Origin of the sequence: Burkholderia sp. Bp9140 (assembly GCF_003853425.1) — a bacterium.
Lineage (GTDB): Bacteria > Pseudomonadota > Gammaproteobacteria > Burkholderiales > Burkholderiaceae > Burkholderia.
Genome location: NZ_QTPQ01000050.1, coordinates 1 through 55,516 on the forward strand (window position 1 = coordinate 1; position 55,516 = coordinate 55,516).

50 protein-coding genes and 2 pseudogenes (1 of these 52 cut by a window edge) are annotated in these 55,516 nt (G+C 69.9%); 16 read left to right on the forward strand and 36 right to left on the reverse strand.

The window, feature by feature from the left end; genetic code table 11:
- Window positions 1–264: 264 nt before the first annotated feature.
- Genes DIE21_RS31915 through DIE21_RS31925 form a run of 3 tightly spaced genes read right to left on the reverse strand, consistent with a single transcriptional unit; the run spans window position 265 to window position 5,856 of the window.
- On the reverse strand, window positions 265–2,703 hold the full coding sequence (locus DIE21_RS31915) for an alpha/beta hydrolase fold domain-containing protein (RefSeq protein WP_124501414.1): 2,439 nt from the start codon (window positions 2,701–2,703) through the stop codon (window positions 265–267).
- Window positions 2,690–4,408 carry a GMC family oxidoreductase gene (locus DIE21_RS31920; RefSeq protein WP_124501415.1) on the reverse strand — a complete coding sequence of 573 codons (1,719 nt, stop codon included), beginning with the start codon at window positions 4,406–4,408 and terminating at the stop codon, window positions 2,690–2,692. The genes DIE21_RS31915 and DIE21_RS31920 overlap by 14 nt, the downstream gene beginning before the upstream one ends.
- A 26-nt stretch (window positions 4,409–4,434) precedes the next feature.
- On the reverse strand, window positions 4,435–5,856 hold the full coding sequence (locus tag DIE21_RS31925; protein ID WP_124501416.1) for a coniferyl aldehyde dehydrogenase: 1,422 nt from the start codon (window positions 5,854–5,856) through the stop codon (window positions 4,435–4,437).
- A 144-nt stretch (window positions 5,857–6,000) separates the two neighbouring features.
- Here DIE21_RS31925 and DIE21_RS31930 point away from each other — a divergent pair, with 144 nt between their 5' ends.
- A complete protein-coding gene (locus DIE21_RS31930; RefSeq protein WP_124501417.1) occupies window positions 6,001–7,050 on the forward strand; it encodes an AraC family transcriptional regulator in 1,050 nt (349 codons plus the stop codon).
- Window positions 7,051–7,110: 60 nt separating this feature from the next.
- Window positions 7,111–7,620, forward strand: coding sequence for a GNAT family N-acetyltransferase (locus DIE21_RS31935; RefSeq protein ID WP_124501418.1), 510 nt, complete (start codon window positions 7,111–7,113; stop codon window positions 7,618–7,620).
- Between the two features lie 8 nt (window positions 7,621–7,628).
- Here DIE21_RS31935 and DIE21_RS31940 read toward each other — a convergent pair whose 3' ends face one another.
- The 3 genes from DIE21_RS31940 to DIE21_RS31945 form a co-directional block, all read right to left on the reverse strand.
- On the reverse strand, window positions 7,629–8,582 hold the full coding sequence (locus DIE21_RS31940; RefSeq protein WP_124501419.1) for a leucyl aminopeptidase: 954 nt from the start codon (window positions 8,580–8,582) through the stop codon (window positions 7,629–7,631).
- A 58-nt stretch (window positions 8,583–8,640) separates the two neighbouring features.
- Complete coding sequence (locus tag DIE21_RS38040) at window positions 8,641–8,763, reverse strand: hypothetical protein (protein WP_006752127.1); 123 nt, start codon at window positions 8,761–8,763, stop codon at window positions 8,641–8,643.
- A gap of 364 nt (window positions 8,764–9,127) precedes the next feature.
- Complete coding sequence (locus tag DIE21_RS31945) at window positions 9,128–9,583, reverse strand: Lrp/AsnC family transcriptional regulator (RefSeq protein WP_124501420.1); 456 nt, start codon at window positions 9,581–9,583, stop codon at window positions 9,128–9,130.
- Between the two features lie 117 nt (window positions 9,584–9,700).
- Between DIE21_RS31945 and DIE21_RS31950 the strand changes: the two genes are divergently transcribed.
- Both DIE21_RS31950 and DIE21_RS31955 read left to right on the forward strand, forming a co-directional pair.
- Complete coding sequence (locus DIE21_RS31950; protein WP_124501421.1) at window positions 9,701–10,246, forward strand: alpha/beta hydrolase; 546 nt, start codon at window positions 9,701–9,703, stop codon at window positions 10,244–10,246.
- A gap of 248 nt (window positions 10,247–10,494) precedes the next feature.
- Window positions 10,495–11,754: a YbfB/YjiJ family MFS transporter gene (locus DIE21_RS31955; protein WP_124501422.1), complete on the forward strand. Its 1,260-nt coding sequence runs from the start codon at window positions 10,495–10,497 to the stop codon at window positions 11,752–11,754.
- Window positions 11,755–11,808: 54 nt separating this feature from the next.
- Here the strand turns inward: DIE21_RS31955 and hpaC are convergent, their stop codons facing one another.
- Complete coding sequence (gene hpaC / locus DIE21_RS31960; RefSeq protein ID WP_124501423.1) at window positions 11,809–12,354, reverse strand: 4-hydroxyphenylacetate 3-monooxygenase, reductase component; 546 nt, start codon at window positions 12,352–12,354, stop codon at window positions 11,809–11,811.
- Window positions 12,355–12,687: 333 nt separating this feature from the next.
- Here hpaC and DIE21_RS31965 point away from each other — a divergent pair, with 333 nt between their 5' ends.
- Entirely contained in the window at window positions 12,688–13,320 is a 633-nt protein-coding gene (locus tag DIE21_RS31965; RefSeq protein ID WP_124501424.1) for a response regulator transcription factor, read from the forward strand.
- A 104-nt stretch (window positions 13,321–13,424) separates the two neighbouring features.
- On the opposite strand, the gene DIE21_RS31970 is transcribed toward DIE21_RS31965, so the two are convergent.
- The 5 genes from DIE21_RS31970 to DIE21_RS31990 are packed head-to-tail and all read right to left on the reverse strand — an operon-like array spanning window position 13,425 to window position 17,548.
- Window positions 13,425–14,168, reverse strand: coding sequence for an SDR family NAD(P)-dependent oxidoreductase (locus tag DIE21_RS31970; RefSeq protein WP_124501425.1), 744 nt, complete (start codon window positions 14,166–14,168; stop codon window positions 13,425–13,427).
- A 56-nt stretch (window positions 14,169–14,224) separates the two neighbouring features.
- Window positions 14,225–15,349 (reverse strand): amidase, encoded by a 1,125-nt coding sequence (locus DIE21_RS31975; RefSeq protein ID WP_124501426.1) that lies wholly within the window; start codon window positions 15,347–15,349, stop codon window positions 14,225–14,227.
- A gap of 32 nt (window positions 15,350–15,381) precedes the next feature.
- Window positions 15,382–15,915 (reverse strand): nuclear transport factor 2 family protein, encoded by a 534-nt coding sequence (locus DIE21_RS31980; RefSeq protein WP_124501427.1) that lies wholly within the window; start codon window positions 15,913–15,915, stop codon window positions 15,382–15,384.
- A gap of 8 nt (window positions 15,916–15,923) precedes the next feature.
- A complete protein-coding gene (locus DIE21_RS31985) occupies window positions 15,924–16,301 on the reverse strand; it encodes a hypothetical protein (protein ID WP_124501428.1) in 378 nt (125 codons plus the stop codon).
- Window positions 16,302–16,354: 53 nt separating this feature from the next.
- Window positions 16,355–17,548 carry an acyl-CoA dehydrogenase family protein gene (locus DIE21_RS31990; RefSeq protein ID WP_124501429.1) on the reverse strand — a complete coding sequence of 398 codons (1,194 nt, stop codon included), beginning with the start codon at window positions 17,546–17,548 and terminating at the stop codon, window positions 16,355–16,357.
- 138 nt (window positions 17,549–17,686) lie between these two features.
- On the opposite strand from DIE21_RS31990, the gene DIE21_RS31995 reads away from it, so the two are divergent.
- A complete protein-coding gene (locus DIE21_RS31995; protein ID WP_124501430.1) occupies window positions 17,687–19,240 on the forward strand; it encodes a PAS domain-containing sensor histidine kinase in 1,554 nt (517 codons plus the stop codon).
- Between the two features lie 62 nt (window positions 19,241–19,302).
- Here the strand turns inward: DIE21_RS31995 and DIE21_RS32000 are convergent, their stop codons facing one another.
- The 3 genes from DIE21_RS32000 to DIE21_RS32010 all read right to left on the reverse strand — a co-directional run bounded on the left by DIE21_RS32000 (window position 19,303) and on the right by DIE21_RS32010 (window position 21,538).
- A complete protein-coding gene (locus DIE21_RS32000) occupies window positions 19,303–19,689 on the reverse strand; it encodes a tautomerase family protein (RefSeq protein ID WP_124501431.1) in 387 nt (128 codons plus the stop codon).
- A 65-nt stretch (window positions 19,690–19,754) separates the two neighbouring features.
- Window positions 19,755–20,258 carry an aromatic-ring-hydroxylating dioxygenase subunit beta gene (locus DIE21_RS32005; RefSeq protein WP_124501432.1) on the reverse strand — a complete coding sequence of 168 codons (504 nt, stop codon included), beginning with the start codon at window positions 20,256–20,258 and terminating at the stop codon, window positions 19,755–19,757.
- Entirely contained in the window at window positions 20,255–21,538 is a 1,284-nt protein-coding gene (locus DIE21_RS32010) for a Rieske 2Fe-2S domain-containing protein (RefSeq protein WP_124501433.1), read from the reverse strand. Before DIE21_RS32010 ends, DIE21_RS32005 begins: the two co-directional genes overlap by 4 nt.
- Before the next feature lie 139 nt (window positions 21,539–21,677).
- Here DIE21_RS32010 and DIE21_RS32015 point away from each other — a divergent pair, with 139 nt between their 5' ends.
- A complete protein-coding gene (locus DIE21_RS32015) occupies window positions 21,678–22,595 on the forward strand; it encodes a LysR family transcriptional regulator (RefSeq protein ID WP_124501434.1) in 918 nt (305 codons plus the stop codon).
- 144 nt (window positions 22,596–22,739) lie between these two features.
- On the opposite strand, the gene DIE21_RS32020 is transcribed toward DIE21_RS32015, so the two are convergent.
- Together DIE21_RS32020 and DIE21_RS32025 are read right to left on the reverse strand one after the other, a co-directional pair.
- Window positions 22,740–23,720, reverse strand: a complete 981-nt coding sequence (locus tag DIE21_RS32020; protein ID WP_124501435.1) for a PDR/VanB family oxidoreductase — start codon at window positions 23,718–23,720, stop codon at window positions 22,740–22,742.
- 154 nt (window positions 23,721–23,874) lie between these two features.
- The gene (locus DIE21_RS32025; protein WP_124501436.1) at window positions 23,875–25,272 is read right to left on the reverse strand and encodes an MFS transporter; all 1,398 of its coding nucleotides are present in this window, start codon (window positions 25,270–25,272) and stop codon (window positions 23,875–23,877) included.
- Window positions 25,273–25,682: 410 nt separating this feature from the next.
- Between DIE21_RS32025 and DIE21_RS32030 the strand changes: the two genes are divergently transcribed.
- Complete coding sequence (locus tag DIE21_RS32030) at window positions 25,683–26,813, forward strand: porin (protein ID WP_124501437.1); 1,131 nt, start codon at window positions 25,683–25,685, stop codon at window positions 26,811–26,813.
- A gap of 32 nt (window positions 26,814–26,845) precedes the next feature.
- On the opposite strand, the gene DIE21_RS32035 is transcribed toward DIE21_RS32030, so the two are convergent.
- Both DIE21_RS32035 and DIE21_RS32040 read right to left on the reverse strand, forming a co-directional pair.
- A complete protein-coding gene (locus tag DIE21_RS32035) occupies window positions 26,846–27,877 on the reverse strand; it encodes a LysR family transcriptional regulator (protein ID WP_124501438.1) in 1,032 nt (343 codons plus the stop codon).
- Entirely contained in the window at window positions 27,874–28,848 is a 975-nt protein-coding gene (locus DIE21_RS32040) for an AraC family transcriptional regulator (RefSeq protein ID WP_124501439.1), read from the reverse strand. Before DIE21_RS32040 ends, DIE21_RS32035 begins: the two co-directional genes overlap by 4 nt.
- 149 nt (window positions 28,849–28,997) lie before the next feature.
- Between DIE21_RS32040 and DIE21_RS32045 the strand changes: the two genes are divergently transcribed.
- A complete protein-coding gene (locus DIE21_RS32045; protein WP_124501440.1) occupies window positions 28,998–30,104 on the forward strand; it encodes an NAD/NADP-dependent octopine/nopaline dehydrogenase family protein in 1,107 nt (368 codons plus the stop codon).
- The gene (locus DIE21_RS32050; protein ID WP_124501441.1) at window positions 30,101–31,111 is read left to right on the forward strand and encodes a 3-hydroxybutyryl-CoA dehydrogenase; all 1,011 of its coding nucleotides are present in this window, start codon (window positions 30,101–30,103) and stop codon (window positions 31,109–31,111) included. Before DIE21_RS32045 ends, DIE21_RS32050 begins: the two co-directional genes overlap by 4 nt.
- A 115-nt stretch (window positions 31,112–31,226) precedes the next feature.
- Here DIE21_RS32050 and DIE21_RS32055 read toward each other — a convergent pair whose 3' ends face one another.
- The 8 genes from DIE21_RS32055 to DIE21_RS32090 all read right to left on the reverse strand — a co-directional run bounded on the left by DIE21_RS32055 (window position 31,227) and on the right by DIE21_RS32090 (window position 39,571).
- Window positions 31,227–32,564 carry an MFS transporter gene (locus DIE21_RS32055; protein WP_124501442.1) on the reverse strand — a complete coding sequence of 446 codons (1,338 nt, stop codon included), beginning with the start codon at window positions 32,562–32,564 and terminating at the stop codon, window positions 31,227–31,229.
- A gap of 173 nt (window positions 32,565–32,737) precedes the next feature.
- Window positions 32,738–33,784: an ABC transporter substrate-binding protein gene (locus DIE21_RS32060; RefSeq protein WP_124501443.1), complete on the reverse strand. Its 1,047-nt coding sequence runs from the start codon at window positions 33,782–33,784 to the stop codon at window positions 32,738–32,740.
- On the reverse strand, window positions 33,781–34,932 hold the full coding sequence (locus DIE21_RS32065) for an FAD-binding oxidoreductase (protein ID WP_124501444.1): 1,152 nt from the start codon (window positions 34,930–34,932) through the stop codon (window positions 33,781–33,783). Before DIE21_RS32065 ends, DIE21_RS32060 begins: the two co-directional genes overlap by 4 nt.
- A complete protein-coding gene (locus DIE21_RS32070) occupies window positions 34,925–36,364 on the reverse strand; it encodes an NAD(P)/FAD-dependent oxidoreductase (protein WP_124501445.1) in 1,440 nt (479 codons plus the stop codon). The genes DIE21_RS32065 and DIE21_RS32070 overlap by 8 nt, the downstream gene beginning before the upstream one ends.
- Window positions 36,361–36,708, reverse strand: a complete 348-nt coding sequence (locus DIE21_RS32075) for a (2Fe-2S)-binding protein (protein WP_124501446.1) — start codon at window positions 36,706–36,708, stop codon at window positions 36,361–36,363. The genes DIE21_RS32070 and DIE21_RS32075 overlap by 4 nt, the downstream gene beginning before the upstream one ends.
- On the reverse strand, window positions 36,708–37,502 hold the full coding sequence (locus tag DIE21_RS32080; RefSeq protein WP_124501447.1) for an ABC transporter permease: 795 nt from the start codon (window positions 37,500–37,502) through the stop codon (window positions 36,708–36,710). Before DIE21_RS32080 ends, DIE21_RS32075 begins: the two co-directional genes overlap by 1 nt.
- Window positions 37,499–38,488 (reverse strand): ABC transporter permease, encoded by a 990-nt coding sequence (locus DIE21_RS32085; protein WP_124501448.1) that lies wholly within the window; start codon window positions 38,486–38,488, stop codon window positions 37,499–37,501. The genes DIE21_RS32080 and DIE21_RS32085 overlap by 4 nt, the downstream gene beginning before the upstream one ends.
- The gene (locus tag DIE21_RS32090) at window positions 38,489–39,571 is read right to left on the reverse strand and encodes an ABC transporter ATP-binding protein (RefSeq protein ID WP_124501449.1); all 1,083 of its coding nucleotides are present in this window, start codon (window positions 39,569–39,571) and stop codon (window positions 38,489–38,491) included.
- 294 nt (window positions 39,572–39,865) lie between these two features.
- On the opposite strand from DIE21_RS32090, the gene DIE21_RS32100 reads away from it, so the two are divergent.
- Both DIE21_RS32100 and DIE21_RS32105 read left to right on the forward strand, forming a co-directional pair.
- Entirely contained in the window at window positions 39,866–40,753 is an 888-nt protein-coding gene (locus DIE21_RS32100; RefSeq protein WP_124501450.1) for an IclR family transcriptional regulator, read from the forward strand.
- A gap of 103 nt (window positions 40,754–40,856) precedes the next feature.
- Window positions 40,857–41,240 carry a hypothetical protein gene (locus DIE21_RS32105; RefSeq protein WP_124501451.1) on the forward strand — a complete coding sequence of 128 codons (384 nt, stop codon included), beginning with the start codon at window positions 40,857–40,859 and terminating at the stop codon, window positions 41,238–41,240.
- Window positions 41,241–41,342: 102 nt separating this feature from the next.
- Here DIE21_RS32105 and DIE21_RS32110 read toward each other — a convergent pair whose 3' ends face one another.
- The 8 genes and pseudogenes from DIE21_RS32110 to DIE21_RS32140 form a co-directional block, all read right to left on the reverse strand.
- Window positions 41,343–42,905: a methyl-accepting chemotaxis protein gene (locus DIE21_RS32110; protein WP_124501452.1), complete on the reverse strand. Its 1,563-nt coding sequence runs from the start codon at window positions 42,903–42,905 to the stop codon at window positions 41,343–41,345.
- A 284-nt stretch (window positions 42,906–43,189) separates the two neighbouring features.
- Window positions 43,190–43,399, reverse strand: a pseudogene (locus DIE21_RS38045) (phosphoesterase); the annotation flags it as partial.
- A 4-nt stretch (window positions 43,400–43,403) separates the two neighbouring features.
- Entirely contained in the window at window positions 43,404–44,174 is a 771-nt protein-coding gene (locus tag DIE21_RS32115) for an ABC transporter substrate-binding protein (RefSeq protein ID WP_124501453.1), read from the reverse strand.
- A gap of 151 nt (window positions 44,175–44,325) precedes the next feature.
- Window positions 44,326–45,555, reverse strand: coding sequence for a cyanate transporter (locus tag DIE21_RS32120; RefSeq protein ID WP_124501454.1), 1,230 nt, complete (start codon window positions 45,553–45,555; stop codon window positions 44,326–44,328).
- Between the two features lie 167 nt (window positions 45,556–45,722).
- A pseudogene (locus DIE21_RS32125) lies at window positions 45,723–45,896 on the reverse strand (zinc-binding dehydrogenase); the annotation flags it as partial.
- 65 nt (window positions 45,897–45,961) lie between these two features.
- On the reverse strand, window positions 45,962–47,338 hold the full coding sequence (locus DIE21_RS32130) for an FAD-containing oxidoreductase (RefSeq protein WP_124501455.1): 1,377 nt from the start codon (window positions 47,336–47,338) through the stop codon (window positions 45,962–45,964).
- 191 nt (window positions 47,339–47,529) lie between these two features.
- Entirely contained in the window at window positions 47,530–48,120 is a 591-nt protein-coding gene (locus DIE21_RS32135; protein WP_124501456.1) for a hypothetical protein, read from the reverse strand.
- Window positions 48,120–48,584, reverse strand: coding sequence for a GNAT family N-acetyltransferase (locus tag DIE21_RS32140; protein ID WP_124501457.1), 465 nt, complete (start codon window positions 48,582–48,584; stop codon window positions 48,120–48,122). Before DIE21_RS32140 ends, DIE21_RS32135 begins: the two co-directional genes overlap by 1 nt.
- A 152-nt stretch (window positions 48,585–48,736) precedes the next feature.
- On the opposite strand from DIE21_RS32140, the gene DIE21_RS32145 reads away from it, so the two are divergent.
- Complete coding sequence (locus DIE21_RS32145; RefSeq protein WP_044845331.1) at window positions 48,737–49,375, forward strand: LysE family translocator; 639 nt, start codon at window positions 48,737–48,739, stop codon at window positions 49,373–49,375.
- 130 nt (window positions 49,376–49,505) lie between these two features.
- Here DIE21_RS32145 and DIE21_RS32150 read toward each other — a convergent pair whose 3' ends face one another.
- The gene (locus DIE21_RS32150) at window positions 49,506–50,717 is read right to left on the reverse strand and encodes a hypothetical protein (protein WP_124501458.1); all 1,212 of its coding nucleotides are present in this window, start codon (window positions 50,715–50,717) and stop codon (window positions 49,506–49,508) included.
- Window positions 50,718–51,172: 455 nt separating this feature from the next.
- Here DIE21_RS32150 and DIE21_RS32155 point away from each other — a divergent pair, with 455 nt between their 5' ends.
- The 3 genes in view from DIE21_RS32155 to DIE21_RS32165 are tightly spaced (at most 10 nt apart) and all read left to right on the forward strand, a layout consistent with a single transcriptional unit that may run on beyond the window.
- Window positions 51,173–51,916 carry a DUF3348 domain-containing protein gene (locus DIE21_RS32155; protein ID WP_124501459.1) on the forward strand — a complete coding sequence of 248 codons (744 nt, stop codon included), beginning with the start codon at window positions 51,173–51,175 and terminating at the stop codon, window positions 51,914–51,916.
- A gap of 10 nt (window positions 51,917–51,926) precedes the next feature.
- Window positions 51,927–54,974, forward strand: coding sequence for a DUF802 domain-containing protein (locus DIE21_RS32160; RefSeq protein ID WP_124501460.1), 3,048 nt, complete (start codon window positions 51,927–51,929; stop codon window positions 54,972–54,974).
- 3 nt (window positions 54,975–54,977) lie between these two features.
- Window positions 54,978–55,516 carry the 5' portion of an OmpA family protein gene (locus DIE21_RS32165; RefSeq protein ID WP_124501461.1) on the forward strand. 106 nt of this gene lie beyond the right edge of the window, so the window shows 539 of its 645 coding nt (coding positions 1–539); its start codon is at window positions 54,978–54,980; its stop codon lies beyond the right edge, outside the window.

Below are 55,516 nucleotides of genomic sequence, written 5' to 3' on the forward strand. Positions count from 1 at the left end.
TGAAATACAAAACGCCCGATGCGGTGCATCGGGCGTTTTAGGTCAAAACTACTGTCAACCTATTCCAGGACTTGACAGTTTCTCCGCCAGGATGGGGGGCAGTCGCCGCGGCATCGCACCGAGGCTGGCGGAGATCATGCCGCCCGCGTGCACCGGAAAAAAATAATCGGCCGGTTTTGGCAAGAGGGTGTCGCATTGTTGCAAGAGCGCCGATCGAGGCAGCCGTGCTCCGCTGCCTCGATCACCGGCATCACCGGATCGTCGCTACGCCGTCGCCGTCACCCGCTGCGCGGCAAACCCCGCCAGCGTCAGCAACGCGTCCCGCGCCGAGCGCAGATAGAACGCCTGCAGATGAAACACATGCCAGCGCGCGGCATGAATCTCCAGCCGGCACGGCACGCCGCAGGCAAGCGCATGCTCCGCGAGCCGCCGCGCATCCGACAGCAGCACTTCCTGGTCGCCCGCCTGCACCAGCATCGGCGGCAGGCCGCGCAAGTCGGTGTCGAGCGGGCCGCGCGGCGCCAGCGATCCGGCGCCGTGATACCAGCGCAACCCCTGCTGGAGCCAGCCGCGACGGATCATCGGATCGTCGTGGCGGCGCGACGCGAGCGTGTCGCCGCCGAGCGCCGGGTCGGTCACGGGCGAGATCAGCAGCAGCGCGGCGGCAGCGGGTTCGCCACGCTCGCGCAGTGCGAGAGCGAGCGCCAGCGCGAGCGCGCCGCCGGCCGAATCGCCGGCAAGCACGATCCGGTGCGGCGCATGGCCCTGCGCGCGCAACGCATCGTAGGCGGCCAGCGCGTCGTCGAGCGCCGCCGGACTCGGATGCTCGGGCGCGAGCCGGTAGTCGGGCACCCACACGGGCAGGCCGGCTTCGGTCGCGAGGCGCGTCGTCACGCCGCGATGCGTATGCGGGCCGCCGAGACAGAACGCGCCGCCGTGCAGGTAGAGGATCGCGCCACCCGCGTCGCCGCGCTTCGGCGCGATCACTTCGACCGGCACGCCGGCGGCGGACGTCCGGTAGCGCAGCGTGCCGCCCGCGCCCGGCATCAGCGGCGACAGCAGCGCGACGACGCGGCGCTGCATGCGCGCGCCGAACGGCGGCCCGATCAGCGGCCGGAACGCGACGCGCAGGAAACCGCGCAGTGACGCGGCGGCAAGCGCTTCCACGCGGCCCGCGGGGGGCGCGACGACGACGCCGTGTGCCGGCGTGGCGGGTTGCGTGAAGCGATACGCGGACAGCCCCGTGAAGCGCGTGATCCATCGATAGGTCAGCGTGAAGCCCGGCCAGTTCGTGCTGTTGTGCCCCGACGCATCGACGTACCAGCTCTTGCAGCCGCTCCACACCGAGCCTTCGAGCCGCTGCTGCACGTGCGCGTTGTAGCGCCGGTAGCGACGCGGATCGACGTCGATCGCGCGCGCGCCGTCGCGCCGCATCGCGCGCACGCAGCGCATCACGTGCGCGATCTGGCTCTCGAGCATGTAGACGATCGAGTTGTGGCCGAGATTGGTATTCGGGCCGTACAGCATGAAGAAGTTCGGGAAGCCCGGCACGGTGAGCCCGAGATAGGCCTGCGCGCCGCGGCGCCATGCGTCGTTCAGGTCGAGTCCGTCGCGGCCCGTGATGCGCATCGGCGACAGGAACTCGGTCGCCGCGAAACCGGTGCCGTAGACGATCGCGTCGACCGGATGGTGCACGCCGTCGTCGGTCTCGATGCCGGTTTCGGTCACGCGCCGGATGCGCTGCGTGACGAGTGCGACGTTGTCGCGGCCGATCGTGGCGAGATAGTCGCTCGACAGCAGGAGCCGCTTGCAGCCGATCGGATAGTCGGGCGTGAGCCGATCGCGCAGCGCGGGGTCGCGCACGTCGCGCGCGAGCAGCTTGCGGAACGGCCGGCCGACCGCGACATCCATCAGCCCGTGCAGCCGCGTGAACGCGATCGCACGGGACTCGTAGCGCACGTAGATCGCCGCGCGATGCAGCTTCATCGCCCACGGCAGCCGGCGGAACAGTGCCTGCTCCCACGGACGATACGCGCGGTCCGGGCGCGGGATCACGTAGGCGGGCGAACGCTGGAACACGACGAGGCGCTCGACGTCGCCGGCGATCGCGGGGACGAACTGGATCGCCGATGCGCCGGTACCGACCACGGCGACGCGCTTGCCCGCGAGCGGATAGTCGTGGTCCCAGTGCGCGGAGTGGAAGGCACGGCCGCGGAACGTGTCGATGCCGGGCAAGTCGGGCATCGCGGGGCGGCTCAACTGGCCGGTGCCGCTGACGAGCACGGCGGCACTGAGCGTCGTGCCGTCGACGAGCGTGACATCCCACAGCGCACGGGCTTCGTCGTACTGCGCGTGCGCGACCTCGGCGCCGAACCGCAGATGGCGCGCGAGGCCGTACTTGCGCGCGCAATGCTGCAGGTACGCGTAGATTTCGGGCTGCGGCGCGAATATGCGCGACCAGTTCGGGTTGGGCTCGAACGAGAACGAGTACAGATGCGAGGGCACGTCGCACGCGGCGCCCGGGTAGCGGTTGTCGCGCCACACGCCGCCGACGTCGTGCGAGCGTTCGACGATCACGAAGTCGTGAATGCCGGCGCGTTGCAGCGCGACGGCCATGCCGATGCCGGCGAAGCCGGCGCCGATGATGATCGCCGACAGCGGCGCGGCCGATTCGGCGGAACGGGAAGCTTCAGGCGACGACATGGCGGGTTTCCTCGGGCTGGATCGCGTCGTGCGACGCGGGAACGGTGTCGCGATGCATTGGCCCATCGGCCGGTTCGTATTCGGTGTCGACAGTCGAGCATGCCGGCACACGCCGCACGCCGCGGATCAGGTCGACGGCCTTCTCGGCGATCATGATCGTCGGCGCGTTGGTGTTGCCACCGATCAGCGTCGGCATGACCGACGCATCGACGATGCGCAGCCCCTGCACGCCGTGCACGCGCAATTGCGGATCGACGACCGCGAGCGCGTCGCGCCCCATCCGGCAGGTGCCCACCGGGTGATACACGGTGTCGGTGCGCCGGCGCAGCACGTCGCGGATCTCGTCGTCGGTCGTCACGTTCGCGGTGAACAGATCGCGCGTGGTCCATTCGGCGAGTGCCGGCGCTTCCATCAGCCGGCGCGTGAGCCGGAAGCCGGCGACCATGTCGTCGAGGTCGCGCGGATCGTCGAAGAACGCGGGGTCGATGCGCGGCGCGGCGAGCGGATCGGCGCCGTGCAGCGTGACCGAGCCGCGGCTGCGCGGCCGCAGCAGGCACACGTGGCACGACAGCCCGTGGCCGGCGTGCAGCCGGCGCGCATGATCGTCGACGAGCGCGACGACGAAGTGCAGCTGGATGTCGGGCGCATCGAGGTCGGCACGCGTCTTGAGGAAGCCGCCGCCTTCCGCGAAATTCGACGTCAGCATCCCGCGCCGTTCGCGGCGAAAGCGCGCGAACTCGCGCAGCATGCGCAGGCCGCCGCGCGCGGACACGCCCATCGTGTCGGGGCTGCGCGTGCGGTAGCCGAGGATGAAGTCCGGATGATCCTGCAGGTTGCGGCCGACGCCGGGCAGGTCGGCGCGCACCGGAATGCCGAGCCGCTGCAGTTCGCCGGCCGGACCGACGCCCGACAGCATCAGCAGTTGAGGCGTCTGCAGCGCGCCGGCCGCGAGCACGACTTCGCGCCGCGCGCGCAGCGTGCGGACTTCGCCGTGCTGCCGCACCTCGACGCCTGTCGCACGCGTGCCGTCGAACAGGATGCGCAACACCTGCGCGTGCGTCTCGACCGTCAGGTTGTCGCGACGGCCGACGTGCGGCAGCAAATACGCGCGCGCCGCGCTCCACCGCTCGCCGTGCTTCTGCGTGACCTGGTAGATGCCGACGCCTTCCTGCCGTGCGCCGTTGAAGTCGTCGGTGAGGGGCAGGCCCGCCTGCCGCGCTGCTTCCAGGTAGCGTGCATGGAACGGGTTGCCGGTGCGCAGGTCGCTGACCCACAGCGGGCCGTCGCGGCCGTGAAATGCATCGTCGAAGCGCTCGTTGTGCTCGCTCAGGCGGAAGTACGGCAGCACGTCGTCGTAGGACCAGCCTGCGTTGCCGAGCGCGGCCCAGCCGTCGTAGTCGACGCGATGGCCGCGAATGTAGACCATCGCGTTGATCGCGGACGAACCGCCCAGCGCCTTGCCGCGCGGCTGATAGCCGATGCGCCCGCCGAGCCCCGGCTGCGGCACGGTGTCGAACGCCCAGTTGTTCATGCGGGTCGGCAGCATCGCGACCGCGCCGGTCGGCACGTTGACGACCGTGCCGTCGCCGCGGCCGCCGGCCTCGAGTACGCAGACGGTCGCGGCCGGGTCCTCGGTCAGTCGCCCTGCGACGACGCATCCGCCCGAACCGCCGCCGACGACGATGTAGTCGAAAGTCTTGCTCATGGAATCGTCTCCCGATGGTCGATGGATCACGCGATGCGCGTCAGCACGCGCAGCAGCAGCGCGAAAGTCCTGCCGTACGGCGGGTGGAACAGCGCGGTGCCGCTGCGGCGTGCCTGGTGGAACACCGGCTTGTGATGGCTGAAGGTGTCGAAGCCCCATTTGCCGTGATACGCGCCGATGCCGCTCGGGCCGACGCCGCCGAACGGCTGGTGTTCCTGCGCGAGATGCCACAGGCAGTCGTTGACCGTGACGCCGCCCGACACGGTTTCGCGCAGCACGCGGTCGCGGCGCGCGGCATCGCGGCCGAACCAGTACAGCGCGAGCGGGCGCGGGCCGCGATTCACGCGATCGATCGCGTCGTCGAGGTCCGCGTATTCGACGATCGGCAGCACGGGGCCGAAGATCTCCTCGCGCATCACCCGCATCGTGTCGCGCGCGCCGAGCACGAGCGTCGGCGCGAACTTGCGCGAGCCCGCGGCGAAGCGTTCGCCGGCCGGATTGACTTCGAGCACGTGCGCGCCGCCGTCGCGCGCGTCGTCGACCAGCGCCGCGAGGCGGTCGCGATGCCGCGCGCCGATGATCGCCGTGTAGTCGGGGTTGCCGGCGAGCGTCGGGTAGCGGCGCGCGATCGCGTCCGACAGGCGCGCGGCGACGGTCTCGGCGGTGCCGGCCGGGACCAGCAGATAGTCGGGCGCGATGCAGGTCTGGCCGGCATTGAGCAGCTTGCCGAACGCGATGCGCCCGGCCGCGTGCGCGACGTCGCACGACGGGTCGAGGATCGCGGGCGACTTGCCGCCGAGTTCCAGCGTGACGGGCGTCAGGTTCTCGGCCGCGGCTTGCGCGACGTCGCGCCCGACCGCGGTCGAGCCGGTGAAGAACAGATGGTCGAACGGCAGGCGCGCGAATGCCTTCGCGGTGTCGACGTCGCCCGTCACGATGCCCAACTCGTCGGCATCGAACGCGTCGGCGACGAGCGTGTCGAGCAGGGCCGACAGCCTCGGCGTCAGCTCCGACGGCTTGACCAGCACGCGGTTGCCGGCGGCGAGCGCCGCGACCGCGGGGCCGATCGCGAGCTGAAGCGGGTAGTTCCACGGGGCCATCACGCCGACGACGCCGCGCGGCTGCGGCGCGAGCCGGTTGTAGCCGGGCCGGAAGTGCGGTGCGGTCGGCACGCGGCGTTCGCGCATCCAGTGCCGCAAGTGCGCGCGGGCATGGCGCAGGCCGCTTCGAACGACGAAGAGTTCGGCGAGACGTGTTTCGTGCGCGGAGCGTCCGCCGAAATCGGCGTCGATCGCGCGCACGATCGACGCTTCGTGCGTATCGAGCAGCGCGCGCAGGCGATCGAGTCGCGACAGGCGGATCGCGAGCGGCGGGGCGGGGTCGCGGGCGAATGCTTCGCGCTGGCGTTCGAAGCGGGCCGCGAGATCGGGTGGGCGACTCGGTCGCATGGTGTCTCCTCCGAAGGGCGTTGGCGTCGTTCAGGCGACGACTGATGACGCCGATGGTGCGGGCCGCATGGGAAAACACCAATGCTGCTTCGGGACAATTGTTTTAGTATTTGGGCCAAATCGGCGCTTCGAGGGTTTCTCCGCATGAGCTTCTGGGACTTCACCCGGAGTCCGGCCAGCGCGCGGCTGCTGGTCGATTTCGGCGGCGAACGCGGCGTGCCGCGCACGACGTTGCTGGCCGGCACGGGCCTCGCGGACGCGCAGCTCGACGATCCGAACGTCGAGGTGACGGCCGCGCAGGAACTGCGGCTGACCGGCAACCTGTTGCGCGCACTCGGGCGCACGCCGGGCCTCGGGTTCGAGCTCGGGCAGCGCTATCACTTCTCCGCTTACGGCGTGTGGGGTTACGGACTGATCGCGAGCGCAACCGCGCGCGACGCGCTGGCGCTCGCGATGCGCTTCCTGCCGCTCACGTATGCGTTCACGGTGATCACGTATCGCGAGGAGCCGCAGGCGTGCGTGCTCAATTTCGGCGCGCCGGAGCTCGATGCCGACCTGAGCCGGTTCCTCGTCGAGCGCGACATGGCGGCCGCGGCCGTGCTGCTGCAGGAAATCGGCGGCGGCGATTTCGCGTTGTCGCGCTTCACGATGCAGGCCGCGAGCGCGGCGAGTGCATCCGCGTCCACACGTGCACCCGCACCGCGCATCGCCGGCGTCGAACCCGCGTTCGGCGCGCGCGCGAACAGCCTCGTCTTCGACCGCGCGTTTCTCGACCGGCCGCTGCCGCATGCGAACCCGCTGACGGTCTCGATGTGCGAGCAGATGTGCGGCCAACTGGTCGAAGCGCGGCGCGCGCGGGTCGGCACGTCGGAGATGGTGCGGCAATACCTGACGGCGACGCCCGGCAACGTGCCGTTCTCGCTCGAGGACATGGCGCGGCTGATGAACACGAGCCCGCGCACGCTGAAGCGCCGGCTGCAGGAAGAAGGCACGACGTTTCGCACGCTGCTCGCGCAGGCGCGCGGCGCGATGGCCGAGACGCTGCTCGGCGATGCACGCCTGTCGCTGACGGAAGTCGCCGAGCGGCTCGGCTTCAGCGACCTGTCGAGTTTCTCGCAGGCGTTCAAGCGCTGGTATGGTGTGCCGCCGGGCACCTATCGCAGCGGCCTGCTGCGCGATGGCGGCCCGCACTGACGCACTGACGCGGTGTCGCGCCACGCGCATGATTCCCAACCCATACACGAGAGAACCCGCATGATCACGCTTCGCCCGATGACCGCAGACGACTTCCCCCGCTTCTGGCCCACGTACCACGCGATCGTCGCCGCGCAGGAGACCTACGCATTCGATCCGGCGCCGACGCGCGAAGCTGCCCGCGCGCTGTGGCTCGACGCGCCGCTCTGCACGTGGGTCGCCGAGGAGGACGGCGTGCTGCTCGGCTCGTACTACCTGAAGGCGAACGCGGCGGGCCCCGGCAATCACGTGTGCAACTGCGGCTATATGGTCAGCGAGGCCGCGCGCGGCAAGGGCGTCGCGCGCCTGATGTGCGAGCACTCGCAGCAGGTGGCCCGCGAACGCGGCTTCCTCGCGATGCAGTTCAACTCGGTGGTCGCGACGAACGAAGTGGCGGTCGCGTTGTGGCAGAAGCTCGGCTTCGAGATCGTCGGCCGCCTGCCGCGCGCGTATCGTCATGCGCGGCTCGGCTTCGTCGACTGCCTCGTGATGTTCAAGTGGCTCGGCGACACGGTGGCCGCCGAAGCCTGATTCCGGCGTCAGACGGCGAACGCGCCGTCGAACACGATCCGCTCGTCGAACGCGAGCGTGCCGCGCGCGAAGATCAGGTCGAGGTGATGGCTGCCGTTCGCGCCGCCGCCGAGGCCGAGATGCAGGCCCGGATGGCGTTCCTCGAAGCCGGCGTTGCGGCCGTACAGCCCGCGGATACCGAGGTTCGTGCCGATGCCGAATTCCTCGATGCGCCGGTGATTGTCATGCCGGTCGAGATACGCCGTGAAGTCGCGCCGGAAGCCCGCGTCGTCGCTGTCGAAATCGACGATCAGGCTGTCTTCGACATGCAGTGTCGCGAGCCGCTCCGCCACGCGGTACTTGATCGCGAACGGCACGGTGCCGAGAAACGTGCCGCTGAACATGATCGAGCCGTGCAGGTCGGTGACATGCGTCGCGATCTCGCCGGGCACGACGTCGAGATTGCCCATCCCGTCCACGCTCGTCCATTTCTGGCCGGGCGCGAGCGAACCGGTCAGCGTGTTGCCGGCTTCGTCGATGAAGTGGATCTGCGATGCGCGCGCGGCTGCTTCGATCAGCCGGCCGTTGCGCGCGGCGATGTCGTCGAGCGATTCGGCGAACGCCTCGTCGAGATGCGGGCCGTAATCCTTGAACAGCACCGACTTGCTCCAGTGCTCGACGATCGCGGGACGGATCGCGGCGAGGAACGGCGGGCCGCTCGGCGACGGCGTCGGCAGGCACGACGAGTCGTACAGCAGCACGAACAGGTCGGCGTGCGCGAGCGCGGCGGTGATCTCCGCGGGCGGGGTGCTTTCGAGGCAGAGGGTCGTCGCGTCGAGCGAGTCGGGCAGGGCGGAAAACGCGCGCAATGCGGTGTCGCGGTTGCGGGTGTCGTAGCCGACCAGCAGTTTGCCCGTCTCGCCGCGTGCGAGCTTGTCGCGCAGCGCCGGGTGAAAACCCAGCGCGCGGTGCAGGTTCAGCATGCGTGTCTCCGGAAGCGGCGGAAGGGCCGCAGCCCTTCCGCGGGAACGGGCTGGCCGCTCAGACCGGCCAGAGCGCGGTGCCGAACGGCACCACGGCATCCTCGACCATCATGTCGACGGCCTCGGGGTGCGTGTCTTCCTGCATCCAGTCAAGCAATTCGATCTGCCGGGTTTCCTGCATGTCAATTCTCCTGTGGTGAACATGAGCGATTCAACATGAAAGCGCGGTAAAGGGATTACCGCCGCTCGTCCGGAATTTTTTGAATACCGGACGAGTGGCGTCGATATTAGTCTGACGATTTGAGGAATGCAATGCGTTGCAAGGTTTTTAGCCGTGGCGTGCTAAACATGCAGGAGTGGGAGCGCATCGCGGGAGGGAGGTGAATAAATCGAATCACGAAGCGTGCGGATTTTTTATCGAATATCGGGGCCGTGAATGATTAATCGATTCCGCGATTTTTTAAATCTGGAATCCAATTGCGCCGATCATTTCGATTTGCATCGTTTTCGATCGGTCCCGGCGCAACGCCGGACCATTGCCGGCTTCAGCCCAGCAGTGCCTTGCCGAGCGGCTTGACCGGCTCGGACCGGAGGACCAGTGAAGTCGTGACCGCGCCGAAGCGGGCAATCGCGTCGATGATGGTTTCGAGCTGACCGGGCGTCGGCACGAGCACCTTCAGCAGGAAACAGTCCTCCCCGGTCATCCGGTGAATCTCGATGACGTGCGGCATGTCGGCAAACGCACTCAACGCGGGCTTGATGTGCTCGTGCGTCGTTCTCAGCCGGATGATGGCCATCATTCCCAACCCGAGCGCGGCCGGATCGATCCGCGCGGTGTAGCCGGCGATGATGCCGCGTTCCTCCAGGCGCTTGACGCGCTCCGACGTCGCCGGCTGTGACAGGCCGATGCGCCGGCCGACTTCGGACAACGGCGTGCGCGCATTCTCCTGCAGCGCTTCGATGATCGAAATATCCAGGCGATCCAGTTCTCCGTCGGGCATCTCCGCATTCCTGTTCCGTTAATTCATCGGGATTCTGTCTCAATATCCGATGACTTGCCATTCCGCGCAGCAGTCCCGCAGGTCAGACTGGGCGCTCTCATGTTCATGGAGGCGGGAATGGATCGACGCATCGTCATCGTGCCGGGGATCGGCAACTCGGACGCGGATCACTGGCAGACCCACTGGGAGACGGCGCTTCCGGGCGCCACACGCATTGCGCCGGCGTCGTGGGATACGCCCGACTTGAGCGACTGGATCGCGGCGCTCGACGCGGCCGTCGCGGAGGCCCGGACGCCGCCGGTCGTGGTGTGCCATTCCCTCGGGTGTCTGTTGTTCGCGCATTGGCGTGCCGCTGCAGCGCGCCCGGTGCACGGGGCGTTTCTCGTGGCGGTGCCCGATCCGGACGGTCCGCGTTTTCCGGTTGCCGCACAGGCGTTCGCGCGTTTGCCGGACGAGGATTTCGGCGACCGGCCGGTGATGGCGATCGCCAGTTCGGACGATCCGTACGACCCGTCCGGGCGAGCCATCACCTGGGCGGCGGAACGCGGCGCGAAACCGCTGGTGCTCGGCGCGCGCGGCCATTTGAATGCCGCTTCCGGGCTGGCGGGGTGGGACGAGGGGCGTGCGCTTTTCACTGCTTTTACCGCCGGACTGGGCGCGTAGTGGAGGCCGGGTGTCGTCGCGCCCCGGTTCCGGGTGGTGCACCCGGCATCCCTGCCATTGACGCACGCCGGGCTCGTGACCGGTCAAGTATCATCGGTCGATCGGCGCACCGGTCTCGGCAATCGGGATCGGAGCCTGCCACGACACGGATTCCGCAGCGACGGCGCCACGGCTCATGGCCGTCCAGCCGCGTCGACGTTGCGGGCCTCAGGTCCGTACCGGCCTCGAACCACGATGGAGACACCGCGATGCGCGCAGCGCCGCAACCGGAACACGCCGGCCGGGCACGGCCGGACGCCGGCGCCACCGAACCCGACCGGATGGCCGCGTGGCGGCTCGCGATCTGCCTGTCGCTCGGCAGCGCGATCGCGCTGGGCCTCGCGCGCTTCTCGTATGCGCTGTTGCTGCCGCCGATGAAGGCCGATCTCGGCTGGAGCTTCGCGCAGGCCGGCGCGCTGAACACGGCCAACGCGGCCGGCTACCTGATCGGCGCGCTCATCTTCCCGTTCCTGTCGCGGCGCTGGCGCACCGGCACGCTGCTCGCGGCCGGCTGCGCGCTGACCGCGGTGCTGATGGCCGCATGCGGGCTCACGTCCGGCATGAACACGCTGCTCGTCGAGCGGCTCGCGACGGGCGTCGGCAGCGCGCTGATCTTCATCAGCGGCGGTGTGCTGGCCGCGCGGCTTGCGTCCGCGTCGCCGCGCGATGCGGGGTTGCTGCTCGGGCTCTATTACGGCGGCACCGGGTGGGGCATCGTCGCGTCGTCGCTGCTCGTGCCCGCGACGCTCGTGCAGCGTGCGCAGCACGCGCACGGCTGGCAGCCCGCGTGGTTCGCGCTCGCCGCCGCATGCGTGCTGTTCTCGGTGCTGGCCGTGTCGGCCGCGCATCGCATCGAGCGCGCGCACGCGGGACCGGCCGTGCGGCGCGACGGCGCCGCGCCGGTGGCGGCCGCGCATCCCGCGCGCTTCGCACTCGCGCTCGCGGGCTACGGCCTGTTCGGCGTCGGCTACATCGGGTACATGACGTTCATCGTCGCGCTGCTACGCGGCGCGGGGATGAGCGGGGCGGTGGTGTCCGCGTTCTACGTGATGCTCGGCGTCGCGACCGTCGTGTCGGCGCGGCTGTGGTCGGGGCTGCTCGACCGGATGCGCGGCGGCCAGGCGCTGGCCGTGCTCAATGCGCTCCTCGGCGTGGCGACGCTGATGCCGGCGCTGTTCGTGCATCCGGCGGCCGCGTTCGCGTCGGGCCTGCTGTTCGGCGCGACGTTCCTGTCGGCGGTCGCGTCGACGACCGCGTTCGTGCGCCACAACCTGCCGCCGGAGGGCTGGGCGAAGGGCATCAGCGCGTTCACGACGATCTTCGCGTTCGGGCAGATCGCCGGGCCTGTCGCGATCGGCTGGGTGTCGGACAGCGCGGGGCTCGCGCGCGGGCTCGTTTATTCGGCGCTGACGCTGTTCGCGGGCGCGGCGCTCGCGGCCGGACAGCGCGCGTTGCGGGCGGCGGCGTAGCCCGGCGTGCGCTCGCGTCCGGCGAGCGCGGCACCGTGTTCGTTACCCTGAGCGTTACCGCACGCAGGCCGTGCGCGACACGCGATGGAATGCGCGGCTGAAGTAGATGAGGCTGTCGCCGTCGTGGCGCACGCGGATCGACGTCGCCTCGATGAACATCACCGAGTGCGAGCCGACTTCCTTCATCTCGGCGATCGTGCCCTGCAGGCTCGCGAGCGCGTCGCGCAGCACGGGCACGTCCTGCTCGCCGCGATCCCACACCGGCAGCGCGAAGCGGCGTTCCATCGGCAGCTCGGTGAGCCCCGCGAAATGCCGCGCGAGCAGTTCGTGCTCGGCCGGCAGCACGTTGATGCACACGTGGCGATTGCGCTCGAAGATCGCATGCATCGCGCTCGACCGGTTCAGGCACACGAGCAGCGTCGGCGGCGCGTCGGTGACGGAGCAGACGGCGCTTGCGGTGATCCCGCAGCGGCCGTGCGGCCCCGCGGTCGTGATCACGTTGACGGCCGCGCCGAGGTGGGCCATCGCTTGCCGGAAGGCCTTTTGCGCGTCGGTCGGTTCGGCGCGCGCCGGTTGCGGGGTATCGGTCGTTGCGGACATGGGCGCTCCAGGGTGAATGAGGGCGGTGATCGCGCATGCCGTCGATGCGGCAGCGGATCGTCGACGATGACCCAAGCGTACGTCGCGAAAAAGCCGGCGAACATTCGCACGATTGATGCCGAAGCTGGCGTTCCCGCCAACGCGTCTAAAGGTTCTACCTAGATGCGCGGCGCGGTGTGCGGGAAAAATCGCGATCGGGCGTTCGCGCGGTACGCAAAAGGGTATTCAGCGCATTTTCGGCTCGTTATGATGTACCGCACACCCCTGACGAACGACGCTTGCATCCCCCGCGGCGCGTGCGACACCCATACCGATATCTTGCGAGACACCCCGATGACGTCACCCGCTCCGATCGTATACATCGTCGACGACGACAGCGGCATGCGGACGTCGCTCGCCTGGTTGCTCGAATCGGTCGGCATCGCGTCCGAAGGCTTCGCGAACGCCGCCGACTTTCTCGCGCGCTTCGACGTGAACCTGCCCGCATGCCTGGTGCTCGACGTGCGGATGCCGGAGAAAAGCGGTTTCGACGTGCAGGCGGAGCTGAACGCGCGCGGCGCGACGCTGCCGGTGATCTTCGTCAGCGGGCACGGCGACATCCCGATGTCGGTGCGCGCACTGCAGAACGGCGCGATCGACTTCGTCGAGAAACCGTACAACTCGCAACAGATGCTCGAGCGTGTGCAACGCGCACTGCGGCTCGCGCAGCAGCGGCACGCGGTCGACCAGCGTCACCGCGAGCTGCGCCAGCGGCTCGATGCGTTGACCGCACGCGAGAAGGAAGTGCTGCGCGGCGTCGTCGACGGCAAGGGCAGCAAGCAGATCGCGTCGGACCTGTCGATCAGCGTGAAGACCGTCGACGTGCATCGTGCGAGCATCAAGGAGAAGCTCGGCGCGACGTCGATCGCCGCGCTCGTGCGCGACGTGATGGTCGTGTGGGGCGACGACGGGGAATCGCCGCGCTAGCGGTCGCGGCCCGGCCCGCACACGACTGGGTCCCCGCGCGCACGTGCATCGCGCGCGGCACGGCTCGAAACCGGTCGGCCCGCGCGATCTCCGCATGCCGCGGCTCAACGCATGTACAACCCGCCGTTGATGTCCCAGCACGCGCCATTCGCGAAATGCGCGTCGTCCGACGCGAGCAGCACGGCCGCATCCGCGACGAAGCCGGCCGACCCGAGCTTGCCGCCCGGCAGGCTCGCGAGCACCTGCCGCAGCTTGTCCGGCGCGACGCTCTCGTAGACGATCGGCAAATCGAGCGGGCCCGGCGAGATCGCGTTGACGGTCACGCCCTGCGCGGCGAGGTCGCGCGCGAACACCTTGGTCAGCGTCAGCGTGCCGCCCTTCGCGGCCGCATAATGCGCGCCCGTCGCCGAGCCGCCGTTCTGCCCGGCGAGCGACGCGATGTTGACGATGCGGCCCGCGCCGCGCGTCGCGAAGTACTGGCCGAACACCTGGCAGCCGAACAGCACGCTGCGCAGGTTCACGTCGATCACCTGGTCGAACTGCGCGGCCGTGATCTCCATCGCGGGCACGACCTTCGATGCGCCGGCATTGTTGACGAGCACGTCGATCGCGCCCCAGCGCGCGACGAGCGCATCGCGCGCGGCTTCGAAGTCGCGCTTCGACGTGACGTCGAGCGGCAGCGCGATCACGCGTTCGCCGCTCGCGTCGAGGTCGCGCGCATGCGCGTGAATGGCGTCGACGGCAATGTCGGCCAGCGCGACACGATAGCCGGCCGCATGAAAGCGTTCGGCGATGACGGCGCCGAGCCCGCGCGCGGCGCCGGTGACGAGGACGACTCGATCTGACATGGTGCGTGATTCCCTGGTTCGAGGGCGCGTGGCCGAAGCGGCGCCCGCATCGTGGTTCATGCGGCGAGCGCCGCTTCGAAGTGCGCGGCGACGGCGCACACCTGTTCGTCCGCGCCCTTGCGTCCGACGATCTGCAATCCGGCCTTCAGCGGTGTTCCCGCGAGCGGCAGCGGCAGGCTGAGCGCCGGATGGCCGCTCAGGTTGAACGGCCGGATCAGCGACGACATCGCGATGACCGACACGCCGTCGCATGCCTGTTGAAGCGTGATCGGCAACGCGGGCAAGGTCGGCAGCACCAGCACGTCCGCGCGTTCGAGCGCGGCGTCGACCTGCGCGGTGAAGCGCGCGCGCACGGCTTCGGCTTCGGCGAGCGCGGCCGGTGTCGTCTGCGCGGCCGTGCGCAGCCGCGCATCGAGATCGGCGCCGAGCTGGCCGGTTTCGACGAGACGACCGAATGCACGCGACGTTTCCGCGTTGATGACGGCGAGCCCCGCCGCGAACGCGGCAGGCAGTTCGTCGAGCACGACATCGTGCGCGCGCAGGCCCGACGCGCGCACCGCGGCGTCGAGCGCGGCGGCGATGGCCGGATCGGCATCGACGATCACGCGCGCGACCGTGCAGCCGGCAACGGGCGCCGTCGCGCGCGCCCGATCGAAGCCCGGTGCGATGGCGGCCATCACGGCCGCGAGCGTGCGGACGTCGCGCGCGAACGGCCCGACGCAATCGAGCGTGGTGTCGGCAGGCGCGACGCCGCGCCGCGACACGCGGCCGAACGTCGGCTTGAGCCCGGTTACGCCGCAGCACGCGGCCGGCCCGCGAATCGAGCCGCCGGTATCGGTGCCGAGCGCGGCGTCGACGACACCGAGCCCGACGAGCGACGCCGAGCCGCTCGACGAGCCGCCCGGAATGCGTGTCGGGTCCTGCGGATTGACCGGCGTGCCGGTGTAGTCGTTGATGCCGGTCATGCCGAACGCGAGCTCGTGCATGTTCGCCTTGCCGGCAATCTGCCAGCCGGCGTCGAGCAGCAGGCGGACCGCGTCCGCGTGCCGCGTGGCGGGCGGCGCGTCGGCGAGCGCGCGGCTGGCCGCGCGGGTCGGATGGCCGGCGATGTCGATCGTGTCCTTGATCGCGATCGTCGGGCCCGGGCCGCCCAGCGTGAAGGTGTCGATGAAGCCTGTCATGGTGCGATGGCGCGCGAGCGGAGTGAAAGGGTTCAGGATCGCGGCGCGGCGGCGAGCGGCCACGGGCCGTCGAGCACGCGCTCGGTGCGGAAATGCCGGATCAGCCAGGCCGAGCCGTCCTCGGCCGGCGCGAAATCGACGGTCAGCCGCGCGGCGATCAGCTCGGCCGTGCCGTTCGCATGGCGCGACGCCTGCAGCATGACCCAGCGGCCGCGCGCGCTTGCATGATCGGCGCCGACGTCGATCGACTCCGAGGTCAGGAAGTGCAGGTTGGCGGTGAAATGCGGGTCGGGCGGCAGATAGCGGCGCAGCATCGCGACGATCGCATCCGTGCCTTCGAGGCGGCCGAACTTGCGCGCGTACTGCGGGCCGATGCCTTCCCACACCGCGTCGGCTGTGAACAGCGCGGCGAGCGCCGGGCCGTCGCCGGCCTCCTCGGGCACGTCGCACAGCGCCATGTAGCGCGTGATCGCCGCGCGCACCGCGCGTTCGGCGTCGAGTGCCGCGACGCGCCGCTCGAGCCCTTCGAGCGCTTCGAGCGCGCGTGACGAATCGGGTCCGGTCATCGTGCGCCTCACGACGCGGGGCGCGTGGCCGGCGGCACGGTCAGCGCACGGCCGACGCGTGCCTCGATCTTGCCGTAGCGCCACAGGTTGTATTCGCCGACGGGCGTCGTGCGATACAGGTTGCAGACCGCGACCGCCGTGTCGAAGTCGGCGACGTCGGCCATGATGTAGAACGTCCACGGCGCGCCGTCGGCCTGGCCGACGACGAGGCGATCGTCATCCATCACGCCGAGCACGCGCACGCCGGGCATCGCCTCGACGGCGGCGAGCATCGCGCCGTACGCTTGCCACACTTCGCCGATCTTCTCGCGCGGCAGGTCGAAGAAATTTTGCGACACGCCGCAGCAGAACAGCACGCGCAGCGGCAGCGGATTCGAATCGGACATGACAGGTTCTCCTGAAGAATGTGTTGGGCGGCGTCGAAGCGGATCGACGCGGATTACAGATAGCCGGGAAACGGCGTGACGCCGGTGAACACCGCGCCCGCGCCGTCGAAGTTGCCTTCGCCGAGAAACGCGTGCTGCGTGACGACCATCGCGTCGCGCAAGAGGCGCTGCAGCGGATGCGAGCGATAGATCGCGGCCGTGCCGCCGAGGCGGTACGCGCGCTCGACGACGCTCGCGCCTTCGCGGGCGATATGCGTGGCGGCGAGCCGCAGCAGGCTGACCTGCTCGGGCGTCACGGGGTTCCCTGCGAGGATCGATTGCCAGACCGAGTCGGTTGAGTCGTAGAAGAATGCGCGTGCCGAGCGCAGCTGCGCCTCGGCCTTCGCGAGCTCGATGCGGAAATACGCGCGGTCGGCGAGGCGCGGCGCGCCGGTGGTCGTCTGGCGGCCGCCCGACATCCGGTTCGCGACGTCGAGCGCCGCGCGCGCCAGCCCGAGGTTGACCACGGCGAGCACCTGCGCCGCATACGCGACGGTCGGATAGCGGTACAGCGGCTCGTCGACGGTCGCCGCGCCGCCGCGCACGAAGGTCCACGCTTCGGGCACGAAGCGGTCGTCGACGCGCAGGTCATGGCTGCCGGTGCCCTGCATGCCGACCACGCTCCAGTTCTCGACGATCTCGACTTCAGCGGCACGGAACACGGCCGTGCGCGGCTTGTTCGGCGCGGCATCCTGCGCGCCGGGCACCGCGATGCCGACGCCGAGCCAGTCGGCGCCCTTGCAGCCGCTCGCGAATTTCCACGTGCCGTTCACGCGCCAGCCGCCGGGTGCCGCCTGCGCGGGCTGCACCGGGAACAGCCCGCCCGCGAACACCTGGTCGGGGCCGCTCGCGTACAGCTCGGCCTGCGTGGCGAGCGGCAGCGCGGCGAGATAGACGTTGGCCGAGCCGAAGCTCGCGACCCACGCGGCCGACCCGTCGGCGGTCGCGATCCGCTCGATCATGTCGAGGAACGCGGTCGGCGCGAGCGCGTCGCCGCCGAAGCGGCGCGGCGTGCCCGCGCGATAGATGCCGGCGTCCTTGAACAGTGCGATCACGTCGCGCGGCACGTGCGACAGGCGGTCGAATTCGTCTCGGCGCGCGGCGACGGTCTCGATCACCGCGTCGAGCGGCGACACCCGCGCGGCCGCTTCGCGGACCGCATGCGGCGAGGGGGACGCGGCGTCGATGGCGAGGGCGGCGTTGGGCATGGCTGTCTCCTGGGGGATGGGGTTCGATTGCGGGGGCAAGACGATGCAGCCAGTCTAGAAACGCCGAAAACACGCAGCAATTGGTGCGTAGGGCCGCGTGACTGGTGTCGCTCCGTGCCGGACTAAAGAAATCTTCAGATGCGGGCCGCGCACGCCGGTGCTATGTTGGACATCCGGCCGCGCGACGCCGCGCGCCTTCGACCGAATCCGATCATGAGTTTTCCCGACGAAGACGATTTCCACCGGCTGCTCGACGCGTTGACGACCTGTGTGCTGCTGCACGACGCGCAGACCAGGGCGATCGTGTGGGCGAACCGCGCCGCGTGCATCGCGCTCGGCTTTTCCGTCGAGGAGCTGCTGCCGCTGAAGGCGCCGGACATGACGCGTCCCGAGCCGAAATACCGCCGCGAGATCGCCGTGAGCGCGTGGGATCGCGCGCTCGTCGACGGGCCGCAGGTGTACGAGTGGTGCTACCGGTCGCGCACGGGCGTCGACATGCTGTCGGAAGCGACCGCCACCTACGTGCCGCTGCGCGGGCGCGACGTCGTGATGGTGCAGTTCCGCGACATCAGCGCGGAAGAGGCGGTCCGCCAGCAACTGCGCCGCTACGAGGCGCGGCTGCGCGAGTTCATGCAGGATCTCGACGAAGGCATCGCGGTCGTGACGCCGCACGGCGGCGTGCAGTTCATCAGCGAGTCGGGCCGCCGCGTGCTCGGGCTTGCGCCGGACGAAGCGCTCGGCGAGGTGCTCGACTATTGCAGCGCGGCCGACCGCGACCGGCTCGTCGCGCAGCTGCGCGATGCGCCGTCCGCGTGCCCGTCCGAGCCGCAGCGTTACCGGATCGTGCGGCGCGACGGTTCGACGTGCTGGCTGCGCATCCTGTGCCGGCAGGTCGAGATCGAAGGCGATCTCGACGGGCTGCTCGTGCAGTTTCGCGACGTGAGCGACGAAGTCGCGATCGAGGACGCGCGGCGCGCGGAGGCACGGATGCTCGAATACGCGGGCCGCTACAACGCGATGGGCGAGATGGCGAGCGTGATCGCGCACGAGCTGAGCCAGCCGCTCGCGGCCGTGCGCAACTTCATCGAGGGCGCGGTGCGGCGGCTGAACACGCGCGGCGCCGTCGACGATGCAATCTGGGGGCTGCGCAGCGCGGACCGGCAGGCCGAGCATGCGGCGCTGATCATCAAGAGCGTGCGCGAGTTCATCGTGAAGCGCGAGCCGGTCGTCGCGCTCGCCGACCTGCGCGAGATCCTCGCCGACGTCGCGTACTTCATCGAGCTGCGTGCGAAGGAAGCGGGCGTGACGGTCGCGATCGTGCAGGCCGATGCGCCGCTGCCGATCCGCTGCGAGCGCGTGCTGATCGGGCAGGTGATCCTCAACCTCGCCTTCAACGCGATCGAGGCGTTCGCCGGCTGCGAGCGCGCGCCGTGCACGCTGACGCTCGGGACCGCGAACGTCGGCGGGCAGGCGGAGCTGCGCGCGATCGACAACGGGCCGGGTATCGCCGAAGGCGCGCACGACCGGCTGTTCGACGGCTTCTCGTCGTCGAAGGCCGGCGGCAACGGGATCGGGCTGTCGCTGTGCAAGAGCATCGTCACGCGTCACGGCGGCCGCATCGGCGCGAGCCCGGCCGAAGGCGGCGGGCTCGACTGCCGCGTGACGCTGCCGCTCGCCGGCGTGCAGGCGTAGCCGCTGCGCGGCGTCACGTGCATCGCGTGCGTCACGGCAGGGCGGCGACGCGCGAGGCACGATCAGCGCCCCAGCGCCCGCGCGGTCCGGCCGCCGATCCCGAAGTCGGTGTTCGGGATGTCCTTGATCATCACGCGCGTCGCCTGCACGGGCGCATCGAGCCCGTTCGCGGCAGCGTCGGACAGCGCGGCGATCAGCGCGCGTTTCTGCGCATCGGTGCGGCCGGCGATCAGGATCGCGACGATCACCGGCAGCGACGGCGGCGCGCCGTCGGCGGCCGTGCGCCCGCCGAGGCCGATATGGGTCGCGGGCAATTCGGTGAGCAGCACGCGCACCGATTCGATCGGCGCGCCGATCGCGTCGACGGTCGCGTCGCTGAGCCGCGCGATCAGCTCGGCCTTGCGCGCGTCGTCATGGCCCGCCGGCAGGAAAACTTCGAGTGTGGGCATGGTCGTCCGGAAAGGTGAAGGTGACCGGTTCACCGTTGCGGATTCGGCGGCGAACCGGCGGCCGCTTACAGCAGGAAGCCGATCGCGCTGAGCGCTTCGGTCGAGTCGATCAGGCGCACGACCTTCTCCGCGATCCGCATCTCGCCGTCCGCATCGACGTGCAGCCGGTGCGTGACGTCGGCCGCGAACAGCGTCGCGACGCCGCGCTTGTACGCGACGACGACCTGCGCGGATTTCAGCTCGACGATCCCGGCGCTGCTGCTTTCCAGCGTGAAGCGCGACACGGTGCGCACCGTGCGCGCCGCATCGGACGCCGATGCCGAGTAACCGGACAGCATCCGCTGCACGCGCTTCTCGCGCATGTCACGGTCGTCGAACACGTAGTTCAGCGTCGCCGCGAAGTCGGTCGCATCGGGATCGATCGGCACCACGTAGTGACCGGCCGGGTCCCACAGGTCGAGCCATGCGCGATAGTCGCGGCGGTCGAGCATCTCGGCTTCGCGCCACACGAATTCGACCGCGCGGGCGAAGGTCTGCTCGGAAAAGAGGGCGTTGCGGTCGTCCATCACTGTTGCTCCATCATCTTGCGCCATTGCTGGTAGGCCTCGCGCATGCCGGTCTCGTCGGTCGCATGCGCGGTCTTTTCGCCGTTCGCGGCGGTCGTCTCGCGGTTCAGCCCGCGGTTCACGAGGATCGGCACGTCGGGGCCCGCATGCGCGCCGCGCTGCACGCGCTCCCACGCTTCCGCGTCGTCCGGGCTGCCGAAGCCGAACGGGCCCTGGAAATGCTCGTGGATGCGCAGCCGCTCGCGGTTCGCTTCGTCCGGGCCGCCGTCCATCGCGAGCGCGACGTGACGGATCTCGGTTTCGTTCGCGGAGATCGGCCGCAGCACGCGGAAGAACGCCATCGACAGCGCGAGGTTCGGGAACAGGTTCAGGTTGAAGCCGACGCCCATCAGCGAGCGCACGATGCGGCGCACTGCTTCCGGCGTGTGGCGCTCGGCGAGCTTTGCCGCGAGCGGCGCGAAGCGCTCGGGCAGCGGCGCGCCGTCGTCTGCATCGAGATCGATCAGCTCGGGCATCAGCACCGCGAGGCTGTGGCCGTTGCCGAGCGCGCGGCAGAACGCGTCCTCGCTCGTCATGAAACTCGTGATCGCGGCGGCCGTCTCGTCGTCGATCGACTTCATCCACGACTTGTGCACGACCGGGAAGTGATAGAGGTCCGTCGTGTTCTCGAGCTGGATCTTCCAGTTGCCCTTGAACCTGAACTTGTGCTCGCCGTTCGCCTTGATCGGGTAGCCGGCGCCCTGCTTCATGAACAGGTCGATCCACGGCTTCGCGCCGCCGAGGAAATCCTCGAGCGGTTCGATGGCGTCGTCGAAGCTCGCGAAGATCAGCCCCTGGTACACGCCGACGCGCAGCTTCACGAGCGGCAGGTCGCCCTTCTCGCACACGCCTTCGTAGCCGTCGCCGTACGGCAGCGCGCGCAGCGTGCCGTCGAGCGCGTACGACCAGCTGTGATACGGGCACGTGAAGCCCTTCGCGTTGCCCTTGTGCGTTTCGCACACGGTCGCGCCGCGATGGCGGCAGCGGTTCTGCAGCACGTTGATCTCGCCGGTCTTGTCGCGCACGACGATCACCGGCTGGCGGCCGATCGTCGTCGTGATGAAGTCGCCCGGGTTCGGCAGCTCGCTCTCGTGCGCGACCCAGATCCAGGTGCGGTAGAAGATGCGGTCGAGCTCGGCCTCGAACAGCGCGGGGTCGTGATACATCGCGGGCGCGATGCGGTCGGGCTGCGCGAAGCCGTGCAGCGCGCGGGTGTCGATCGTCTGGTAGGGAATGTCGCTCATCGTCGTCGTGGGGAAAGAGTCGCGAAATCGGGCCGCGCCGTGCGCGGCGTCGGGAGACCAGTCTCGTCTGCTGCTATATATCCGTCAAATTGATCTAAAATTGCTGATCAAATAAATGCGGCAAATGATGGAGGTTACGATGACATCGGTCGATCATCTCGATCTGAACCTGTTGCGGGTGTTCCAGGCGATCGTCGAGGAACGCAGCCTGACCAAGGCCGGCGAGCGGCTCGCGCTGTCGCAGCCGGCCGTCAGCTATTCGCTCGGACGGTTGCGCACGCTGTTCGACGATCCGCTGTTCGTGCGCACGCGCGCGGGGATGCAGCCGACGCCGGTCGCGCTCGAACTCGCGGGGATCGTCGGCAAGGCGCTCGACATGGTGCGCATCGCGCTGCGCTATGCGGAGCGCTTCGATCCGGCGTCGAGCACGCGCACGTTCCGGCTGTCGCTGTCGGACGCGGGCGAGATGGCGTATCTGCCGGCGATCTGCCAGGCGCTGCGCGAGCGCGCGCCGCGCGTGACGCTGAGCGTGCAGCCGCTGCCGGTGGAGGAGATCGAGGAAGCGCTGCGCGCGAGCCGGCTGGACTTCGCGATCGGCAACCTGCCGGAGCTGATGCCGCGCACGCGCCACCAGGTGCTGTTCGAGGAAACCTACGTGTGCATGACGGGCCGCCGGCGCGGGTTGCCGGCCGGCGCGGCGCTGAGCCTCGAGCAGTTCGTGCGCGCCGCGCACGTCAACGTGAAGTCGGTCGAGCACAGTCACCACGCGCTCGACGATGCGTTGCGCGCGCAGGGCGTGGGCCGCAACATCGCGCTCGAAGTGCCGCACTTCGTCGCGCTGCCGAGCGTGCTGTCGGTCACCGATCTCTATGCGACGCTGCCGAAGCGGCTCGCGCGAATCCTGAACCGCGACAATGCGTTCCGGCTGTACGACCTGCCGGTGACGCTGCCGCCCGCGCCGGTCACGATGCACTGGCACGAGCACTTTCACGAGGACGAGGGGATCGCGTGGATGCGCGCGCTGCTTGGCGAGATCGTCGAGCATTTCGACGCGTGACGGCCAGGCGGCGCGCTGCGTAGGGCTCGTGCGTTTCGCCAGCACCGTGCCTGTGCCTCAACCGCCAGTGAAGCGGCGCATCGGTAGATCGGCGCACCGGCTTGCCAGCGCATCAGCGCGGCAACACGTCAGCCCGTCAGCGCATCAGAGATCGAGGACGAGCACCGCCGAACGCGCTCGCGACACGCAGCAGCAGATCACCGTGTTGCTCGCGCGCTCGGCCTTGCTGAGACAGTGGTCGCGATGATCGGGCTCGCCGTCGAGCACCGGCACCATGCAGGTGCCGCACACGCCTTCGCCGCATGACGTATCGACCTCGATGCCGATGCGCGCGAGCGCGTCGACGATCGACGTGTCGGGCGCGACGCGCACCGATTGGCCGCTGCGCCGCAGGCGCACTTCGAAGCCTTCCGCCGGGGCCGCATCCATGGCGGCATCGGCCCCGGCCGGTTCCGCCGCGAAGCGTTCGAGATGAATCGCGTCCTCGGGAATCCGCGTTGCCGCTGCCGCGACGACCGCATCCATGAACGGGCCGGGGCCGCACGTGTATACATGGGCGTGGGCATCGATCGACGCGACGCAGCGGCCGAGTTGTGCCGCCAGCGAGTCGGGCTCGATCCCGTAATGGAATGTCACGTGCGACGCGAACGGTTCGGCCGACAGCTCGTCGACGAAGGCCGCGTGTTCGCGGCTGCGCGCGAAGTAGTGCAACCGGTAGCGCGCGCCGCGCTGCGCGAGCGCATACGCCATCGACAGCAGCGGCGTGATGCCGATCCCGGCCGCGACCAGCACGTGCTCGCTCGCGTCATCCGTCAGACGAAACAGGTTGCGCGGCGCGCCGATCGACAACTCGGCGCCGACGCGCACGTCGTCGTGCAGCGAGCGCGAGCCGCCGCGCGACCGCGCTTCCTTCTTCACCGCGAACAGATAGCTGCCGCGCTCGTCGGGGCGGCCGCACAGCGAGTATTGCCGCGTGACGCCGGACGGCGCGGTGACGTCGATATGGGCGCCCGGCTCGTACGCGTCGAACGGCTGGCCGTCGACGCGCGAGACCCGGAAACAGCGGATGTCCTGCGCCGCGTCGATCAGCGCGTCGATCCGGACCTGGTGGCGGTTCGCTTGCATGGGGTGTTCCGTGGGTGGGGAGAAAACCGGCGCGGCGGATACCGCGCCGTCATGCAAGCGAGAATAGGGAGGGGCATCACATAAATCAAATCGATTAAAAAGCGATATCTGAATCAGCGGGATGGATGATGGTCGGTGGCCCGAGCGTCGCCGGTCAGCGTGCGGCGACCGCGTTGCCGCCGTCGACGGCCGCATTCACCGCCGCCGCCGCAGGGCCGCGCTCGCGGTCGAGACTGCGGCGGTACTGCCGGCATCCGGCGGCCAGCAGCAGCGCGGCGAGCGTGGCCGCCGCGACGTTGACGATCGACATCGAATGGCCGACCGCCGCCGGCGCGCCGAACACGCGATCGGTGAACAGCGCGACGACGGTCGTGCCGATCCCGAGCGCGATCAGGTTCGACACGAGCAGGAACAGCGCGGAGATCTGCGCGCGCATCTGGTTTGGCGCGAGCGTCTGCATCGCGGCGGTCGACGTCGGCATCGGGAACGACGCGAAGAACATCGCGACGACCAGCACCGCGAGCGACGCGGGCAGGCTGTCGAGCTGCGTGAACAGCGTCGCGGGAATCACCATGCACGCGGCGCCGATCGCGCCGGCGCGCATCGGCGCATCGGTGCGGCCGCGGCGCAGCAGCCAGTCGTTGAGCCAGCCGCCGCAGAACACGCCGGCGGTATTCGCGACGAGCAGCACGATGCCGAGCGTATAGCCGGCCTCGACGGCCGTCATCCCGAAGCGGCGGATATAGAACGCGGGCGTCCAGCTCAGCAGGCAGTACAGCGTCATCGCATAGAACGAGAAGCCGAGGTAGTGGCATGCGAAGGTCGCGCGATGCGTGCCGACGAAGCGCAGCGAATCGCGCATCGACACGCGCCGCACGGCGCCCGAGCGGTCCTGCGCGAGCCCCTTGCGCTGCGGGTCGCGCACGGTCGCGGCGAACAGCAGCGCGACGAGAATCCCCGGCAGCCCGACGATCAGGAACGTCACCTGCCACGCATGCACCTGCCCGACGACCGGCAGCGTGAACGCGCTCGCGTGCTTGAGCAGCGCGATCACGTAGCCGCCGATCAGGAACGCGACGCCGCCGCCGATGAACGAGCCGAGCGAATACACGGCGATCGCGCGGCCGAGCTTCTCCTTCGGGAAATAGTCGGCGAGCATCGAATACGCGCCGGGCGACAGCGCGGCCTCGCCGACGCCGACGCCCATCCGCGCGACGAACATCTGCACGAACTGCTGGCTGAGCCCGCATGCGGCGGTCGCGACGCTCCACAGCGCGATGCCGAGCGAGATGATCCGCGGGCGCGCGTAGCGATCGGCGAGGTAGGCGACGGGCAGCCCCATCACCGCGTAGAACAGCGAGAACGCGAAGCCGTTCAGCAGGCTGAACTGCGTGTCGCTCAGGTGCAGGTCGCGCTTGATCGGTTCGATCATCAGGACGAGCACCTGACGATCGACGAACGAAAAGACATACGCGAGCATGCAGATGACGACGACATACCATTCGTACGTATAGCGCTTGCCGTCGGCAGCGCGGGACATGGGTGCGGACATGCGGATTCTCCAGGAGCGGGCGGTGGGGAGGCGCGGCGTGGGCCTCGCGGGCCGGGTGCCGTCGCGGCGCGAAAGCGTGCGGGTGACACGATCGGAGACGCAGCGTAGTCGGCCAAATTCGGCCGCCATAGCCGGAGTGACAGCCGCGCCACACGGACATTTACCGACCCGGATAAAGAAAACACCGAGGCCGTGCGCGCGGGCCGCCGCGCGGCGCACGTGCGGCGGGGCGCGCGCGCATCATGCGGCGCGTCTATAAGCGTTATAGAGCGCATTGCGTCGACGTCCGAAATTGTCGTTCCTAGACTCGGCCCGTTTTTGATCGGCAGCGCTCGCATCCGCAGTCGAACGCGCTTCATGTCAAACGGCGCGATGCCGACGGGCGCCGGAACTTCCACGGGACGACCAAGATGAACCATCCGAACGGGCGGGCCGACCGGCTCGCCGTACCGCTTGCCACGCTGGTTGCGGCGCTCCTGGCATGCGCATCGCTGCCGGCTGTCGCGCAATCGAGCGTGACGCTCTACGGCCGCATCGATACCGCGATCGAATACGCGAACGCCGGGCCGAACCACGTGACCCGCATGGGCAGCGGCAACCTGTGGGCGACGCAGTGGGGGCTGAAGGGCGTCGAGGATCTCGGCGGCGGCTACGCGGCGATCTTCAAGCTCGAGGACGGTTTCAACGCGGCGAGCGGCGCGCTGTCGAACGGCAGCGCGCTGTTCGGCCGCGAGGCGTGGGTCGGCATCACCGGGCCGTTCGGCGGCGTGCAGTTCGGCGAGCTCTACACGATCCTGCACACCACGCTCGTCACGTACAGCCTGCCCGGGCTCGGCGCGGGCCTCGCGTGGGGCAACGCGACCAACAACTTCGTCGGCCCCGCGTTCCTGCGCGTGCGCAACGCGATGCGCTACACGTCGCCGCGCTATGCGGGCTTCATGCTGCGCGCGATGGCCACGCGCGGCACCAACGGCGCGGCCGGCCAGCCGGCGACGCTCGGCGACACATACGGCGCGGGGCTCAACTACGTGCGCGGCGGGTTGTCCGTCGACGTCGACACCATGCAGCAGAAGTTCAGCCCGGTCGCCGCATCGACGCTCGGCGCAGCGAGCACGGCCGCGAACGGCAACTACACGCTCGGCGCGATCTCGTACGACTTCAACGTCGTGAAGATCGCCGCGCTGTACATGCGGCATCGCGGCGGCCCCGACGTCGCGGCCGCGATCGACAGCCAGAGCGCGTATCCGCACAGCGACACGATGGAACTCAGCGCGACGGTGCCGATCGGACGCGCATCGCTGCTGCTGAGCATCGGCCATTACCGGAAGGTCGCCGACAGCGACGGCAACGCCGATTCGTACGGCATCCGCTTCGACTATCCGCTGTCGAAGCGCACGGTGCTGTACACGGGCGCCGCGATGGTGCGCAACGGCGCGCATGCGCGCTTCGTCGTCAATGGCGCGGCGGGCGGCGGCGTCGCGGTCGCCAAGCCCGGTGCGACCGCCAGCTCGATCGTCGCGGGCATCCTCACGGCGTTCTGACCGCCGAGGGTGGCCCATGCCCGCCCGCGCCGCTACGCGCAGGCGGGCGGCTGCGGCGCGAGCCATGCGTCGAACGGCGCCTGCCGGCCGATATCGAACAACTCCAGCAGCAGCGCACGCAGCCAGCGATGGCCGGGGTCCGCGTCGAAGCGCCGGTGCCAGTACGCATTGACGGCCCATTCGCCGGCTCCGGCGATCTCGTACAGCGCGCACGGCTGCCGCGCCGCGAACGTGATCGCGATCGTCTCCGGCAGGATCAGCGCGTAGTCGCCATGTTCGAGCAGCGCCGGCACCACCATGAAATCGGGCAGCGCCGCCCGCACGCGCGGCATCAGTCCGTGCCGCGCCAGCAATTGCATCGACTGCGGATGCGTGGTCACCGCGACGAAGCGCAGCGTGTCCGGCGCGTCGCCGTCCAGCACGAAATCGTCGGGCAGCGCGACGCGCTGCGCGGTGCGGCGCGGCGTCAGCAGCACGCAGCGCTCGTGCAGCAGCGCGGTGCGCTGGAAGTGGCTCGACGCGTCCGCGAAATGCCCGAGCGCGAAGTCGATGCGGCCCGACTCGAGCGCGACGTTGAGCTGGCATTCGTCGACATGCAGTGTCTCGATCACCGCGCCCGGCGCGCGCCGGTCGAATGCCGCGAGCAGCGTCGGCAGGAACGCGCTCGCCGCGAAATCGCTCATGTGCAGCCGGAACACGCGCTGCGTGCTGTCCGGCGCGAAGCGCGAGCCTTCGTCGAGCACGTCCTGCAGGATCGCGAGCGCCTTGTCGACCGAACCCGCGAGCCGCCGCGCGCGCGGTGTCGGCTCGACGCCGGTGCCGGTGCGCACGAACAGCGCGTCGCGGAACATCAGCCGCAATCGGCCGAGCGCGTAGCTGACCGACGGCTGCGTGACGCCGAGCCGCAACGCCGCGCGGCCGACGTGCCGTTCCGTATAGACCGCGCGAAACGTCTTCAACAGGTTCAGGTCGAGGTCCTGCACGCGCAGGCCGTCGGGCGCGTCCGCCTCGTGCGGCGCGGGTTCGTGGCGGGCCGGCGGCCGGCCGGTGGCGGCGTGCGTCATCGTGCTTGTCTCGCGGTGACTGAAGGCGCGTGGCCGTAACGCCGCGCATAGGCCTTCGCGAAATGGCCGAAGCCATGAATGCCGTGCGCGATCAGCACGTCGGTCACGCTGCGTGCGTCGCCGCGTTGCAGCGCGGCGTGCACCGCGGCCAGCCGGCGCTCGCGCACGTAGGCGGCCGGCGTGGTGTTCAGGAACGCGCGAAACGCGTGCTGCAGCGTGCGCGGCGCGACGCCCGCGACGGCCGCCAGTGCAGTGAGCGCGAGCGGTTCGCCCAGGTGCGCGCCGACGTGGTCGCAGGCGCGGCGCACGTGCGCCGGCAGCGGCGGCGTACCGCGCGCCAGCGCGTCGCTGTACGAATGCGGCAGGTGCGTGAGCAGCAGCGACATCAGCCACGCGGTGAGATCGGCGCCGAACGTCGTCGCCGATGCGCCGATGCCCGGCTGCGCGCCGAGCCGGCAAAGGTATTCGAAGGTCGGCGGCACGAGCGCGGCGCCCGCGCCGTTGCCGCCGGCGGCGGGATCGAAGTGCAGCGGCCGCGTGAGCGTCGCGTGCAGCATGTCCTGCAGCTTGCGTTCGAGCGCGCCGCGTTCGAGCCGCAGCACCAGGTTGCGGCAATCGGGGCTCGTGCTCAGGCGGCTTGCGAGGGCGGGCGACGACACGGTCAGCTCGCCCGGCCCGGCGCGCGCAACCCCATGTCCGGCCTGCAGCTCGCACGCGCCCGACAGCGTCAGCCGGAACAGGAAGTGATCGGCATCGTCGCCGAAGTCGATGCGCGTTTCGCGGCCGTAGCAGAGCTCGAGCAGCGCGCCGTGATGCAGCGGCACCTCGTACAGTTCCGCATGAAACGGATCGCGGCCATGCGCGGCCATCCGGTGCGGCCCGAGCCGGTGCGCGACCGCCCGTTCGACTTCGTCGGGCGCATGCAGCGTGCCGAGCCGGTTCGGCGCATGTCGGGAAAGGGCGATATCCATGCGGTGGCCTCGCGTCGGATGGGTTGGCGCGGCGCCGTACGCATCGCCGCGATTGTGTTGCGCGAATGGGCGTGCCGTTGCGCGTTTCGAAGCGACGCGCCGCGCGCCGCCGCGTAGTCTCGGAAACACTCACTCACCGGGAGACAACGATGAAGGTATGTGTACTGGGCGGCGGCCACGGCTGCCATGCGGCCGCGATCGACCTGTTCGAGAAGGGCCACGACGTGACGTGGTGGCGGCGCGACCGCGAACCGCATGCGCGGCTGCGCGAGCTCGGCGCGTTGCACGTGACCGACTATCGCGGCCAGCGCGCGGTGCCGCTCGGCGATGCACCCGGCGCGATCCGCCTGACCGACGATCTCGCGGCCGCGCTGCGCGGTGCGCGGCTCGTCGTGGTGCCGCTGCCGGCCATCTCGCACGACACGCTCGCCGCGCAGGTCGCGCCGCTGCTCGAGGACGGCCAGGTCGTGTTCCTGCCGCCCGGCACGTTCGGCAGCGTCGTGGTCGCGCGCGCGGCGGCCGACGCCGGCAACCGGGCGCGCGTCGCGTTCGCCGAGACGGGCACGCTGCCTTACCTGGTGCGCAAGCACGGCGACAACGCGGTCGTGGTCAGTGCGTATGCGACGCGCCTGCCGACCGGCGTGTTTCCCGCGAACGCGGCCGGCTGGGCGTTCGACGTGCTGCGCGCGGGCTACCCGTCGGTCGAGCCGGTCGAGGACGCGCTGTCCGGCGCGCTGATGAACGCGGGCCCGGTGATCCATCCGCCGCTGATCCTGATGAATGCCGGGCCGCTCGAGCACTTCGACGCGTGGGACATCCACAACGAAGGCACACAACCGTCGATCCGCCGCGTGACGAACGCGCTCGACGCCGAGCGCATCGCGGTGCGCGAGGCGCTCGGCTACCGCGCGCCGCATTTCCCGCTCGCGGACCACTACGCGGCCGACGGCGACGAATGGATGTACGGGCGCGGCGCGCACGGCAAGCTGACCGACAGCGGCGACTGGCGCGAGAAGATCGATTTGCGCACGCATCGCTACATGCTCGAGGACACCCGGCTCGGGCTGTCGTTCATCGTGTCGTGCGGGCGCTGGGCCAACGTGCCGACACCGGTCGCGCAAGGGCTGCTGAGTGTCGCGTCGGCGGTGACCGGCCGCGACCTGTATGCGGAAGGACGCACGCTGGACGGGCTCGGCCTTGCCGACCGGTCGCGCGGCGCGATGCGCGCGCTGCTGGATGCGGGGTACGCCGCATGACGGCCGCCACCGACGTGACGCAGGTGCACGTGCTCGGCGCGGGACGCATGGGGCAGGGGATCGCGCTCGTCTTTGCGTTCGCGGGTCTCTACGTGACGCTGATCGACTTCAAGCCGCGCGACGCGCAGGGATGGCGAGCCTTCGAGAATCGCACGCGCGGCGAGATCCTGCGGCCGCTGCACGCGCAGGTCGCGCTCGGCCGCATCGATGCCGCGCAGGCCGAGGCCGTCGTCGCGCGCATCGCGCTGGTGCCGCGCGACGATGCGGCGGATGCGGTGCGCGACGCCGGCATCGTGTTCGAAGCGCTGCCCGAAGTGCTCGACACGAAGATCGACGCGCTGCGCTGGCTCGGCGCGCATGTCGATGCGCGCGCAACGATGGCGTCGACGACGTCGACCTTCGTCGTCACCGAGTTGCAGCGCCATGTCGAGCATCCCGAACGGATGCTGAACGCGCACTGGCTGAACCCGGCGCTGCTGATGCCGCTCGTCGAGATCAGCCGCAGCGGTGCGACCGATCAGCGGGTCGTCGACACACTGGCCGCGCTGCTCGAACGCGTCGGCAAGAAGCCGGTGATCTGCGGGCCGGCGCCCGGCTATATCGTGCCGCGCATCCAGGCGCTCGCGATGAACGAGGCCGCGCGCATGGTCGAGGAGGGCGTCGCGAGCGCGGAGGACATCGACACGGCGATCCGCACCGGCTTCGGCCCGCGCTTCGCGGTGCTCGGGCTGCTCGAGTTCATCGACTGGGGCGGTTGCGACATCCTGTACTACGCGTCGACGTACCTCGCCGGCGAGATCGGCCCGCGTTTCGCGCCGGCCGACAGCGTCGTGCGCAACACGGAGGCAGGGCGCGACGGCGTGCGCACGGGCGCCGGGTTCCATGACTATGCGCAGGTCGATGTGCCGGCGTACATGCGGCAGCGGCTCGGCGAGTTCGCGCGGCTGCTCGATCATCTGGGGCTGGCGCCGGTGTTCGACAGCGCGCGGCGGGCATCCGGCACGTAGCCGTCGCGGCGCGGGCGCGGGTAGGGGGGCGTGCCGGCGATGCGTAGCGCGTCGCCGCGTCGCCGACCGCCGGCGGCTGCGCATTGTCCGGCCCGCGCGAGCGCGCGCCGCACTTTCACGTCGCGTCGCCGTGCGAGTCACCGGCGCGCGCGACACGCGTCTCGCGCATCACGCACAGCGTCGCGATGGTGATCGCGCCGAGCAGCACGAGGAACAGCGACACGGGCCACGATGCGTGATAGCGCGCGAGCAGCGCGGTCGCGATCAGCGGCGACATCCCGCCCGCGAAGATCGACGCGACTTCGTGCCCGAGCGCGACGCCCGAATAGCGCACCTCGGTGCTGAACAGCTCGCCGACCAGCGCCGGCAGCGTGCCGATCATCGCACCGTGGCTCACCGCCGTGCCGACCGTCAGCGCGAGCCACACCAGCGGCGTCGCGCGCGTGTCGAGCAGCCAGAAGAACGGGAATGCACACGCGACGAGGCTCAGCGCGCCGATCAGGTACACGGGCTTGCGGCCGATCCGGTCGGACAGCCGGCCCCACGCGAGCATCGCGCCCATTTCGACGACCATCGCGATCATCACGCCGGTCAGCATCACGCCGTTCGGGATGCCGACGTATTTGCCGTAGACGAGCGAGAACGCGAGGAAGATGTAGGCGCCGCCGTTTTCGGCGACGCGCAGCCCCATCGCGAGCAGGATTTCCTTCGGATGGCGGCGGATGCATTCGACGATCGGCAGATGCGTGTGCGCGCCGCGCTTGCCGGCCTGCTCGTAGTCCCGGCTTTCCGGCAGGTGGCGGCGGATATAGATGCCGATCGCGAAGATCGCGATGCTCGCGAGGAACGGCAGCCGCCAGCCCCAGGTGCGGAACGCGTCGTCGGGCAGCGCCTGCGCGGCGAGAAACGCGGCCGACGACAGCACGAAGCCGCCGCCGACGCCGAGCTGGCTCCAGGCGGCGTAATAGCCGCGCCGTTCGGGCGGCGCGTTCTCGCTGATCATCAGCACGCCACCGCCCCATTCGCCGCCGGACGCGATGCCCTGCAGCAGCCGCAGCGCGACGAGCGCCGCGGGCGCCCACAGGCCGGCCTGCGCATAGGTCGGCAGCAGGCCGATCGCGAAGGTCGACGCGCCCATGATCAGCAGCGTCCACACGAGCGACGCCTTGCGCCCGTAGCGGTCGCCGACGTGGCCGAACACGATGCCGCCGAGCGGCCGCGCGACGAAGCCGAGCGCGAACGCCGCGAACGCGGCGAGGCTGCCCGCGAGCGGCGAGGCGCCGGGCGGAAAGAACACGTGGCCGAACACCAGCGCGGCGGCCGTGCCGTACACGAAAAAGTCATACCATTCCATCGCGTTGCCGGCGACGGAGGCGATGACGATCCGGCGAAGCTGCCGGTCGGCGAGCGGCCGGGCGGCGCTCGGGGACTGCACGGTGTCGGTCGGGTACATGGCGGACTCTGAAGGGGGGCGGGCGCGTGCCGTCTCTGGAACGCATGCGGCACTGCGGGCTAGTGTTGTCGGCACCGCCGCCCCGGTCAAATCCGCAGAAAAAGGGAAGTGTCATCACTCCCGCAAATGATGGTCGCGGCGCGCGCGGCCGTGCCCGCGGGCGCTCGGGCCGCTCACCGCTCGATCTGCCGGTTCCAGCGCGTATCCCACTGCGCGCGCCGCGCGTTGATCGCCGTCCAGTCGACCACCGTCACCTTGCGCACCAGATCGTCGACGCTGCCGAGGCTTTGCTGCATCGCGGCGGGCATCTTCGCGAGGCGGTTGGTCGGGATCTGCTTGCCGGCCTCCGCCGCCTTCGTCTGCGCCGGCGCGGACAGCAGGAACTGCGCGAGCTTCTGCGCGAGCTGCGGATCGGGGTTGTTCGCGACCACGCACAGGTCGACGAGCAGCAGCACCGGGCCTTCCTTCGGGTTCGCATACGCGACCGGGATGCCCTTGTCCTGCAGGTCGCCGACACCGGTCGGCGTCAGCGGGAACAGGCCGGCCTCGCCGGTCTGCACCATCTCCGAGATCTTCGCCGAGTTCGGGATGTACTCGACGACGTTCGGCCCGACCGTGCTCGCCCACTTGCTGAAGCCGGGCTCGACGTTCTGTTCGCTGCCGCCGAGCAGCCGGTTGATCGCGAGGAAGCCGTGCAGCCCGAACGTGCTGCTCGACGCGGACTGGAACACGACCTTGCCCTTGTATTTCGGGTCGGCGAAGTCCATCCACGACGTCGGCGGCGCCCAGCCTTTTTCCGCGAATAATTTCTTGTTGTATGCGATGCCGGTCATCCCGAGCTGCACGCCCGCGCCGACGTCGTCCTTCATCCGCGCGAACGGATACAGCTCCTTCAGCACCGGCGAATCGTCGAGCTTCTGGCACACGCCGAGGCTGACCGCGCGCGCCATCACGCCGTCGTCGAGGAACGCGACGTGGATCTGCGGCTTGTTGCGGTTCGCGAGCAGCTTCGCGAGCACGTCCGACGACGTGCCGGGCACGACGACGACCTTCACGTTGTTCGCCTTCTCGAAGTCGGGCAGCACCTGGCTCGTATAGGCCTTCTCCATCGGCCCGCCGTTCATGCCGATGTAGATCGTCTTCGTTTGCGCGAACGCGGGCGCGCCGGCGCCTGCGATGCAGAGGGCGGCAGCCGCCGCGATCGTTCCGAGCAGTTTCATCGTTGGGTCTCCTCATGAGGGAAAGGGGCGGTCGGCGCGGTTTGCGGCGCGAAGCGGCCGATCGAGAATGCTTCGAGTGGCGTGGCGGTTGCGCCGGCCGTGACGAGGTCGGCAAGCACCTCGCCGACGCCCGGCGCGAGCAGGAAGCCGCCGCCGGAAAAACCGAACGCATGCAGCAGGTTCGGCGTCGTGCGGCTCGCGCCGACGATCGGGTTGTGGTCGGGCGTGCAGCCTTCGACGCCGCTCCACGTGCGGATCAGCAGCGCGTCGCGCAATGCGGGCAGCAGCGCGCATGCATCGCGCATCACCGCACGCGTCGTGTCGACCGACGGCTGGCCGAACTCGCCGTCGCCGCGCCCGCGCCCGCCGCCGATCACGCAGTTGCCGCGAGCGACCTGCCGCGCGTACACGCCGCCGCCGTAGACGCCGAGGTTGTGCGTGATGAACGGCGGCAGCGGCTCGGTCACCCACATGTTCGGGTAGATCGGCTCCATCGGCACGGCTTCGCCGAAGCGTTCGGCGATCGTGTTCGCCCATGCGCCGGCCGAGTTGACCAGCCACGTCGCGGTGCACGCGCGGCCGCCCGCACGGACGTGAAAGCGCGTGCCGTCGTGCCGGACGTCGTCGACCGGCGTGTGCTCGAACACGTCGGCGCCCGCCGCGCGGGCCGCCCGCGCGAACGCGGGCGACACGACGCGCGGGTTCGCGTGCCCGTCGATCGCGCACAGCGAGCCGCCGAGCGCCGCGCGGCCGAGCCACGGGTAGCGGCGGCGGAACGCGTCGCCGCGCATCACCTGCAGCGGCAGGCCGTGCTCGCCCGCGAGTACCGCGTAGGCGTCGAGTGCATCGAGATCGGCGTCGCTGCGCGCGAGCCGCAAATGGCCCGACACGACGAACTCGCCGTCGATGCCGATCAGCTCGGGCAGGCGATCCCAGATGCGCCGCGCGCGCAACGCAAGCGGCAACTGTTCGGCGGGGCGGCCCTGGCAGCGCACGCCGCCGTAGTTCACGCCGCTCGCCTGCGCGCCGCAGTCGCGGCGCTCGAACAGCGCGACGCGCAGCCCGTGGCGCGTCAGCGCCAGCGCGGCCGACGCGCCGACGAGCCCGCCGCCGACGATCGCGACGTCGTAGTGACGGATCTCACTCATCGCGCGCCTCGTCGGGAATCGCCGCGACGTCGTCGCCCGCGAGCGCGGCGGAGATCGGGAACGGCTTCACCGGCGGTTGCGCACGCAACCGGCCGATGTCCGCCAGCGGGCGGCCGGTTTCGGCGGCGAGTACGAGCGCGGTCGCGTCGCCGCACATGCGGCCCTGGCAGCGGCCCATTCCGGCGCGCGTCAGCGCCTTCAGCCGGTTCAGCTCGGTCGCTTCGCCGCCGCGGATGCAGCGCCGCAGCGTGCCCGCGTCGATCTCCTCGCAGCGGCACACGATCGTGTCGTCCGGGCAGCGTGCGGCGAGCTCGGGCGGCGGCGCGAACGCCGCTTCGAGGCCGGCGCGGAACGCGCCGAGCCGGGCGAGCGTGCGCTCCAGCGTGGCCGCATCGGGTTTGCCGGCCGGCGGCGGCGATGGCGTCGCGATGCCGGCGTCGTCGAGCAGCGCGAGCGCCGCGCGGCGCCCGGACGCCTCGGCCGCGTCGGCGCCCGCGATGCCGGCGCCGTCGCCCGCGACGTAGATGCCGCGCACCGACGTGCGGCCGGCCGCGTCGCGTTCCGGCAGCCAGGCGCGGTTGAGCGGATCGAACCGGAACCGGCAACCGGCGAGATCGGCAAGCTGCGTTTCGGAACGCAGCCCGAAGCCGAGGCCGAGCGCATCGCAGTCGATCGTCCGCGACGGCGCGTCACCGCCGGCCGCGCGCCATGCGAGGCCCGTCACGTGCCGCTCGCCGAGCACGCGTTCGAGCGTGACGCCCGTTTCGATCGCGACGCCATGCGCACGCAGCCAGCCGATGTAGTACAGCCCCTTCGCGAACGTGGACGGCATGCGCAGCAGCGCGGGAGCGGCCGCCGCCTGCTGGCGCAGCGGGCTCGTGTCGACCACGGCCGCGACCCGCGCGCCGGCCTTCGCGTACTGATACGCGACGAGATACAGCAACGGTCCCGTGCCCGCGAACACGATGCGGCTGCCGATCGCGCAGCCCTGCGACTTCAGCGCGACCTGCGCGCCGCCGAGCGTATAGACGCCGGCAAGCGTCCAGCCCGGCACCGGCAGCATGCGATCGGTCGCGCCGCTCGCGACGATCAGATGCGAGAACGGCACGGTCGTTTCGCGGCCGTCCTGCAGCGTGTCGACGCGGCCCGCGCCGCACGCCCAGGCGAGCGTGTCCGGCCGGTAGTCGACATGCGGCAGCAGCGCGGCCATCGTCCGGTGCACGGCGTCCGCCTTCGCGGCCTCGAAGCCGTACAGCACGCGCTTGCCGCGGGCGAACGTGCCGCCGGCCGGCGGCTGCCGGTAGATCTGGCCGCCCCAGCGCGCGTTCTCGTCGATCACGACGGGGCGCAGCCCCGCGTCGACCAGCGCCTCGGCCGCGCGCACGCCGGCCGGCCCCGCGCCGACGATCACCGGTCGCAATGCATCGTTCATGACGCGTCTCCGGTCATGGCGGGCTGCGCGCCGGTGAGAATCCGCATGCCTTCGGCGATCGGCGTCGAGCATGCGCGCACGCGCGTGCCGGCCTCGGTACGCACCCAGCAGTCCTGGCACGCGCCGATCAGGCAGAAGCCCGCGCGCGGCTTGCCGCTGAATTCGCTCACGCGCACGCGGCGCTGTGCGACGAGGATTGCGGTGAGCACGGTGTCGCCGGCGAGCGCGTGCGCCGGACGACCGTCGAGCGTGAACGCGACGGCGGCGCGCTCGCGTTCGGCGACGCGCACGAACTGTGCGCCGTCGTCCGCGACGTCGGTGGAACGGGAAACGGAAGTCATCATCAGTGTTGGCCGATCAGGATGCGGTTCAGGCCGTACACGCGATCGAGCAGCAGCATCGCGCCGGCGGTGATGAAGATGACGAGCGCCGATACCGACGCCATCATCGGGTCGATCGATTCGGTCGCGTACATGTACATGCGCACCGGCAGCGTGACCGTCTGCGGCGACGTGACGAAAATCGACATCGTCAGCTCGTCGAAACTGTTGATGAACGCCAGCAGCCAGCCGCCCGTGATGCCGGGCACGATCATCGGCAGCGTGATGCGGCGGAACGTCGTCCACGGATCGGCGCCGAGCGAGCACGCGGCCTGCTCGACGCTGCGGTCGAGGCCGGCGACGGAGGCGAGCACGAGCCGCATCACGAACGGCGTGATGACGATCATGTGCGCGACCACCAGCCACGCGAACGAGCCGGTCGCGCCGATCAGCGCGAAGAAGCGCAGCAGCGCGATGCCGAGCACGAGGCCGGGAATCACGAGCGGCGACAGCAGCAGGCCGTTCAGGAACGCGCGGCCGGGAAAGGTCGCGCGGCCGATCGCGAGCCCCGCGGGCAGCGCGATCGCGAGCGACAGCGTCGCCGACGCGAACGCGAGCTTCACGCTGTTGGCGAACGCGGTGACGAAGTCGGGATAGTCGAGGATCGCACGGAACCAGCGCAGCGACAGCCCATGCGTCGGCAGCGTCAGCGTTTCATCGGGCGTGAACGCGACGAGCACGACGATCACGAGCGGGGCGAGCACGAACAGGATCACGAGCGTATGGAACGCAAGGGCGAAGGGGCCGTTCTTTCTCATCGGGAAGCGCCTCCGAGGCTGCGCGCGTAGCGGCGTTCGAGCACGCGGTAGTAGGTGAGCATCACGACGAGGTTCGCGACCAGCAGCAGCACCGCGATCGTCGCGCCGAGTGGCCAGTTCAGCGAGCCGAGGAATTCGTCGTAGACGGCGGTCGCCGCGACCTTCAGCCGGCGTCCGCCGAGCAGGCCGGGAATCGCGAACGCGCTCGCCGACAGCCCGAACACCATCAGGCTGCCCGACAGCACGCCCGGCATCAGCTGCGGCACCACGATGCGGCGCAGCGTCGTGAACGGCGATGCGCCGAGCGACAGCGCCGCGTGTTCGGTCTGCGGGTCGAGCCGCTGCAGCGCGGTCCACACGGGAATCACCATGAACGGCAGCATCACGTGCACCAGCGCGATCACGATCGCGAACGTCGTGTATTCGAGCTTGTACGGTCCGAGGCCGACGAGCCCGAGCGCCTGGTTCACGAGCCCGCTCGTGTTCAGCAGCATGCTCCAGCCGAACGCGCGCACGACGACCGACACGAGCAGCGGAGCGAGGATCACGAGCAGGAACAACGAGCGCCACGGATCGCGCATTTTCGACAGCACGTACGCTTCCGGCGTGCCGATCGCGACGCAGATCGCGGTGGTCAGCGCGGCGATGCCGAACGTGCGCGCGAAGATCGTATGGAAGTACGGCGAGCCGAGCACCTCCGCGTAGTGGCCGAACTGGAACGCGGCGATCGGGCCGGTGGCCGGGTCGTAGCGGTAGAACGTGAGCGCGAAGGTCATCGCGAGCGGCACGAGCACGAGCGCGGCGAACAGCGCGAACGCGGGCGCGCACATCAGCCAGAGCGGTGCATGCGCACGCCACGTCGCGCGCGGCGTGCGGCCGCCGGTGGCGCGGGGCGGCGCGATATCGGCCGAGGCGGCGGTCGCGGCCGATGGCGCGAGTGCGGCCGGCGCGCCGTCGGTCGAGAGCGGGCGGGTAGGCTGTCCCATTCAGGCCTCCCGGCGCATCACGCGCACCGCGTCGCTGTGCCAGTCAACGCCAACCGGCGCGCCTTCCGCGAGCGGTTCCGCGCCTTCGTTCTGGCAGCACACCAGAACCTCGCCGAGCGCGCTGTCGACGCGGTACAGCCACTGGCTGCCGAGGAAGAAGCGGCTCGTGACGGTCGCGGCGAAGCGGCCCGCGCCGGGCGCGCACAGCCGCAGCTTCTCCGGGCGGATGCAGACCGACACGGCGTCGCCGACACGCACGTCGCGCTCGCGCGCCGGCAGGTGCGCGGTGCGGCCCGTTTCCGCGAGATCGTGGCCGAGATCGATGCGGATCGCGTCGCCGTCGTGCGCGACGATCATGCCGGGCAGCAGGTTCGCCTTGCCGATGAACTGCGACACGAAGTGGTTTTCCGGCCGTTCGTACGCGCGATACGGCGTGTCCGTCTGCGTGATGCGGCCGGCTTCCATCACGACCACGCGGTCGCTGATCGACAGCGCCTCCGATTGATCGTGCGTGACCATGATCGTCGTCGTGCCGATCTTGCGCTGGATCGCGCGCAGTTCGAACTGCATCTCCTCGCGCAGCTTCGCGTCGAGGTTCGACATCGGCTCGTCGAGCAGCAGCACCGGCGGTTCGATCACGACCGCGCGCGCGATCGCGACGCGCTGCCGCTGGCCGCCGGACAGTTCGCGCGGAAAGCGGTGCGAGAGCGCATCGAGCCGCACGAGCGCAAGCGCCGCGCGGATGCGCTCGGCGCGCTCCGTCTTGTCGACGCCGCGCATGTCGAGGCCGAAGCCGACGTTCTCCGCGACGCTCATGTGCGGAAACAGCGCATAGCTCTGGAACACGATGCCGAGCCCGCGGCGGTTCGGCTTCACGTGCGTGATGTCCTGTCCGTCGAGCGTGATGCGGCCGCGCGTGACGTCGACGAAGCCGGCGATCATCTGCAGCGTCGTGGTCTTGCCGCAGCCCGACGGCCCGAGCAGCGACACGAATTCGCCTTGTTCGACCGACAGGTTGACGTCGGCGACGGCGGTGAGCTCGCCGAACGATTTCGTCAGATCCGTAAGCGTGAGAAACGACATGGGGAGCTCCGGGTTCGCACACCGGATGGCCGGTGCGTCATTGACGCGGACTCTAGCCAGCCATATTTCGGTGCGTCAATTTCGAATTCTGCTCAACGAGATGAACTTTGAAAAAATTCCGCTCATCGGAATGGATTGCCGAAGCAGCGGCAAATCGTTCCGCTGGATGAGGGGCGGGCGGACCCTGAAACGCGTGCGTCAATCCCGTGCACACCCGAATGCCGGACGTATTTCGGCGGGGCCACAATGGTGATGCGCACATTCCGTTCAATGAAATCATCGAGGAGAGCCGGCATGCAGGAACCCCAGTCGCCCGGAACGTCGCCTGCCGCGCGCCTGCCGTCCCCGGGCGAGGACGCTGCCGACACGGCCGGCGCGCCGGGCGCCGGCATGCTGCAGCGTGCGTTCGCGATCCTGCGCGCACTGGCCGGCATGCAGCAGGACGGCGTGCGCGTCACGCACCTCGCGAAGGCCGTCGGCCTCACGCAGGGCACCGCGCACCGGATCCTGCAATCGCTGATCGCCGAAGGGATGGTCGAGCAGGACGAGCAGTCGAAGCTGTACCGGCTGAGCGTCGACTTCTTCGCGCTCGCCGCACTGGCCGGCAACCCGAGCAGCATGCGCACGCTGTGCCGGCCCGCGCTGCTGCGGCTGTGCGCGAGTCTTGGCGAGACCATCTTCCTGCTCGTGAAGAGCGGCTTCGACGCGGTGTGTCTGGACCTGTGCGAGGGGCCGTTCCCGATCCGCTCGTTTACCGGCGACATCGGCGGGCGCATCGCGCTCGGCGTCGGGCAGGGCAGCCTCGCGATCCTCGCGTTCCTGCCGGAGGCCGAGCGCGAGGAGGTGATCCGCTTCAACGTGCCGCGCATTCGCGGGTACGGCGTGCTCGACGAGGTGTACCTGCGCACCGAGATCGAACGCGTGCGGCAGCTCGGCTACGCGGGCCGCAACAGCGGCGTGCTTGACGGGATGGCCGGCGTCGCGGTGCCGATCCTCGATCGCACCGGTTATCCGGTCGGCGCGCTGAGCGTCGGCACGCTGGCGTCGCGCCTCGGCGACGACCGGATGCCGATGGTCGTCGAACTGCTCAGGCGCCAGGCCGACGCGATCGGCCCGCGCACGAATCCGTTCGACGCCGCATTGCGGCGGCCGATGCACGGTCTATCCGGGAAAACCGGATAGACGGGTTGCGCGGCGCGATGTCGGCGATGCCGGCCCGGTTTTTTGGTGGTTTTGCCGTCGGCGGACATGCTAGGATTTCCGTCAAACAACTTCGGAGACTGCCATGCCGTTCATCTGCGAAAACGTTGAATGTCGTGCCGTGCTGGCGCGCGGCCAGATCAGGTCTCTTCAGGACGACGCGGGATGGTGCTTCTACTGCCCGGACTGCAAGGCCAGGAACGAGTTGATGGCTATCGGCACGGCCGGCGGCTCCGTCGAGCTCGTTCAGCCGGAGCGGGCGAGCCCCCCGCACAAGGTCATCGCGACGGCCCGTCCACTGGACGACGGCAGATACGCGGCGCAGTTGTGCGTTCAGCGGGCGTTGGCGGTGAGGGGAACCTACGCAGCCGAAGAGCACTGGGAGCAGCTCGGTGTATTCCCCGATGCGCAGGAGGCCATCGCGCATGCGAAGTCGTTCGCGACGGACCTGCTGGAACGGGTGGCGTAGCCGCTGGCGGCACACCGGACGATCCACAGGTCGCCGGCAACGACACCGGGCGGCGGCTCGGGTGCCGTGCCGGCCAACCGGCCCCGAATCGGGCCGGTTACATCATGCCGCCGCCGCTTCCCGAAGATGGAATTGCGCGACCGCATCGCTCAGCCGCGCGCTCTGATCCTCGAGCGATAGCGCGGCGGCCGCCGCTTCCTCGACCAGCGCCGCGTTGCGCTGCATCGTCTGCTCCATCTGGATGACGGCGGCGTTCACCTGCTCGATCCCGGACGTTTGCTCGTCGAAGGCGATGCTCGTTTCGCCCATGATCGCGTTCACGCGCTCGACCGCGGCGACGAGCTCCGTCATCGCGGAACCGGCGAGTGCGACGAGACTGCTGCCGTCTTCGACGCGCTGCGTCGAATCGCCGATGAGCTCGCGGATTTCCTTGGCCGCCGACGCGCAGCGCTGCGCGAGCCCGCGCACCTCGGTCGCGACCACGGCGAAACCACGCCCCTGTTCGCCCGCGCGCGCCGCTTCGACGGCGGCGTTCAACGCGAGGATGTTCGTCTGGAACGCGATGCTCTCGATCACGGCGACGATGCCGGAGATCCGCGCCGAGCTGTTCGATATCGACGACATCGTTTCGACCACACGCTGCATCGCGTCTCCGCCTTTCGTTGCGATCCCGGCGGCACCCTCGGCGTAAGTGCGCGCATCGCGTGCGTTGTCGGCGTTCTGGCGCACGGTGGCAGTCAGTTGCTCCACGCTCGCCGCGGCCTGCTGCAGCGACACGGCCTGCTGCTCGGTGCGCGCGGACAGATCGACGTTGCCGCTCGCGATCGTGCGGACGTCGCCGACGATCGTCTCCGTGCTCGTGCGGACCTGGGTCACGGTTTCGACGAGGCCGTCCTGCATTCGCTTCAGCGCATTCAGCAGATACGCCATTTCGTTTTCGCCGGGAATGGCGACCGTGCCGGTCAGGTCGCCTTTCGAAATCCTGTCGAAATGCGCGACGGCGAGATGGATCGGCGCGATGATCGCCTTCGCGAGCACGCGCTGCGCGACGAAGCCGACCGCCAGCGCGAACAGGGCGACCGCCGCCATCGCCCACACGATCCGCTGGAAGCGCTCGCCGGCCGCGTCGTAGCGAGCCTTCTGGCGGGCGACCTGGAACGATTCGAGCGCATCGATCGCGTCCTGGTAGGCGGTGAAGAGCGCCGGCGGCGCATTGCGATGCGTGTCGAGGAAATCGAACGCGTTGTCGTGGTCGAGTTGCGACATCGCCTTCAGGAAAACCTGGTCGAGCAGCGTGCGGCGGCGGCTCTGCAGCGTATCGAACAACGTCTGCTCGTCGGCATCGCGCGCATGCAGGCGCGCGTAGGCGTCCAGTTCGTCGTTGCTCTGCTTGAGCAGCGTATGGAGCTGCGCGATTTCCGTCTTCGCGGGCTGGCCGGCGCTGATGATCTGCGCGACGTCGCTCACGCGTTCGCGCAGCACGAGCATGCGCTCCGAACTGGTTTTCAGGTGCAGCAGCGACGCGGTGTCGTCGCGGTACATCGCTTCCAGCGAGCCGTTGCCGGCGTAGAGCGCGGCGATGCAGGCGCCGACCACCAGCACGAGTAGCACGGTATAGCCGGCGATGGTCGCGACGAGGCCGCCGCGGATGGTGAGTTTGCGCATGACGTTCCCTTGCCTGCGGCCCGAAGGGCGGCCGACGGCGGATGTGGCTTCCGGATCACGAACGACGACGGGCGCCGCTTCGCGATGCGGGGCGCCTGGACTGCAAACGGGTTAACGGCGGCGCGGAACGAAAGCTTTTGTCTGCATGCGACGTGAATTCGGAAGAATGCGACAGAAGGGGGGCAAGGGGAGAACGCGGATGCGCCGTCGCGGTGCGCGGCGGGTCGGCTGCAACGGGGGCGGCCGCATCCGCCACGATCGCGGCCGCCGCCTTCGCGCTGCCGTCAGCTTCCGGTCCGGAACCCCAGCGCCATGGCCTTCGCGCGCAGTTCGGCGAAGCGGTCGACCGCCGGATTGGTCGCCGGACTGGCCGCCATTTGCGACGAATCCATGCCGGAAACCGAACTGGACGGCGAAGCCGCGCTCGTCCCGGGGCACGTTCCGCCGAACGGTCCTGGCGGGACCGTGAACGCCGGCGCGTCCGTGCGCGGCGCGTGGTCAGTCATGGATATCGAACGAGAAATATTTCTTCGCGATCCGTTGATACGTGCCGTCCTGAATCAGGCTGGCGAGCGCCTGGTTGATCTGCATGCGCAGCGCATCGTCGTCCTTGCGCACACCGATCGCCGACCCGACGCCGAGCGTCTTCGGATCGTGCAGCGGCGGCCCCGCGAATGCGAAGTTCGCACCCTTCGCGGTCTTCAGGAAGCCGAGATCGGCCTGCACCGACGATTGCAGCGACGCGTCGAGGCGGCCGGAAATCAAATCCTGATAGACGAGGTCCTGCGTCTGGTAGGTGCGCACGATCACGCCCTTCGGTTTCCAGTACGTGCGCGCATAGGTTTCCTGCGTCGACCCCTGCTCGACGCCGACGCTTTTGCCGGCCAGCGACTCGGCCGTCGGCTGCAGGTTCGAGCCGCGCCGCGCGACGAGGCGCGGCGGCACGTTGTTGATCTTGTCGGTGAACGCGATCTGCGCGAGGCGCTTCTCGGTCACGCTCATCGACGACAGCACGCCGTCGAACTTGCGCGCCTTCAGCGCCGGGATCATCCCGTCGAATGCATTCTCGACCCACACGCAGCGCACCTTCATGCGTTCGCAGATCGCGTTGCCGAGATCGATGTCGAAGCCGACGAGCCTGCCGTCCGGCGCAAGCGATTCGAACGGCGCGTAGCTGGGGTCGACGCCGAGGCGCAGGACGGCCGGGTCTTTCGCGGCGGCGGCGCCTGCCGTGAGCGCGAGCGCGGCGGCGATGACGAGCTTCTTCATGAGTGTCTCCGTGACGGATTGATATCGTGGGTGGTGAAGCGAATGCGCGGCCGTTGGGCGTGACGGCCCGCGCCCGGCCTTGCGCGGGCGGCTGGACGATCGCCGGAAAATGCCGGCGGTCGTTCCGGTCAGGGCTTCCGGTCGTGCGGTTTCAGCGCGCGGCGCCGATGAGGCGCGCCATGCCGTGCCGGTAGCCGGCGGGCGAGAACGCGGCGTTCAACGCGGCCATCGACGCGATCACGGCGAGATGCATCCACCACGCGATCGCGAAGCCGCCGCCCGCGTCGCGCAGCCAGCCGATCAGCCAGGGGCTCGCGGCGACGGTCAGGAAGCCGACGCCCTGCACGAACGCGGCGAGCGCGCCCGCGCGCCGCGCGTCGGACAGATGGTCGAGCGTGACGATCAGGCTCATCGAGAAGAAGCCGCCGAGCCCGACGCCGACGCTCGCGACCCACAGCCACGGCGCGAGCGCGGGCATCGTCGCGAAGCCGGCGAAGCCGGCGGCCTGCAACGCGAGCGTGAGCCACAGCATCGGCCGGCGATCGTGCGAACGTTTCGCGAGCAACGGCATCGCGAGCGCGCCGGCCGCCTGGAACAGCGCCATCCATGCGAGCAGGTTGCCGCTCGCCTGCGCGCTCATGCCGACGCTGCGATAGAACGCGGGCAGCCATGCGACGAGGCTCGCGTAGCCGCTGTTGCTGAGGCCGAAGAACAGCGCGAGCTGCCAGGCACGCGGAATCCGCACGAACGCGGCGACGGGCGCCGATGCCGCCGCGGCATGCATCGCGTCGCGCGGCGCCTTCGCGCGCCACAGCGCGAGCGTGACGAGCGCGGGCACGGCCCAGACGGCGAGCGACAGATGCCAGCCGCCGTGCGCGGCGAGCCACGGGCTCGCGACCGCGCCGAACGCGCCGCCGCCGACCAGCGCGGCCGAATAGAGCCCCATCGCGAGCGGCAGCCGGTCGACGAACCAGCGCTTTGCCAGACCGGGCGCGAGCGACTGCACTACCGCGACGCCCGCGCCCGCGACGATCGACGTGACGACCAGACCGGTGCTGCCGCCGGTCCACAGGCGCGCGGCGCAACCCGCGGCGATCAGCGCCAGCGCGGCGGCCAGCGCGCGCTGTTCGCCGACGCGCCGCGCGAGCCCGACGCCGATGCCGGCGACCACGCCCATCAGCACGAACGGCAGCGTGGTCAGCAGCGCGGCCGCACGAAAACCGAGGCCGGTGTCGGCGCGCACGAGATCGAGCACGGGGCCGAACGCGGTCAGGAACGGGCGCAGGTTGAGGCCGGCCAGCACCAGCAGCGCGAGCGCGCCGCAGGATACGGAAGCCGCGTGCGGGCGGGGAACGGCTTGCGCGGTGCCGGGGTCGGTCATCGGAATGCTCCAGAAGGGGCCGGTGGCCCTGTGATGCGATGCCGAAAGGGTAAAGGCGCGCTTGCCCGGGTGAAAATTAAATATTCGACTGGATATCAGTGCGGAATGCGATGGCGCGCCGGGCGTGCCGCCGTTTCCGGCCGGCAGGCCCGACGCGCCAACGCTCGGACGGTAACGACGATCTTGCCGACCTGCGCGCCGGCTTCCATGTACCGATGGGCTTCGGCGATGTCGTCGAACGCGAACGTGCGGTCGATCGACGGCTTCAGCGCGCCGGCCGCGAGCCCGTCGACGATGAAGCGCTTCGCGCGTTCGAGCCGTTGCGCGTCGCCCGTGATCTCGGGTGCGACGCGGACAACGCATGCACGAACGGGGCGCGCGGAATATGCGCGCCCCCGGCCGTCCTTCAGTCGACCGGATGCAGGTCCTGCAGCAGCGTCGGCAGAAGTTCCGACACCGTCGGGTGGATGTGCATCGCGCGGCTGATCGTCGTGTAAGGCGCGCCGGCGGCCATCACGTCGAGCAACCCGTGCACGACCTCGTCGCCGGTCACTCCGAGGATCGACGCGCCGAGAATCGCATGGCTGTCCGCGTCGACGATCACTTTCATGAAGCCCTGGCTCTCGCCTTTTTCGACCGCGCGGCCGACGCGCGTCATCGGCCGCGTGCCGACCAGCAGCCGGCGGCCGGTCTGCTTCGCTTCCGCGAGCGTCATGCCGACGCGGCCGAGCGGTGGATCGACGTACATCGCGTACGCGGTGATGCGGTCCGATACCTTGCGCGGATCGTCGTCGAGCAGGTTCGCGGCGACGATCTCGTAGTCGTTGTACGCGGTGTGCGTGAACGCGCCGCGCCCGTTGCAGTCGCCGAGCGCCCAGATGCCGGGCACGTTGGTGCGCAACTGGTCGTCGACCGTGATGTAGCCGCGCGAGTCGGTCGCGACACCGGCCTGCTCGAGCCCGAGATCGCCGGTGTTCGGCACGCGGCCGACCGCGAGCAGCAGGTGCGAGCCGGCGACCTCGCGGCCGCCGCCCGCACAATCGAGGCCGACCACGATGCCGTCGCCGTCGCGCCGCGCGTTCAGGCAGTTCGCGTCGAGCTGCACGTCGATGCCTTCGTTCGCGAGCACCTCGCGCACGGCCTGCGACACGTCCTCGTCTTCGCGATGGATCAGGCGCGAACCTTTCTCGACGATCGTGACCTTCGAGCCGAAGCGACGATACATCTGACCGAATTCGAGCCCGACGTAGCTGCCGCCGATGATCACGAGATGCCCGGGCAGGAAGTCGACGTCCATCATCGTCGCGTTGGTCAGGTACGGCACCGAGTCGAGGCCGGGCATCGGCGGGATCTGCGCGCGCCCGCCGACGTTGATGAAGATGCGGTCGGCCTCGAGCAGCTCGTCGCCCACGCGCACGGCGTCGGGGCGCTCGAATCGGGCATGACCCTGAAACACGGTCGTGTTGTCGAGTCCGCGCACCCATTGCTCGACGCCGTGGTTCGAGCGGCCGGCGATCAGGTCCTTGCGCGCCTTCACGGCCTTCATGTCGACGCTGACGGGGCCGACCGATACGCCATATTCTTCCGCGCGCCGCGCGAGCTGCGCGGCGTATGCGCTCGCGATCAGCGTCTTGGTCGGAATGCAGCCGGTGTTCACGCAGGTGCCGCCGAAGCGGCCGCGTTCGACGATCGCGACTTTCATGCCGGCGCCCGAGAGCCGTGCGGCGAGCGGCGGCCCGGCTTGCCCGGTGCCGATGACGATCGCGTCGAAGTGTTGCGTCATGACGTCCTCCTGCGCGGGTTCAACGTGGGAAGCGTGCACGCGCAAGCCGCATGCCGCGACGGCGCGTGCCCGAACGGCGACGAGCGTCCATGGTAGACCGGTTCGCGTGTGCAGGCGAGTGCTGCCCGGCGGGGCCGGCGCGCGTTGAAGGAGGGGCCGGCACCCGTGTTGCTGCGTGCGGCGTGCCGGTTCTATTCCTTGCGCATCCACTGATCGAACGACACCGGCTTGCGTGCATCGGCACGCACCGTGCTGACGAAATCGGGTTTGTCGGGGTCGAGCGGAAACGATTCGGTATGGATCTGGCTGGAAAAGCGCCAGCCGTGCGTGCGCGGGTCGTAGCGGAACGTCACGTAGTCGCTCCAGTGCTGGCCGCATGCAACGTCGTTCTGCACCGTGAAATAGCGCCCCTTCACGGCGATCCCGCCGTCGGCGGCATCTTCCGGATCGAACGGGTCGCATTGCAGCGCATCGTTCGCACGCAGCACGACGACATCGTTGCGCGCGGCGAGCCGATAGGTGTGGTCCGCCTGTTCCTCGTAGATCAGGAGCGGACGCGGCGAAGGCTGCTCGCGCGTATCGTTCGCGCGATGCACGACGACGAGCAGGCTGTGCAGCCCGTTGTCGAGTGCCGGCCCTTGCTGCGCGACGAACGGCCGATAGCCGGCGGGCAGTTGCGCGGCGATCGACGGCGGCAGCGCCGGCGCTGCCTGCGTATGGCAGCACCACGCGGCGAGCAGCGAAACGAGGGCCCGACGGGCCGCCTCGGCCGGCGCGCGCATCACAGATCCCGCCCGAGAAACGCGGTGCCAGGCACCGGATTGAATGCAACGGGCGGCGCGGGCGTGAAGCCGAGCGAACCATACAGCTGCCTTGCGGCGACGAATTCGGGCAGCACGTCGAGACACATCCGCGCATAGCCGGCCGCCTTCGCATCGCGCAGCAGCCGTTCGACGAGCTGCCGGCCGACGTTCAGCCCGCGCGCTTCGGGGCGCACGTACACGCGCTTCATCTCGCACGTCGTCGCGTCGATTTCGCGAAACGCCGCGCAGCCGACGGCGCGCTCGCCGTGCCATGCGAGCAGCAATTGCCCGCGCGGCGCCGCGTATTTGCCGGGCAGCGCGGCGAGTTCAGGCTCGTAGTCCTGGAACGCGAGGCTGACGGTCGGGCTCGCGATGTACTCGCGGAAGATCGCTTCGACGACGGCGGCATCGTCGGGATAGCGGGCGGCGCGGATTTCGATCATCGGTAGCGGGGCGGGGTGGCGGGAACGGCAGCCAGCATAGCAGCGCACGGGCGCTTTCGGCGGCCCGCGAAGCGTGCCAGAATCATCGGCTTCACCGTCGGAAATCGACACGCAGGCGCCGGCGCTTCGGCGTCGCTGACAAGGAGACTTCGATGACTGCATCGGCTGCCGTACTCGCCATTCTGGCCGCGCTGTGGCTTGGCGCGATGATCCCGGGCCCGAGTTTCGTGCTGGTCGCCCGCAATTCGATCGGGCTGTCACGCCGCGACGGGCTGGCTACCGCGCTCGGCATGGGCGTCGGCGGAATCGCGTTCGGCGGCGTCGCGCTGGCCGGGCTCTACACGCTGCTGCAGGCGGTCGAATGGCTGTATGTGGGGCTCAAGGTGGCGGGCGGCGCGTACCTGATCTACATGGCGTCGAAGATCTGGCGCGGCGCCGACCGGCCGATCGCGATGGACGACCCGCAGGCCGTCGTCGCCGGCAGCGCGCGCAAGTCGTTCTGGACCGGCCTCACGACCCAGCTGAGCAACCCGAAGACGGCGATCTGGTACGGCAGCATCTTCGCGGCGCTGTTGCCGCAGCATCCGCCGCTGTGGTGCTACCTGGCGCTGCCGCCGCTCGTGTTCGGCGTCGAGTTCGGCTGGTACACGATCGTCGCGCTGTGCTTCTCGACCCGCCGGCCGCGCGAGCTCTACCTGCGCGCGAAGAAATGGGTCGACCGCGTCGCGGCCGGCGCGATCACGCTGCTCGGGCTGCGGCTGATCCTGAACGCGCCAAAGGCGGGGATCTGACGACGGGCGGTGCCGCCCGGGCGCACCGCCGTTTCATTCCCGCAGTGCATGCCGCCACGGCCGCTCATTCCGGCACATGGCGGCGCCGATCCACGGCCCCGACGCACGGCCCCCGCTCGACGCGCGCGCGTCACACCGCCGGAAACCGCTCGATCAGGGCCGCGAACAGGGTGTCGTCCGGAAACGCCGTCACTTCATACCGCACCGGCCGATGCGCGGTGGCCGTCATCAGGTCGCCGCATGCGTCGCGCAGCGCGGCCATCGGCACGTGGGCCGACTGCCGTGTCGCTTCGCGGTACAGCACGACGATGTCCGTCTCGGGCAGCAGCGTCGGCACGCCGTCGGTCCACACGCCGACGCTGAACAGCTCGCCGTTCTGCCGCCGGTACACGGTGTACGTGGCCACGAAGATGTCGGTGCCGTCCCGCTTGTGCAGGCCGTTCAGCAGCGTCCGCTGATCCTGGTAATCACCGGCGAGTTCGTCCACGCGCAGCGCGTGCAGCTTCGCTTCCAGCCCTGCCGGGATGAAATTCCGCCACGCGGCGCCGTCCCAGCGCAGCATCAGCGGCGGCAGCGGACGCGGTTGCGCGCGCGCCTGTTCGGCGAGTTCGACCATCGTCGCGAGCCCGGCCGCGTTGCGGTCGCCGGTGAGCAGCAGCACGGCCCGGTTCGGCGCCATCACGACCGGCGCGCCGGAGATCGGCTGGCGGTGCAGCAGGTCGGTCAGCAGCAGCCGCGCCGCGTCGTAGTAGTCGCCGAACTGCGACAGGAACACGCCGTCGCGCAACGCGGCCCACGGCGCGGACGACGCGCCGCGCAGGTTGTCGATCGCGATGTCGCACGCAGTGTCGAAGCTGACGCCCCATTCGGCGAGCCGCGCGGTCGTCAGCCGCGCGACGCTGAATTCACCGTCGTACGCGATGCCGATCTCGAGGTTCTCGCACAGCGGCCGGAACGCGACCTCCGACGCGCCGGGCTGTCCGGCGAGCTGCAGCGCGACCACGCCGCGCTCGGTCGCGCTGCGGATCACGGGGCGCAGCCGCGCGCGGACGTCCGCGAAGTTCGCCGGAATCTCGTGCTGCATCATCGCGTTCGCCTGGCGCTTCAGCGTCGCTTCGCGCTCGGCCGGCTTCGCATCCGCGTAGTCGCGGAACAGGTTGTGCAGGTTGATGATGTTCGACGAGACATCCGCCTGCACGAGGCGGCCCTTGTCGTCATCGTGAAGCCACTCGCGCGTGTCGCCGGTTGCGCGCAGCGCGGCGATCAGGCGTTCGGCGAAGTCCTGCCGGGTCGGCGATTTGCTGAAACGCTCGCGCAGGCGCGCGACGAAGTCGGAAATCATCGTGTGCGGTCGGGCGGGCCCGTCTGTTATCAGTCTGACGTTGTCATGGGCGGCGGCACCGGTCTTCCGGGGCGCTGCCTGCGACCCGCGGGTATCGGCCGGATATCCGTCACGCGTCCGGCGGACCGTGCGCCGGTTGCATGGCGGCGCGGGCCCGCTTGGGGGCGCGATCGCGTGGCGGGTGTCGCGATGGTACCGCACGTCCGTGACGAAATCGCAGGCGGGCGACCAGGGCCGGCCCGGACCGGCGCCGCCCCGGGCGGCCCCGGAAGGCGGCCGGGTGCGTCGCCAGGGCCGCGCCGGCGCGGTCCGCCAGCCTGGCGACCGGCGTGCGAGCCTTGTGCGGCGGGCGTTCGCGCCGGTTGCGCGGCATGCCGGGCCGGGGCGCTTTCCCGATTCTGGCGGTCGACTACCCGACGACGTGTAAACTGCTGCCTTTTTTGATGGTTTGCAGCATGGTGCAAGCTCCCCCGCGCCCGGCACTGAGCGGCCCGACGCTCGTCCGGCTGCTCGCGCGCCTGACCGATGCCGACGTCGCGGAATCCCGGCAGGCGCTGTCGGACCGCCTGAGCCAGTGGCTCGGCTGGACCGACGCGATCACGCTGTCGTCCGCGCTGAATGCGAACCCGCCCGGCGTCGCGGCCGGCGTGCGCGGTTACGATGCCGAGCGCGACTGCGCGCGCGTGCGCCACGACCTCGCGCAGGCGATCACGGCCGCCCACCGCCCGCGCCCGCGGCGGCGCCCCGGCGAGATGCCGCCGCCGCCCGCCGACACGGCCGACTTCGCGGACTTCCGCCAGCGCTGTCTGTCCCTGCAGCAGGAGATGGAGACCGCGATCGGCCAGTTGCGCGGCCGCTTGCGGGTCGCGCTCGCCGCGCGCTCGTCCGGCATGGCGAGGCTCGCGACGCTCGACGCGATCATGGAGCGCGTGCTCGGCGCGCGCGAGCGCAGCCTGCTGTCCGCCGTGCCCGCGCTGCTCGGCACGCGCTTCGAGCGGCTGCGCGACGCGGAGCGGCAGGCGCTGGCCGACGCGCAAGCGGCGGCCGACGCCGATGCCGACGCGCCATCCGCCGCGGCGCTCGCGCCCGGCACGTGGCTCGACACGTTCCGCGACGAGATGCAAAGCATCCTGCTCGCCGAGCTCGAAGTCCGGTTTCAAACGGTAGACGGGCTGCTCGCGGCCCTTCGTACCTGCTAATCCCTACGCTATGTCCAGAATTCGTCTTGATCTCGTTGTCTTCATCGCCGGTTTGCTCGCAGTGTGCTGGATCGGCGTCGGCTATGTCGCGTCGAACCCGCTCGCGACGGCCGTCACGCTGCTGATCGGCGCGTGCTACGTCGCCGGCGCGTGGGAACTGCTGCGCTACCGGCAGGCGACCGCCACGCTGTCGCGCGCGGTGGCCGGCCTGACCGAACCGCCGGCGCGGCTCGACACGTGGCTCGATACGCTGCCCCCGGGCCTGCGCGGCGCCGTGCGTGCGCGTGTCGAAGGCGCGCGCGTCGCGCTGCCGGGCCCGTCGCTGACGCCGTATCTCGTCGGCCTGCTCGTGCTGCTCGGCATGCTCGGCACGCTGCTCGGGATGGTCGTGACGCTGAAGGGCACGGGCGCCGCGCTTGAAAGCGCGACCGACCTCGACGCGATCCGCGCCTCGCTGATCGCGCCGGTGAAGGGCCTCGGCTTCGCGTTCGGCACGTCGATCGCGGGCGTCGCGACGTCCGCGATGCTCGGCCTCCTGTCCGCGCTCGTGCGCCGCGAACGGATCGACGCGGGCCAGCAGCTCGACGCGAGGATCGCGACGACGCTGCGCGTGCATTCGTCCGCGCACCAGCGCGACGAATCGTTCCGGCTGCTGCAGCGCCAGGCCGACGTGATGCCGGCGCTGGTCGACCGGCTGCAGACGATGATGACGACGCTCGAGGCGCGCAGCGTTGCGCTGCACGATCGCCAGATCGAAAGCCAGCAGGCGTTCTTCGATCGCACCGAGCGCGCGTATGCGGGCCTGGCATCGAACGTCGGCGATGCGCTGAAGGAAAGTGCCGCCGAGAGCGCGCGCGTGGCCGGTGCCGCGCTGCAGCCGGTCGTCGCGGCGACGATGACGGGGCTCGCGCAGGAGATGGCCGCGCTGCGCGACACGGTGACGGGTGCGGTGCAACGTCAGCTCGACGGGCTGACGGACGGTTTCGAGAAGACCACCGGGAACGTGACGGCCGTATGGAACCGCGCGCTCGACGAGCAGCGCCGCGCGGGCGACGCCGTCGCGCAGCAGTTGCAGACGACGCTCGGCCAGTTCACCGACACCTTCGCGCAGCGCTCGACGGACCTGCTCGACGGCGTCGCGACGCGCCTCGAATCGACCGAACGCCGCCTGTCCGACGCATGGCGCGACGCGCTCGCGCGTCAGGAGCAGGTCGGCGAGACGCTGGCCGGCCAGCATGCGCAGGCGCTGGGCGAAGCCGCCGCGACGTTCGAGCGGCATTCGGCCGCGACGCTCGACGCGATGCGCGAGTCGCAGGCGGGGCTGCAGACGCAACTGGCCGCGCGCGACGAGGAGCGCCTGTCGGCATGGCATGCTTCGCTGACCGCGATGGCCTCGAAGCTCGGCGACGAATGGCAACGCGCGGGCGTGCACAGTGCGGGCCGTCAGCAGGAAATCTGCGACGCGCTTGCACAGACGACGCGCGATCTGACCGCACAAGCGTCTACGTTCGAACAACGCTCGAACGACCTGCTGTCGACGATTCGCGATTCGCATACGGGCCTGCAGACGCAACTGGCCGCACGCGATGAAGAACGCCTGTCGGCATGGAACGACTCGCTTGCGGCAATGGCGACGAAGCTCGGCGACGAATGGCAGCGCGCGGGCGTGCACAGCGCGGGCCGTCAGCAAGAAATCTGCGACGCGCTTGCACAGACGACGCGCGATCTGACCGCACAAGCGTCTACGTTCGAACAATGCTCGAACGAGCTGCTGTCGACGATCCGCGAATCGCATACGGGGCTGCAGACGCAACTGGCCGCACGCGACGAAGAACGCCTGTCGGCATGGAACGACTCGCTGGCGGCAATGGCAACGAAGCTCGGCGACGAATGGCAACGCGCAGGCGTGCACAGTGCAGGCCGTCAGCAGGAAATCTGCGACGCGCTTGCACGGACGACGCGCGATCTGACCGCACAAGCGACAACGTTCGAACAACGCTCGAACGACCTGCTGTCGACGATCCGCGAATCGCACACGGGCCTGCAGACGCAACTGGCCGCGCGCGACGAAGAACGCCTGTCCGCATGGAATGATTCGCTCGCGGCAATGGCAACGAAGCTCGGCGACGAATGGCAGCGCGCGGGCGTGCACAGCGCGGGCCGTCAGCAGGAAATCTGCGACGCGCTTGCACGGACGACGCGCGATTTGACCGCACAAGCGTCAACATTCGAACAACGCTCGAACGACCTGCTGTCGACGATCCGCGAATCGCACACGGGCCTGCAGACGCAACTGGCCGCGCGCGACGAAGAACGCCTGTCCGCGTGGAACGACTCGCTCGCCGCGATGGCTGCCGCGCTGCGCGACGAGTGGGCGCAGACGAGCGCACAGGCCGCGACACGCCAGCAGGACATCTGCGACACGCTGACCCGCACCGCGAACGACATCACCGCGCAGGCGCAGGTGCACGCAAGCGACACGATCAACGAGATCTCGCGCCTCGTGCAGGCCGCGTCGGAAGCGCCGAAGGCCGCGGCCGACGTCGTCGCCGAGTTGCGCCAGCGCCTGTCCGACAGCCTGGTGCACGACACCGCGATGCTGGAGGAACGCAGCCGCCTGCTCGCGACGCTCGAGACGCTGCTCGGCGCGGTCAACCACGCGTCGACCGAACAGCGCACCGCGATCGACGCGCTCGTCAGCACGTCGGCCGACCTGCTCGATCGCGTCGGCGCGCGCTTCAACGATACCGTCGATGCCGAAACGCGCAAGCTCGATTCGGTGGCCGCGCAGGTCACGGCGGGCGCCGTCGAGGTCGCGAGCCTCGGCGATGCATTCGGTACGGCCGTGCAGGTATTCGGCGAATCGAACGACAAGCTGCTGAACCACCTGCAGCGCATCGAGGCCGCGCTGGAGAAGTCGCTCGCGCGCAGCGACGAGCAGCTCGAGTACTACGTCGCGCAGGCGCGCGAGGTGATCGACCTGAGCATGATGTCGCAGAAGCAGATCGTCGAGGACCTGCAGCAGATCGCCGGTCGGCGGGCATCGGTCGGAGCGTGACGCATGCATGACGAAATCGACGACGGCGCGCCTTCCGCGCCGGTGTGGCCCGCGTTCGCCGACCTGATGTCGGTGCTGCTCGGTGCGTTCGTGCTGATCCTCGTAGGCGTGATCGGCATGCAGTTGCAGCTCACGTCGAAGCTCGAGGAAGCCGTGCATGCGCGCCAGCAGGAAGCGCAGCAGCGCAAGTCGCTCGAAGAGGCGCTCGCCGGGCCGCTCGCGGCTGGCCGCGTGACGCTGGTGAACGGCCGGATCGGCATCAGCGGCAACGTGCTGTTCGCACTGAACTCCGACCAGCTGCAGCCCGAGGGCCGCGATCTGCTGAAGACGCTGGCCGGGCCGCTGGCCGCTTACCTGAAGACGCGCGACGAGATCCTGATGATCAGCGGCTTCGCCGACGACCAGCAGGTGCGCGCCGGCAACCGGCTGTTCGCGGACAACTGGGAGCTGTCGGCCAAGCGCGCGCTGACGGTCACGCGTGCGCTGATCGACGCCGGCGTGCCGGCGCCGTCGGTGTTCGCGGCCGCGTTCGGCTCCGAGCA

Excerpts from the sequence above, each read along its gene's own strand:
- DIE21_RS31915 (WP_124501414.1), bottom strand. The coding sequence starts at position 2,703 with ATGTCGTCGCCTGAAGCTTCCCGTTCCGCCGAATCGGCCGCGCCGCTG.
- DIE21_RS31920 (WP_124501415.1), bottom strand. The coding sequence starts at position 4,408 with ATGAGCAAGACTTTCGACTACATCGTCGTCGGCGGCGGTTCGGGCGGA.
- DIE21_RS31925 (WP_124501416.1), bottom strand. The coding sequence starts at position 5,856 with ATGCGACCGAGTCGCCCACCCGATCTCGCGGCCCGCTTCGAACGCCAG.
- DIE21_RS31930 (WP_124501417.1), top strand. The coding sequence starts at position 6,001 with ATGAGCTTCTGGGACTTCACCCGGAGTCCGGCCAGCGCGCGGCTGCTG.
- DIE21_RS31935 (WP_124501418.1), top strand. The coding sequence starts at position 7,111 with ATGATCACGCTTCGCCCGATGACCGCAGACGACTTCCCCCGCTTCTGG.
- DIE21_RS31940 (WP_124501419.1), bottom strand. The coding sequence starts at position 8,582 with ATGCTGAACCTGCACCGCGCGCTGGGTTTTCACCCGGCGCTGCGCGAC.
- DIE21_RS38040 (WP_006752127.1), bottom strand. The coding sequence starts at position 8,763 with ATGCAGGAAACCCGGCAGATCGAATTGCTTGACTGGATGCAGGAAGAC.
- DIE21_RS31945 (WP_124501420.1), bottom strand. The coding sequence starts at position 9,583 with ATGCCCGACGGAGAACTGGATCGCCTGGATATTTCGATCATCGAAGCG.
- DIE21_RS31950 (WP_124501421.1), top strand. The coding sequence starts at position 9,701 with ATGGATCGACGCATCGTCATCGTGCCGGGGATCGGCAACTCGGACGCG.
- DIE21_RS31955 (WP_124501422.1), top strand. The coding sequence starts at position 10,495 with ATGCGCGCAGCGCCGCAACCGGAACACGCCGGCCGGGCACGGCCGGAC.
- hpaC (WP_124501423.1), bottom strand. The coding sequence starts at position 12,354 with ATGTCCGCAACGACCGATACCCCGCAACCGGCGCGCGCCGAACCGACC.
- DIE21_RS31965 (WP_124501424.1), top strand. The coding sequence starts at position 12,688 with ATGACGTCACCCGCTCCGATCGTATACATCGTCGACGACGACAGCGGC.
- DIE21_RS31970 (WP_124501425.1), bottom strand. The coding sequence starts at position 14,168 with ATGTCAGATCGAGTCGTCCTCGTCACCGGCGCCGCGCGCGGGCTCGGC.
- DIE21_RS31975 (WP_124501426.1), bottom strand. The coding sequence starts at position 15,349 with ATGACAGGCTTCATCGACACCTTCACGCTGGGCGGCCCGGGCCCGACG.
- DIE21_RS31980 (WP_124501427.1), bottom strand. The coding sequence starts at position 15,915 with ATGACCGGACCCGATTCGTCACGCGCGCTCGAAGCGCTCGAAGGGCTC.
- DIE21_RS31985 (WP_124501428.1), bottom strand. The coding sequence starts at position 16,301 with ATGTCCGATTCGAATCCGCTGCCGCTGCGCGTGCTGTTCTGCTGCGGC.
- DIE21_RS31990 (WP_124501429.1), bottom strand. The coding sequence starts at position 17,548 with ATGCCCAACGCCGCCCTCGCCATCGACGCCGCGTCCCCCTCGCCGCAT.
- DIE21_RS31995 (WP_124501430.1), top strand. The coding sequence starts at position 17,687 with ATGCGGGCCGCGCACGCCGGTGCTATGTTGGACATCCGGCCGCGCGAC.
- DIE21_RS32000 (WP_124501431.1), bottom strand. The coding sequence starts at position 19,689 with ATGCCCACACTCGAAGTTTTCCTGCCGGCGGGCCATGACGACGCGCGC.
- DIE21_RS32010 (WP_124501433.1), bottom strand. The coding sequence starts at position 21,538 with ATGAGCGACATTCCCTACCAGACGATCGACACCCGCGCGCTGCACGGC.
- DIE21_RS32015 (WP_124501434.1), top strand. The coding sequence starts at position 21,678 with ATGACATCGGTCGATCATCTCGATCTGAACCTGTTGCGGGTGTTCCAG.
- DIE21_RS32020 (WP_124501435.1), bottom strand. The coding sequence starts at position 23,720 with ATGCAAGCGAACCGCCACCAGGTCCGGATCGACGCGCTGATCGACGCG.
- DIE21_RS32025 (WP_124501436.1), bottom strand. The coding sequence starts at position 25,272 with ATGTCCGCACCCATGTCCCGCGCTGCCGACGGCAAGCGCTATACGTAC.
- DIE21_RS32030 (WP_124501437.1), top strand. The coding sequence starts at position 25,683 with ATGAACCATCCGAACGGGCGGGCCGACCGGCTCGCCGTACCGCTTGCC.
- DIE21_RS32035 (WP_124501438.1), bottom strand. The coding sequence starts at position 27,877 with ATGACGCACGCCGCCACCGGCCGGCCGCCGGCCCGCCACGAACCCGCG.
- DIE21_RS32040 (WP_124501439.1), bottom strand. The coding sequence starts at position 28,848 with ATGGATATCGCCCTTTCCCGACATGCGCCGAACCGGCTCGGCACGCTG.
- DIE21_RS32045 (WP_124501440.1), top strand. The coding sequence starts at position 28,998 with ATGAAGGTATGTGTACTGGGCGGCGGCCACGGCTGCCATGCGGCCGCG.
- DIE21_RS32050 (WP_124501441.1), top strand. The coding sequence starts at position 30,101 with ATGACGGCCGCCACCGACGTGACGCAGGTGCACGTGCTCGGCGCGGGA.
- DIE21_RS32055 (WP_124501442.1), bottom strand. The coding sequence starts at position 32,564 with ATGTACCCGACCGACACCGTGCAGTCCCCGAGCGCCGCCCGGCCGCTC.
- DIE21_RS32060 (WP_124501443.1), bottom strand. The coding sequence starts at position 33,784 with ATGAAACTGCTCGGAACGATCGCGGCGGCTGCCGCCCTCTGCATCGCA.
- DIE21_RS32065 (WP_124501444.1), bottom strand. The coding sequence starts at position 34,932 with ATGAGTGAGATCCGTCACTACGACGTCGCGATCGTCGGCGGCGGGCTC.
- DIE21_RS32070 (WP_124501445.1), bottom strand. The coding sequence starts at position 36,364 with ATGAACGATGCATTGCGACCGGTGATCGTCGGCGCGGGGCCGGCCGGC.
- DIE21_RS32075 (WP_124501446.1), bottom strand. The coding sequence starts at position 36,708 with ATGATGACTTCCGTTTCCCGTTCCACCGACGTCGCGGACGACGGCGCA.
- DIE21_RS32080 (WP_124501447.1), bottom strand. The coding sequence starts at position 37,502 with ATGAGAAAGAACGGCCCCTTCGCCCTTGCGTTCCATACGCTCGTGATC.
- DIE21_RS32085 (WP_124501448.1), bottom strand. The coding sequence starts at position 38,488 with ATGGGACAGCCTACCCGCCCGCTCTCGACCGACGGCGCGCCGGCCGCA.
- DIE21_RS32090 (WP_124501449.1), bottom strand. The coding sequence starts at position 39,571 with ATGTCGTTTCTCACGCTTACGGATCTGACGAAATCGTTCGGCGAGCTC.
- DIE21_RS32100 (WP_124501450.1), top strand. The coding sequence starts at position 39,866 with ATGCAGGAACCCCAGTCGCCCGGAACGTCGCCTGCCGCGCGCCTGCCG.
- DIE21_RS32105 (WP_124501451.1), top strand. The coding sequence starts at position 40,857 with ATGCCGTTCATCTGCGAAAACGTTGAATGTCGTGCCGTGCTGGCGCGC.
- DIE21_RS32110 (WP_124501452.1), bottom strand. The coding sequence starts at position 42,905 with ATGCGCAAACTCACCATCCGCGGCGGCCTCGTCGCGACCATCGCCGGC.
- DIE21_RS32115 (WP_124501453.1), bottom strand. The coding sequence starts at position 44,174 with ATGAAGAAGCTCGTCATCGCCGCCGCGCTCGCGCTCACGGCAGGCGCC.
- DIE21_RS32120 (WP_124501454.1), bottom strand. The coding sequence starts at position 45,555 with ATGACCGACCCCGGCACCGCGCAAGCCGTTCCCCGCCCGCACGCGGCT.
- DIE21_RS32130 (WP_124501455.1), bottom strand. The coding sequence starts at position 47,338 with ATGACGCAACACTTCGACGCGATCGTCATCGGCACCGGGCAAGCCGGG.
- DIE21_RS32135 (WP_124501456.1), bottom strand. The coding sequence starts at position 48,120 with ATGCGCGCGCCGGCCGAGGCGGCCCGTCGGGCCCTCGTTTCGCTGCTC.
- DIE21_RS32140 (WP_124501457.1), bottom strand. The coding sequence starts at position 48,584 with ATGATCGAAATCCGCGCCGCCCGCTATCCCGACGATGCCGCCGTCGTC.
- DIE21_RS32145 (WP_044845331.1), top strand. The coding sequence starts at position 48,737 with ATGACTGCATCGGCTGCCGTACTCGCCATTCTGGCCGCGCTGTGGCTT.
- DIE21_RS32150 (WP_124501458.1), bottom strand. The coding sequence starts at position 50,717 with ATGATTTCCGACTTCGTCGCGCGCCTGCGCGAGCGTTTCAGCAAATCG.
- DIE21_RS32155 (WP_124501459.1), top strand. The coding sequence starts at position 51,173 with ATGGTGCAAGCTCCCCCGCGCCCGGCACTGAGCGGCCCGACGCTCGTC.
- DIE21_RS32160 (WP_124501460.1), top strand. The coding sequence starts at position 51,927 with ATGTCCAGAATTCGTCTTGATCTCGTTGTCTTCATCGCCGGTTTGCTC.